At 52.7% G+C, this 57671-nt stretch carries 44 protein-coding genes (1 of these 44 running past the window's edge); 29 read left to right on the forward strand and 15 right to left on the reverse strand.

Features of this window, described 5'->3' with window-relative positions; genetic code table 11:
* Positions 1-95, forward strand: a 95-nt coding sequence (locus MUA00_RS04685; RefSeq protein WP_271121941.1) for an IS3 family transposase, incomplete at its 5' end; no start/stop codon positions are given.
* A 47-nt stretch (positions 96-142) separates the two neighbouring features.
* Here the strand turns inward: MUA00_RS04685 and pflA are convergent.
* The 4 genes from pflA to ycaO form a co-directional block, all read right to left on the reverse strand.
* Positions 143-883, reverse strand: a complete 741-nt coding sequence (pflA, locus tag MUA00_RS04690; protein WP_271122069.1) for a pyruvate formate lyase 1-activating protein — start codon at positions 881-883, stop codon at positions 143-145.
* Between the two features lie 267 nt (positions 884-1150).
* The gene (gene pflB, locus MUA00_RS04695) at positions 1151-3433 is read right to left on the reverse strand and encodes a formate C-acetyltransferase (protein WP_271122068.1); all 2283 of its coding nucleotides are present in this window, start codon (positions 3431-3433) and stop codon (positions 1151-1153) included.
* 53 nt (positions 3434-3486) lie between these two features.
* Positions 3487-4344, reverse strand: coding sequence for a formate transporter FocA (focA, locus tag MUA00_RS04700; protein WP_271122067.1), 858 nt, complete (start codon positions 4342-4344; stop codon positions 3487-3489).
* A gap of 398 nt (positions 4345-4742) precedes the next feature.
* Positions 4743-6506 (reverse strand): 30S ribosomal protein S12 methylthiotransferase accessory factor YcaO, encoded by a 1764-nt coding sequence (ycaO, locus tag MUA00_RS04705; RefSeq protein ID WP_271122066.1) that lies wholly within the window; start codon positions 6504-6506, stop codon positions 4743-4745.
* A 136-nt stretch (positions 6507-6642) separates the two neighbouring features.
* On the opposite strand from ycaO, the gene MUA00_RS04710 reads away from it, so the two are divergent.
* From MUA00_RS04710 to MUA00_RS04775, 14 genes are all read left to right on the forward strand, one after another.
* On the forward strand, positions 6643-7335 hold the full coding sequence (locus MUA00_RS04710; protein ID WP_271122065.1) for a DUF421 domain-containing protein: 693 nt from the start codon (positions 6643-6645) through the stop codon (positions 7333-7335).
* A 160-nt stretch (positions 7336-7495) separates the two neighbouring features.
* Positions 7496-8581: a 3-phosphoserine/phosphohydroxythreonine transaminase gene (gene serC / locus MUA00_RS04715; RefSeq protein WP_271122064.1), complete on the forward strand. Its 1086-nt coding sequence runs from the start codon at positions 7496-7498 to the stop codon at positions 8579-8581.
* A gap of 76 nt (positions 8582-8657) precedes the next feature.
* Positions 8658-9941, forward strand: a complete 1284-nt coding sequence (gene aroA / locus MUA00_RS04720; RefSeq protein WP_271122074.1) for a 3-phosphoshikimate 1-carboxyvinyltransferase — start codon at positions 8658-8660, stop codon at positions 9939-9941.
* Positions 9942-10136: 195 nt separating this feature from the next.
* Positions 10137-10817, forward strand: coding sequence for a (d)CMP kinase (gene cmk, locus MUA00_RS04725; protein ID WP_271122063.1), 681 nt, complete (start codon positions 10137-10139; stop codon positions 10815-10817).
* A 191-nt stretch (positions 10818-11008) separates the two neighbouring features.
* Positions 11009-12682: a 30S ribosomal protein S1 gene (gene rpsA, locus MUA00_RS04730; protein ID WP_271122062.1), complete on the forward strand. Its 1674-nt coding sequence runs from the start codon at positions 11009-11011 to the stop codon at positions 12680-12682.
* 90 nt (positions 12683-12772) lie between these two features.
* A complete protein-coding gene (gene ihfB, locus MUA00_RS04735) occupies positions 12773-13060 on the forward strand; it encodes an integration host factor subunit beta (RefSeq protein WP_121267284.1) in 288 nt (95 codons plus the stop codon).
* A gap of 120 nt (positions 13061-13180) precedes the next feature.
* Entirely contained in the window at positions 13181-14503 is a 1323-nt protein-coding gene (locus MUA00_RS04740; protein WP_271122061.1) for an IS4 family transposase, read from the forward strand.
* Positions 14504-14687: 184 nt separating this feature from the next.
* On the forward strand, positions 14688-16955 hold the full coding sequence (locus tag MUA00_RS04745) for a ComEC family protein (protein WP_271122060.1): 2268 nt from the start codon (positions 14688-14690) through the stop codon (positions 16953-16955).
* A 36-nt stretch (positions 16956-16991) separates the two neighbouring features.
* Positions 16992-18740: a lipid A ABC transporter ATP-binding protein/permease MsbA gene (gene msbA, locus MUA00_RS04750; RefSeq protein ID WP_271122059.1), complete on the forward strand. Its 1749-nt coding sequence runs from the start codon at positions 16992-16994 to the stop codon at positions 18738-18740.
* The gene (gene lpxK / locus MUA00_RS04755; protein ID WP_271122058.1) at positions 18737-19720 is read left to right on the forward strand and encodes a tetraacyldisaccharide 4'-kinase; all 984 of its coding nucleotides are present in this window, start codon (positions 18737-18739) and stop codon (positions 19718-19720) included. Before msbA ends, lpxK begins: the two co-directional genes overlap by 4 nt.
* Positions 19721-19767: 47 nt before the next feature.
* Positions 19768-21000 carry a winged helix-turn-helix domain-containing protein gene (locus tag MUA00_RS04760; RefSeq protein ID WP_271122057.1) on the forward strand — a complete coding sequence of 411 codons (1233 nt, stop codon included), beginning with the start codon at positions 19768-19770 and terminating at the stop codon, positions 20998-21000.
* 49 nt (positions 21001-21049) lie between these two features.
* Positions 21050-21232 (forward strand): Trm112 family protein, encoded by a 183-nt coding sequence (locus MUA00_RS04765; RefSeq protein ID WP_271122056.1) that lies wholly within the window; start codon positions 21050-21052, stop codon positions 21230-21232.
* Complete coding sequence (kdsB, locus tag MUA00_RS04770) at positions 21229-21975, forward strand: 3-deoxy-manno-octulosonate cytidylyltransferase (RefSeq protein WP_271122055.1); 747 nt, start codon at positions 21229-21231, stop codon at positions 21973-21975. Before MUA00_RS04765 ends, kdsB begins: the two co-directional genes overlap by 4 nt.
* A gap of 132 nt (positions 21976-22107) precedes the next feature.
* Positions 22108-23001 carry a YcbJ family phosphotransferase gene (locus MUA00_RS04775; RefSeq protein WP_271122054.1) on the forward strand — a complete coding sequence of 298 codons (894 nt, stop codon included), beginning with the start codon at positions 22108-22110 and terminating at the stop codon, positions 22999-23001.
* Here MUA00_RS04775 and elyC read toward each other — a convergent pair.
* Complete coding sequence (gene elyC / locus MUA00_RS04780) at positions 22981-23757, reverse strand: envelope biogenesis factor ElyC (protein WP_271122053.1); 777 nt, start codon at positions 23755-23757, stop codon at positions 22981-22983. The two genes, MUA00_RS04775 and elyC, sit on opposite strands and share 21 nt — an antisense overlap.
* A 135-nt stretch (positions 23758-23892) precedes the next feature.
* Between elyC and cmoM the strand changes: the two genes are divergently transcribed.
* The 7 genes from cmoM (at position 23893) to MUA00_RS04815 (ending at position 34626) form a co-directional block, all read left to right on the forward strand.
* Positions 23893-24681 (forward strand): tRNA uridine 5-oxyacetic acid(34) methyltransferase CmoM, encoded by a 789-nt coding sequence (cmoM, locus tag MUA00_RS04785; RefSeq protein WP_271122052.1) that lies wholly within the window; start codon positions 23893-23895, stop codon positions 24679-24681.
* Positions 24674-25996, forward strand: a complete 1323-nt coding sequence (gene mukF, locus MUA00_RS04790; protein ID WP_271122051.1) for a chromosome partition protein MukF — start codon at positions 24674-24676, stop codon at positions 25994-25996. The genes cmoM and mukF overlap by 8 nt, the downstream gene beginning before the upstream one ends.
* Complete coding sequence (mukE, locus tag MUA00_RS04795) at positions 25977-26693, forward strand: chromosome partition protein MukE (protein WP_271122050.1); 717 nt, start codon at positions 25977-25979, stop codon at positions 26691-26693. Before mukF ends, mukE begins: the two co-directional genes overlap by 20 nt.
* On the forward strand, positions 26690-31138 hold the full coding sequence (gene mukB / locus MUA00_RS04800; RefSeq protein WP_271122049.1) for a chromosome partition protein MukB: 4449 nt from the start codon (positions 26690-26692) through the stop codon (positions 31136-31138). Before mukE ends, mukB begins: the two co-directional genes overlap by 4 nt.
* 179 nt (positions 31139-31317) lie before the next feature.
* On the forward strand, positions 31318-33216 hold the full coding sequence (gene ldtD, locus MUA00_RS04805) for a L,D-transpeptidase (RefSeq protein WP_271122048.1): 1899 nt from the start codon (positions 31318-31320) through the stop codon (positions 33214-33216).
* Between the two features lie 173 nt (positions 33217-33389).
* Entirely contained in the window at positions 33390-33938 is a 549-nt protein-coding gene (locus tag MUA00_RS04810) for a YcbK family protein (RefSeq protein ID WP_271122073.1), read from the forward strand.
* A 40-nt stretch (positions 33939-33978) separates the two neighbouring features.
* Complete coding sequence (locus MUA00_RS04815; RefSeq protein WP_271122047.1) at positions 33979-34626, forward strand: MBL fold metallo-hydrolase; 648 nt, start codon at positions 33979-33981, stop codon at positions 34624-34626.
* A 204-nt stretch (positions 34627-34830) separates the two neighbouring features.
* Here MUA00_RS04815 and MUA00_RS04820 read toward each other — a convergent pair whose 3' ends face one another.
* From MUA00_RS04820 to pncB, 4 genes are all read right to left on the reverse strand, one after another.
* The gene (locus tag MUA00_RS04820; RefSeq protein WP_271122046.1) at positions 34831-36021 is read right to left on the reverse strand and encodes an amino acid aminotransferase; all 1191 of its coding nucleotides are present in this window, start codon (positions 36019-36021) and stop codon (positions 34831-34833) included.
* A gap of 186 nt (positions 36022-36207) precedes the next feature.
* Positions 36208-37275 carry a porin OmpF gene (gene ompF / locus MUA00_RS04825; RefSeq protein ID WP_271122045.1) on the reverse strand — a complete coding sequence of 356 codons (1068 nt, stop codon included), beginning with the start codon at positions 37273-37275 and terminating at the stop codon, positions 36208-36210.
* 596 nt (positions 37276-37871) lie between these two features.
* Complete coding sequence (gene asnS / locus MUA00_RS04830) at positions 37872-39272, reverse strand: asparagine--tRNA ligase (protein ID WP_271122044.1); 1401 nt, start codon at positions 39270-39272, stop codon at positions 37872-37874.
* A 175-nt stretch (positions 39273-39447) separates the two neighbouring features.
* A complete protein-coding gene (gene pncB / locus MUA00_RS04835; RefSeq protein WP_271122043.1) occupies positions 39448-40650 on the reverse strand; it encodes a nicotinate phosphoribosyltransferase in 1203 nt (400 codons plus the stop codon).
* A 268-nt stretch (positions 40651-40918) separates the two neighbouring features.
* Here pncB and pepN point away from each other — a divergent pair, with 268 nt between their 5' ends.
* On the forward strand, positions 40919-43531 hold the full coding sequence (gene pepN, locus MUA00_RS04840; RefSeq protein ID WP_271122042.1) for an aminopeptidase N: 2613 nt from the start codon (positions 40919-40921) through the stop codon (positions 43529-43531).
* Positions 43532-43622: 91 nt separating this feature from the next.
* Here the strand turns inward: pepN and ssuB are convergent, their stop codons facing one another.
* The 5 genes from ssuB to ssuE are packed head-to-tail and all read right to left on the reverse strand — an operon-like array spanning position 43623 to position 47878.
* A complete protein-coding gene (gene ssuB, locus MUA00_RS04845; RefSeq protein ID WP_271122041.1) occupies positions 43623-44393 on the reverse strand; it encodes an aliphatic sulfonates ABC transporter ATP-binding protein in 771 nt (256 codons plus the stop codon).
* Positions 44390-45181, reverse strand: a complete 792-nt coding sequence (gene ssuC, locus MUA00_RS04850; protein WP_271122040.1) for an aliphatic sulfonate ABC transporter permease SsuC — start codon at positions 45179-45181, stop codon at positions 44390-44392. Before ssuC ends, ssuB begins: the two co-directional genes overlap by 4 nt.
* A 9-nt stretch (positions 45182-45190) precedes the next feature.
* Positions 45191-46336, reverse strand: a complete 1146-nt coding sequence (gene ssuD / locus MUA00_RS04855; protein ID WP_271122039.1) for an FMNH2-dependent alkanesulfonate monooxygenase — start codon at positions 46334-46336, stop codon at positions 45191-45193.
* A complete protein-coding gene (locus MUA00_RS04860; RefSeq protein WP_416358548.1) occupies positions 46333-47310 on the reverse strand; it encodes a sulfonate ABC transporter substrate-binding protein in 978 nt (325 codons plus the stop codon). Before MUA00_RS04860 ends, ssuD begins: the two co-directional genes overlap by 4 nt.
* Positions 47303-47878 (reverse strand): NADPH-dependent FMN reductase, encoded by a 576-nt coding sequence (gene ssuE / locus MUA00_RS04865; RefSeq protein ID WP_271122038.1) that lies wholly within the window; start codon positions 47876-47878, stop codon positions 47303-47305. Before ssuE ends, MUA00_RS04860 begins: the two co-directional genes overlap by 8 nt.
* A 248-nt stretch (positions 47879-48126) precedes the next feature.
* On the opposite strand from ssuE, the gene pyrD reads away from it, so the two are divergent.
* Together pyrD and zapC are read left to right on the forward strand one after the other, a co-directional pair.
* The gene (gene pyrD, locus MUA00_RS04870) at positions 48127-49137 is read left to right on the forward strand and encodes a quinone-dependent dihydroorotate dehydrogenase (protein ID WP_271122037.1); all 1011 of its coding nucleotides are present in this window, start codon (positions 48127-48129) and stop codon (positions 49135-49137) included.
* Between the two features lie 165 nt (positions 49138-49302).
* Positions 49303-49845: a cell division protein ZapC gene (zapC, locus tag MUA00_RS04875; protein ID WP_271122036.1), complete on the forward strand. Its 543-nt coding sequence runs from the start codon at positions 49303-49305 to the stop codon at positions 49843-49845.
* Here zapC and MUA00_RS04880 read toward each other — a convergent pair.
* On the reverse strand, positions 49842-50954 hold the full coding sequence (locus tag MUA00_RS04880) for a YcbX family protein (RefSeq protein WP_271122035.1): 1113 nt from the start codon (positions 50952-50954) through the stop codon (positions 49842-49844). The genes zapC and MUA00_RS04880 overlap by 4 nt on opposite strands.
* Before the next feature lie 107 nt (positions 50955-51061).
* Here MUA00_RS04880 and rlmKL point away from each other — a divergent pair, with 107 nt between their 5' ends.
* The 4 genes in view from rlmKL to pqiB are tightly spaced (at most 16 nt apart) and all read left to right on the forward strand, a layout consistent with a single transcriptional unit that may run on beyond the window.
* Positions 51062-53179: a bifunctional 23S rRNA (guanine(2069)-N(7))-methyltransferase RlmK/23S rRNA (guanine(2445)-N(2))-methyltransferase RlmL gene (gene rlmKL / locus MUA00_RS04885; protein WP_271122034.1), complete on the forward strand. Its 2118-nt coding sequence runs from the start codon at positions 51062-51064 to the stop codon at positions 53177-53179.
* 5 nt (positions 53180-53184) lie between these two features.
* On the forward strand, positions 53185-55092 hold the full coding sequence (locus MUA00_RS04890) for an ABC transporter ATP-binding protein (RefSeq protein ID WP_271122033.1): 1908 nt from the start codon (positions 53185-53187) through the stop codon (positions 55090-55092).
* Positions 55093-55108: 16 nt separating this feature from the next.
* Positions 55109-56377, forward strand: coding sequence for a membrane integrity-associated transporter subunit PqiA (pqiA, locus tag MUA00_RS04895; RefSeq protein WP_271122032.1), 1269 nt, complete (start codon positions 55109-55111; stop codon positions 56375-56377).
* Positions 56367-57671, forward strand: partial view of an intermembrane transport protein PqiB gene (gene pqiB / locus MUA00_RS04900; RefSeq protein ID WP_271122031.1) — the 5' portion only. The gene runs 336 nt beyond the window's last position; only the first 1305 of its 1641 coding nucleotides appear in the window; it begins with the start codon at positions 56367-56369; its stop codon lies off the right edge, out of view. The genes pqiA and pqiB overlap by 11 nt, the downstream gene beginning before the upstream one ends.

Below are 57671 nucleotides of genomic sequence, written 5' to 3' on the forward strand. Positions count from 1 at the left end.
ACTATATCCATTACTATAACAACGAGCGGATCAGCCTGAAATTAAAAGGCCTGAGTCCGGTAGAATACCGAACCCAGACCCCGATAGCCGCTTAACATGAACTGTCCAACTTTATGGGGTCAGTCCACTTGAGGGCTTTTTTTTAATACATCACCTTGTGGCCATACTGCTCAAGAATGCCTTTCACACGCTCCATGGTCTCTTTCTTCGGCGGATGCACGCCGTCCAGCTTGTATTCTTCACCCATCGCAACCCATTTATGCTTACCTAATTCGTGATAAGGCAGCAGTTCAATTTTCTCGACGTTACCCATGTCGCGGGTAAACTCGCCGAGGCGGTGCGCGGAATCATCATCGTCTGACCAGCCGGGAACGACGACATAGCGGATCCAGACATTAATATTTTTGTCGGAAAGATAACGTGCGAACTCAAGGGTGCGATGGTTCGAAACGCCCACGAGATTCTGGTGAATCTCATCGTTCATCTGTTTTAAATCGAGCATCACCAGATCGGTTACTTCCAGCAGTTCGTCGATAACCGGATCGTAACGGCGCACAAAGCCGTTAGTGTCCAGACAGGTGTGAATACCTTCTTTGTGGCAGGCGCGGAACCAGTCACGCACGAATTCAGCCTGCAGGATGGCTTCCCCGCCTGAGGCCGTGACGCCGCCGCCGGAGGCATTCATAAAGTGGCGATAGGTCACTACTTCTTTCATGAGCTCTTCGACGGTGATTTCTTTACCGCCGTGGGTATCCCATGTGTCACGGTTGTGGCAGTACAGGCAGCGCATCAGGCAGCCCTGGAAGAAGGTGATAAAACGAATACCGGGGCCATCCACGGTACCGCATGATTCAAAGGAATGAATTCGGCCAATTACTGACATTGCGGTGATTTCTCCAGTATTGGCCCATGAATAAAGCATGGGCCAGGTTGTGCGCGGTCTGTATGGTGCATGCCGCGTCGAATCAATTTTGCGAGATAACTTAAACGTAGCAGTTATCTTGCAAAGCCGGTTCAGGCAGGGTGGGAGGATAAGAAAAGGCCCCACCAAGGTGGAGCCTTTATTCTATACCCGTCGCCCTTCAAATAGCAGGGGTGTTGGCTGCAATTCGAATGTCATAGGGTAATGCCTTTTCACGCAAACCGGGTATTACATGGTTTTCGTGAAGGTACGGGTGATAACGTCCTGCTGCTGTTCTTTAGTCAGGGAGTTAAAACGTACCGCGTAACCAGATACGCGGATGGTCAACTGAGGGTATTTCTCAGGGTGTTCCATTGCGTCCAGCAGCATTTCACGGTTCATAACGTTCACGTTCAGGTGTTGACCACCTTCGATGGACGCTTCGTGGTGGAAGTAACCATCCATCAGACCCGCGAGGTTAGTTTTACGTACTTCGTCGTCTTTACCCAGCGCGTTTGGCACGATAGAGAAGGTGTAAGAAATCCCATCTTTCGCGTAGGCAAACGGCAGCTTAGCAACGGAAGTCAGAGAGGCAACAGCACCTTTCTGGTCACGGCCGTGCATTGGGTTAGCGCCCGGACCGAACGGAGTACCCGCGCGACGACCATCTGGAGTATTACCCGTTTTCTTACCATAAACCACGTTAGAGGTGATGGTCAGAACGGACTGAGTCGCGATAGCGCCACGGTAGGTAGGCAGTTTCTGAATTTTCTTCATGAAACGTTCTACCAGGTCAACAGCGATGTCATCTACGCGAGGATCGTTGTTGCCGAACTGTGGATATTCACCTTCGATTTCGAAGTCAACGGCCAGGCCGTCTTCGTCACGAATAGGTTTAACCTTCGCGTATTTGATTGCAGACAGGGAGTCGGCCGCAACGGACAGACCCGCGATACCACAAGCCATGGTGCGAACAACGTCACGGTCGTGCAGAGCCATCAGAGACGCTTCGTAGCTGTACTTATCATGCATATAGTGAATGATATTCAGCGCGGTGACGTACTGTTTAGCCAGCCAGTCCATGAAGTGATCCAGACGATCCAGAACGTTATCGTAGTCCAGAACATCCGCAGTGATTGGCGCTTCTTTAGGGCCAACCTGCATTTTCAGTTTTTCATCAACGCCGCCGTTGATTGCATACAGCATGGTTTTCGCGAGGTTTGCACGAGCACCGAAGAACTGCATTTGCTTACCAACGACCATTGGGCTTACGCAGCAAGCAATGGCGTAGTCGTCGTTGTTAAAGTCAGGACGCATCAGATCGTCATTCTCATACTGCAGAGAAGAGGTATCGATGGAGACTTTAGCCGCGTATTTTTTGAAGTTCAGCGGCAGTTTTTCAGACCACAGAATAGTGATGTTCGGCTCCGGAGACGGCCCCATGGTGTACAGGGTGTTCAGGAAACGGAAGCTGGATTTAGTCACCAGAGTACGGCCATCAACGCCCATACCTGCGATAGATTCAGTTGCCCAGATTGGGTCGCCGGAGAACAGCTCATCATATTCCGGGGTACGCAGGAAGCGAACCATACGCAGTTTCATGACCAGATGGTCAATCATTTCCTGAGCGTCAACTTCGGTGATTTTACCGGCTTTCAGGTCACGTTCGATGTAAGCATCCAGGAAGGTGGATACGCGACCGAAGGACATTGCAGCGCCGTTCTGAGATTTAACCGCGGCCAGGTAGCCGAAGTAAGTCCACTGAATAGCTTCCTGAGCGTTGGTCGCAGGACCAGAGATGTCACAGCCGTATTTAGCTGCCATTTCTTTGATCTGACCCAGCGCGCGGTGCTGTTCGGAGATTTCTTCACGCAGACGGATAGTCGCTTCCAGGTCTTCACCGTTTTCCAGTTTGGCCTGCAGTGAGTTGAACTGAGCGAATTTGTCTTTCATCAGGTAGTCGATGCCGTACAGCGCAACGCGACGGTAGTCACCGATGATACGACCACGGCCATAAGCATCCGGCAGACCGGTGATGACGCCCGATTTACGGCAGTTCAGGATGTCTTTGGTGTAAACGTCAAACACGCCCTGGTTGTGAGTTTTACGGTATTCGGTGAAGATCTTCTTCAGCATTGGGTCGAGTTCACGACCATACACTTTGCAAGAACCTTCAACCATTTTGATGCCGCCGAACGGAATGATCGCACGTTTCAGAGGAGCATCAGTCTGCAGGCCCACGATGGTTTCGAGGGATTTGTTGATGTAACCAGCATCATGAGAAGTAATGGTTGAAGCGAGGTCGGTATCGAAGTCAACAGGCGCGTGAGTGCGGTTTTCCTGTTTAACGCCTTCCATAACGTTGTCCCACAGCTTGGTAGTTGCGTCTGTCGCACCTGCCAGGAAGGACTCGTCGCCCTCGTAAGGGGTGTAGTTTTTCTGAATGAAGTCACGTACGTTTACTTCATTCTGCCAGTCGCCTTTGGCAAAACCTTCCCAGGCTGTGGCTAACTTTTCATTAAGCTCGGACATGTAACACCTACCTTCTAATGTGGATTTCTTATTCCCTGCGCGATGAGCGGCACTTAGTGCTTGTCGCCGCCACGCAGATAAATTACCCAGTATGTCAATCCAACCAACAAACCACCGCCGATGATGTTCCCGATAGTTACCGGAATGAGGTTATCAGTGATGAAGTTCAGTATGGTCAGATGAGAGAAACTGTCCGGAGACGACCCAACTGCGGTCCAGAATTCCGGGCTTGCGAAATTGCGTACCACGATTCCCATCGGGATCATGAACATGTTCGCAATACTGTGCTCGAAGCCGCAGGCAACAAACATCGCAACCGGCAGGATCATAGCAAACATCTTGTCCATCAAACTGCGACCGGAGTAGCTCATCCAGACAGCCAGACAAACCATTAAGTTCGCAAGAATACCGAGGCACACGGCTTCGATAAATGTGTGATGCATTTTATGGTCAGCGGTCTGCAGGACGTTCAGCCCCCAGGCGCCGTTGGCTGTCATATACATCCCTGACAGCCAAATCAGCAGCACAAAAAGAAGTGCGCCAATCAGGTTACCAACATAGACGTTAATCCAGTTACGCGCTAACTGACCCCAGGTAATGCGACCGCTCGCTTTCGCGACAACAATCAGCACGGTGGAGGTGAACAGATCGGCACCGCAGACAACGCAGAGTATCAAACCTAAAGAGAAACATGTTCCGCCAATTAGCTTCGCGATACCAAACGGAATGGTTGAAGTACCGGTCGTGGCGGTGATGTAAAAGACAAAGGCAATCGAGATAAACATGCCCGCTGTGATCGCTAAATAAAACGTCGTCAGCGGATGTTTCGTTGCTTTATAGACACCAGCATCTTCGGCAACTTTTGCCATAGCTTGTGGAAGTAATAGATCAAAAGGGTTGTCAGCTTTCACACTAACTCTCTCTTATTTATTCGGCGAGGAGATACTAACAAAGCATTATAGAGTAAAAATTGATGTGGATCATATCTCGCCAAGCTTATAGGCCTGAAAAAAGCAGGTGATTACCTGTTTTCCAACGTAACTTATTGATTATCCCAATAAAAATAAATTTTAAATATTATATAGTAATTTGAATTCTGGTCGTCGCGCTCCTTTCCAAAGTTAATTAAAACGGAGTATTTCAAATAACTGGCAACAATATTTGCATCTTAATCTTTAAATATTTCACTCATATTTAACCGAATGGCTACATAACAAATTAATTTGATTAAATTAAAAAAAGGGGCAATAAAATTGCCCCTTAATATACCTCAAGCCGCGCTATTTGCGCATCTGCGAGAGTATGTCAGTTAGTTAACTTCCCAGAAGCGAGCTTTCGCGCGTTGTAATTTTTCGTAAGCGCGCAACAAAGCCTGGTGCGCCGGGAAAGCTTTAAGATCGCTATCCACGGCCTGCAGACCATAGAACGCAGCCTCGCCGCTGAGGGCGGCGCTTGCGGCCTCTACAGTTTCTGCGCCATACATGCGTACAAAAGCGTTCAGATACTGCAGCGGTTCGCGTTCTTCTTCCATCGCCAGTAACAACAGCGTTTGCAGGCAGCGATAATAATTAGCGCGCTCGGTACTGAAAATAGAGGCATTAAATTCCATGGTCCATTCGGTCCAGATCAGCGCCTGCTCAAGATCGCCACCGGCAAGCGCCAGCATCGCCTTCAGTTCGCCAATGCGCAGCGTATACCAGCCGTTATCTTTCCCTGTCGCCAGGCCAAGCAGCTCGCGCACACGCGTAAAATCATCGTGGCCTTCTTCATCTAACTGAGAAATCAGCGCCAGATAGCCCTGTTTTTCCCACTCGCTGCCCGGCAGGGCAAGAATGGTTTCGCGCAGGTGATAACCCATATTGTTATTGGCTAACAGCAGGTCTTCCGCAGGATAAATATCGGACACGCCCGGGACGATAATACGACAGGCGTAGACATCCAGGTGCTGATAATCCGCGATGTAGACTTCTTTATCTTCCGCGTTAAAAATAGCCATCAGCGTGGCGAACTCTTCTTCTGTGGAGCCCGAGAAGCTCCAGTCCACGAACGGATAGTCCGCATCCTGTTTAAACATATCCCAGGAAATCAGGCCGCTTGAGTCAATGAAATGCGTTTCGAGGTTGGCGTGCTCCGCCACTTCTTCGTCATCAAAGGTTGGCGGTGTAAAGACGTCGAGATCTTTAAGACCGCGACCCTGCAGCAGTTCGGTAACCGTACGTTCCAGCGCCACGCCGAAATCAGGGTGCGCGCCGAACGAGGCGAAGCAGGTGCCGTTTGCCGGGTTAAACAACACCACGCAGATAACCGGATATTTGCCGCCTAGCGATCCGTCATAAGCAAAGATTGGGAAACCTTCCGCTTCGAGTTTAGCAATAGATTCCACGACGCCCGGGTAACGCGCCAGCACTTCCTGCGGGATTTCCGGCAGGCTGATTGATTCGGCGATAATACGGTTTTTGATATGGCGCTCAAAGACTTCGGACAAGCCCTGTACTCGCGCTTCGTTGGCCGTATTCCCCGCTGACATCCCGTTGGATACATACAGATTGCCGATAATGTTCATCGGGATATAAACCGTCTGCAGATCGGACTGACGGGTAAACGGCAGGGCGCAGATGCCACGCTCTTCGTTACCTGACTGCAGATCGATAAGCATACCTGCGGTCAGTTCGTTTTCCGGATCGTAAAACGCGCGCAGACGATCGTCGAGAATCCCTGGCGGAAGCTGTTCATCTTCCGGAATTGGGAACCACTTCTCGTTCGGATAATGCACAAACGAACCATTGGCGATGGTTTCACCCAGCCAGAAATCAGCAAAGAAATAGTTAGTGGACAGACGTTCAAAATATTCGCCAAGCGCGGAGGCCAGCGCGGCTTTTTTGGTAGCGCCTTTGCCATTCGTAAAGCACAGCGCGCTGTCTTTATCACGAATGTGAACCGACCAAACGTTAGGAACAGGGTTCAGCCAGGAGGCTTCTTCTATATTAAAGCCGAGATCGGCAAGCTGCTTCTGGAAGCGGGCGATGGAGACTTCCAGTGCGGCATCTTTGCCAGGAATAAAGGTTTGAGTCATGAGAGTTCACTTAAGTAGTACGCAAAGCGCGCAATGATACGGGTTTTAACGGGCTGATGCTATCTCAGCGCTTGTGGGCGTTGCTAGCATAACAGGCTATGCTTATGCTCAGTAACTGACTGTTATGGCGGGATAAATGAAGACCTTTGATCTACAACGTATGGCGTTCGATGAAATGCCGCCCGACTTTTTATTCGAAGTCGCCGTGCGCAGCTTTTATACCTTTATTCTGGTTTTCCTGTTTTTAAAAATTACCGGACGTCGCGGCGTGCGCCAGATGTCGCTCTTTGAAGTACTGATTATTTTGACTTTAGGCTCGGCTGCGGGCGACGTGGCGTTCTATCACGATGTGCCAATGCTGCCCGTATTTGTGGTGTTTATTACCCTTGCATGTTTGTATCGTCTGGTGATGTGGCTGATGAACCACAGCGAAAAACTGGAAATGCTGTTTGAGGGCAAAGCCAAGGTCATTATTGAAGAAGGGGAGTTTGCCTGGGAGAAAATGCAGTCCCAGAATATGACCGAGTTTGAATTTTTTATGGAGCTGCGTCTGCATAGCGTTGAGCATCTGGGACAGGTGCGGCTTGCCATTCTGGAGACTAACGGCCAGATAAGCGTCTATTTTTTCCCGGACCATCTCGTCAGACCGGGGTTATCAATTCTTCCAGAGCCTTGCAACGAGCGATTTGAAACCGTTCCTGAAGATGGCGATTACGCCTGTATTCGCTGTAGCGAGGTCGTGACGTTTAACGCTGGCGATAAATTACCTTGTCCACGCTGCAAAAATCATGTCTGGGTAAGGGCCTGCACCGCAAAGCGAGTAACCTGACGGCAATAAATAGGGGGTTTTCCGGGCTGGCTGGTGGATTCTTTTGTGTGATTTTGCGCACATTCTTCCGCTGCGCCGGATTAAGCATTGCAGCCTCTGCAAGTGAATGATAAAACCGATAACGTGATAAATCTTATTGCTCTAAGCGTGGTGAGGGGAAATGACTCAGGTATACAATTTTAGTTCCGGCCCGGCGATGCTACCGGTTGACGTGCTTCGTCGTGCACAGCACGATCTCTGCGACTGGAATGGTCTTGGCACCTCCGTGATGGAGATAAGCCACCGTAGTAAAGAGTTTATTCAGGTGGCCATCGATGCCGAACAAGATTTTCGCGATCTGCTGCAAATCCCCTCGAACTACAAAGTTTTATTCTGCCATGGCGGCGGCCGCGGCCAGTTCGCCGGCATCCCGTTAAACCTGCTGGGCGATAAAAAAACCGCTGACTACATCGACGGCGGCTACTGGGCGCACAGCGCGGTAAAAGAAGCGCATAAATACCTTACGCCAACCGTATTTGATGCCAAAGTGACCGTGGACGGACTGCGCGCCATTAAGCCGATGAGCGAGTGGCAGGTTTCTGATAACAGCGCTTATTTACACTACTGTCCGAACGAAACCATCGACGGCATCGCTATTCATGAAACGCCTGATTTCGGCGATACGGTTGTGACGGCCGATTTCTCTTCTACTATTTTGTCGCAGCCGCTGGATGTCAGCCGCTTCGGCGCGATTTACGCAGGCGCGCAGAAAAATATCGGCCCGGCAGGCCTGACGCTGGTTATCGTGCGTGAAGACCTGCTTGGTAAGGCGCACAAATCCTGTCCTTCTATTATTGATTACACCGTCCTCAACGATAACGACTCCATGTTTAACACGCCGCCAACTTTCGCCTGGTACCTTTCGGGGCTGGTGTTTAAATGGCTCAAGGAGCAGGGCGGCGTCGCCGCTATGGACAAAATCAACCAGGAGAAAGCGGATCTGCTCTATGGTGTGATTGATAACAGCGATTTCTATCGCAACGACGTTGCTCCGGCTAACCGTTCCCGCATGAACGTCCCGTTCCAGTTGGCCGACAGCGCGCTCGACAAACTCTTCCTTGAAGAATCTTTTGCCGCCGGCCTGCATGCCCTGAAGGGCCACCGTGTCGTGGGCGGAATGCGCGCTTCTATTTATAACGCTATGCCGCTGGAAGGCGTTAAAGCCCTGACCGATTTCATGGTTAACTTCGAACGTCGTCACGGCTAAGCCGCGCGCGTTGCTTTTCTCCCCGCGGGTCGCTCTCGCGGGGTTTATTCTGTTTGATTGAGAGTACTTCCCCATGCTGGAATCCCTGACGTTACAACCCATCGCGCTCGTTGACGGCACCATTAATCTTCCCGGTTCCAAAAGTGTCTCTAACCGTGCATTACTGCTTGCAGCACTGGCTAAAGGCACGACCGAACTGACCAACCTGCTCGACAGCGATGATGTTCGTCATATGCTTAATGCGCTCAAGGCGCTGGGCGTGGACTACACGCTTTCTGCGGATCGTACTCGTTGTGAAGTGGTTGGCGTTGGCGGGCCGTTAGAAGCGAAGGGCGAGCTTGAACTTTTCCTGGGCAATGCGGGAACGGCCATGCGTCCTCTGGCTGCGGCTTTATGCCTTGGCGGCAATAATATCGTCCTGACGGGCGAGCCGCGCATGAAGGAGCGCCCTATTGGTCACCTGGTGGATGCCCTGCGTCAGGGCGGCGCGCAGATCGACTATCTTGAACAAGAAAACTATCCTCCGCTGCGCTTACGCGGCGGTTTCGCTGGCGGTCAGGTTGCGGTGGACGGCAGCGTATCAAGTCAGTTTCTGACCGCACTGCTGATGACGGCGCCGCTGGCGGCGAATGACACAGAAATCACCATCAAAGGCGAACTGGTGTCCAAACCTTATATCGACATCACCTTGCACCTGATGAAAACGTTCGGCGTTGATGTTGAAAACCGTGACTACCGCAGCTTTGTGATTCGCGGCGGCCAGCAGTATCAGTCCCCGGGAGCGTATCTGGTTGAGGGCGATGCCTCATCAGCTTCATATTTCCTTGCGGCGGGCGCCATTAAAGGCGGTACGGTAAAAGTGACCGGCATCGGGCGTAACAGCGTACAGGGCGATATCCGCTTTGCTGACGTGCTGGAAAAGATGGGCGCTAAAATCACCTGGGGCGATGATTTCATCTCCTGTGAACGCGGTGAGCTTAACGCTATTGATATGGATATGAACCATATTCCCGACGCGGCGATGACCATCGCAACGGCTGCTCTTTTCGCAAAAGGCACGACGACGCTGCGCAATATTTACAACTGGCGAGTGAAAGAAACGGATCGTCTGTCTGCGATGGCCACCGAGTTACGTAAAGTGGGAGCCGAAGTGGAAGAGGGCGAAGATTACATTACCGTCACGCCGCCCGCGAAGCTGCAGATCGCAGAAATCGGTACTTATAACGATCACCGCATGGCGATGTGTTTTTCCCTCGTCGCGCTGTCTGATACACCGGTCACTATTCTCGATCCTAAATGTACGGCGAAAACCTTCCCGGACTATTTTGAACAGTTGGCACGCATCAGCACCCTCGCTTAATTCTTCTCTAACCGCATCATTTGATGCGGTTTTCTTATCTCTCTACGTTTCCTTACAACGAAATTGCGCAATTCTTCTACACTCAGCCTGATTCCCCAGGATATTTAGCAGGAAAGATAACGGTCCGGCTGGTTGGGGCGTATAATGCGCGGCGTTCACGTTTTAGGCCCGCGACCCCGCGAGAAGGAGAAAAAGATGACGGCACCCGCCCCGGTAATAACAATTGATGGCCCAAGCGGTGCAGGTAAAGGCACGCTGTGTAAGGCTATGGCGGAAGCGTTGCAATGGCATCTGCTTGACTCCGGCGCAATCTACCGTGTGCTTGCGCTGGCCGCTTTGCACCATCAGGTAGACGTTGCTTCCGAAGAAGCGCTGGTTCCTTTAGCGGCTCACCTTGATGTGCGTTTCGTTGCGTCCAACGGCAATCTTGAAGTGATTCTGGAAGGCGAGGATGTGAGCGGCGAAATTCGTACTCAGGAAGTGGCAAATGCCGCTTCACAGATTGCTGCGTTTCCGCGCGTGCGCGAAGCCTTGCTGCGTCGTCAGCGCGCGTTTCGTGAAGCGCCGGGTCTTATCGCCGACGGGCGAGATATGGGAACAGTGGTCTTCCCGGATGCGCCGGTAAAAATATTCCTTGATGCCTCATCGGAAGAACGGGCGCACAGGCGTATGCTACAGTTGCAGGAAAAGGGCTTTAGTGTTAACTTTGAACGCCTTTTGGCCGAAATAAAAGAGCGCGACGATCGCGATCGAAATCGGCCCGTAGCGCCGTTAGTCCCTGCAGCCGATGCTTTGGTGCTGGATTCAACCAGCATGTCTATAGACGAAGTCATCAAGCGCGCGCTGGCCTATGCACGGGAAGTACTGGCAGCCTGAGTCGGCCCGTGATGAGAATTTTGTCAATATTGTCATGACATTGCCATGGCGATATCCCTACAGATCGGGTAAAATTTGCCCCCTGTAATCTAACCCTGTCGGCATGGAGCCAATGGCGGGGTATGTTAAACAACCCCATTCGGCGGGATGCTAAATGGACGTTAAACTAAAGAACCTTGAAGATTAACAACATGACTGAATCTTTCGCTCAACTCTTTGAAGAATCCCTGAAAACAATCGAAACCCGTCCGGGTTCCATCGTTCGCGGCGTTGTAGTTGCTATCGACAAAGACGTAGTACTGGTTGACGCCGGTCTGAAATCTGAGTCTGCCATTCCGGCTGAGCAATTCAAAAACGCTGCTGGCGAACTGGAAATCCAGGTTGGCGACGAAGTTGATGTTGCTCTGGACGCAGTTGAAGATGGCTTTGGCGAAACTCTGCTGTCCCGTGAAAAAGCTAAGCGTCACGAAGCTTGGATCACGCTGGAAAAAGCTTACGAAGAAGCTGAGACTGTGGTTGGTGTTATCAACGGCAAAGTTAAAGGTGGCTTCACTGTTGAGCTGAACGGTATTCGCGCGTTCCTGCCAGGTTCCCTGGTTGACGTTCGTCCGGTTCGCGACACTCTGCACCTCGAAGGCAAAGAGCTTGAATTCAAAGTAATCAAGCTTGACCAGAAACGTAACAACGTTGTTGTTTCACGCCGTGCTGTTATCGAATCCGAAAACAGCGCAGAACGCGATCAGCTGCTGGAAAACCTGCAGGAAGGCATGGAAGTCAAAGGTATCGTTAAGAACCTCACTGACTACGGTGCATTCGTTGATCTGGGCGGCGTTGATGGCCTGCTGCACATCACTGACATGGCATGGAAACGCGTTAAGCATCCAAGCGAAATCGTGAACGTTGGCGACGAAATCACTGTTAAAGTGCTGAAGTTCGACCGCGAGCGTACTCGTGTTTCCCTGGGCCTGAAACAGCTGGGCGAAGATCCATGGGTAGCTATCGCTAAGCGTTACCCGGAAGGCACTCGTCTGACTGGCCGCGTGACCAACCTGACCGACTACGGCTGCTTCGTTGAAATCGAAGAAGGCGTTGAAGGCCTGGTGCACGTTTCAGAAATGGACTGGACCAACAAAAACATCCACCCATCCAAAGTTGTTAACGTTGGTGACGTAGTGGAAGTTATGGTTCTGGATATCGACGAAGAACGTCGTCGTATCTCCCTGGGTCTGAAGCAGTGCAAAAACAACCCATGGCAGCAGTTCGCTGAGACCCACAACAAAGGCGACCGTGTTGAAGGTAAAATCAAGTCTATCACTGACTTCGGTATCTTCATCGGCCTGGACGGCGGTATCGACGGCCTGGTTCACCTGTCTGACATCTCCTGGAACGTTGCAGGCGAAGAAGCAGTTCGTGAATACAAAAAAGGCGACGAAATCGCAGCTGTGGTTCTGCAGGTTGACGCAGAGCGCGAGCGTATCTCCCTGGGTGTTAAACAACTCGCAGAAGATCCGTTCAACAACTACGTTGCGCTGAACAAGAAAGGTACTATCGTTACTGGTAAAGTAACGGCAGTTGACGCGAAAGGTGCTACAGTTGAATTAGCAGATGGCGTAGAAGGCTACCTGCGTGCTTCTGAAGCTTCCCGCGACCGCGTTGAAGATGCAACTCTGGTTCTGAGCGTAGGCGACGATGTTGAAGCTAAATTCACCGGCGTTGATCGTAAAAACCGTGTTGTAAGCCTGTCTGTTCGTGCTAAAGACGAAGCTGACGAGAAAGATGCAATTGCTACTGTTAACAACAAACAGGAAGAAAGCAACTTCTCTAACGCAATGGCTGAAGCATTCAAAGCAGCTAAAGGCGAGTAATCGTCCGAGCGCTAAATCAGGGCGGCTACGGCCGCCCTTGTTCGATTGATAGCTGTAAGCTAATTTTCCTGAAAGGAAACCGGAGGAATCATGACCAAGTCAGAATTGATAGAAAGACTTGCAACCCAGCAATCTCACATTCCCGCTAAGGCTGTGGAAGATGCAGTAAAAGAGATGTTGGAACATATGGCCTCTACGCTAGCCCTTGGCGAGCGTATTGAAATCCGGGGTTTCGGCAGCTTCTCATTACACTATCGCGCTCCTCGCACCGGACGTAACCCTAAGACTGGCGATAAAGTGGATCTGGAAGGCAAATACGTTCCACACTTTAAGCCTGGCAAAGAGCTACGTGACCGCGCCAACATTTACGGCAATTGAGTCTACGGATTTAACTGTTAAAAACGGTACCCACGGGTTAATGCCGATCATTTAAGGATCGGTTGACCGATCCGGTGGCTGGTGTAAAAAGGGTTCATATTCATCATGGACCCTTTTTACATGGAACTTTCACAAGCCCTCGGCATTATCAATGTCACCTCGCCAGAGCACGCCCGCAGCCTCTCTGACCTTATTCCTGCTGAACTTATTCACAAAGCGCTGACGCTGACTGATACCGTTACGCTTCGTAAACGTAAACTTCCTCTCGAATCCATGATCTGGCTTGTCGTTGGCATGTCCATCTTCTGCAATCGCCCCATGACCGAAATCGTCAATCTGATGGATATCTCTGACCGTACCGGCGCGCCTTTCACCGCCCGCAGCTCAGTGATCCAGCGCCGAAAAACGCTCGGGGAAGATGCTGTCCGGGAGCTGTTCGACATCACACAGCAGCACTGGAACCAGCAGGCGGCGCATCCGCAGTGGCATGGTCTGAACCTGTTCGCTGTGGATGGTGTGGTCTGGCGTACGGCAGACACGCCGGAAAACAGCGCCGCTTTCAGCAAACACGGCAACCAGCATGGTGAAGGTGGTTATCCGCAGGTCCGGATGGTCTGCCTGATGGAGCTGAGCAGCCATCTGATAAACGCCAGCGCCTTCGACAGCGAAAACGTCAGCGAAATGCGACTGGCCGCGCGGTTGACAGAGAAAACCCCGGATAACAGTATCACTCTGTTCGATAAAGGATTTTACTCCCCGGGGCTGCTTCATCACTGGCAGACAGCCGGAGAAAAACGGCACTGGCTGTTGCCGCTGAAAAAGAACATCCAGTATGAGGTGGTGCGTAAGCTGGGGCGGGGTGACGAGCTGGTACAGCTGAAAACAAGTCCACAGGCCCGGAAGCAATGGCCTGCTCTGCCGATGGAACTGACCGCGAGGCTGCTGACTAAAACAGTGGATGGAAAAGAGCGGCAGGTACTGACTTCCCTGACGGACCCTAACCGGTATCCGGGTAACAGTCTCAGTGAGTTATACAGACACCGATGGGAAATAGAACTGGGTTACCGGGAAGCAAAACAGGGCCTGCTGGACAGTCGCTGGACGCTGCGTAGCAGGCTGCCGGAGCTGGTACGGCAGGAGTTGTGGGGTGTGTTGCTGACGTACAACCTGGTGAGATACCAGATGGTAAGGATGGCGTTCGAACTGAAAGGAGACTATCTGCCGTATCAGTTGAGCTTCAGTGGTTCAATAAGTGAAATAACACGGCTGTTGATAACATTGCCATGGGCTTCACCGGGCAAAATGCCGGGGGAGTTAAGGACGTTGTATGAGAAGGCGAAATGGCTGGTCTTACCGGGGAGAAGAGAGCGAAGTTACCCCCGGGAGCTGAGGGTAAAAAGCAGAAAATATGCGGACAAAAAAACTGCTGGTCACCTTAAGTGACCAGCATTAACCCACGGGTGCCGTTTTTTTATAGCTGAAATTTGGGCTTTCGACTTCTGTCGCATATTTTTTTGAAAACAAGTTCCCCTCCTGAAAAGCCTCGGAAACCTTCCCGCAAGTTCGTTTATTACTGGCTGACGCTAAACTTTTGATACATCACACTGCCCCAAACAAGGAGGTTGCTGTGGTTTCTTTACCAGGGTTCTGTATTAGCGTCATTGCCGGCATTTTACCGCTGTTGTGGTTATCAGATATCCCCGAGATCCCGAGCATTCTGTTAATACTGGCAGCCGGGCTGTGCCTTGCTGTTTTCAGATTTCGGGCGCTACGTTATGCAGCAATCACCGTGATCTGCTGCTGTTGGGGATTATTTGCCGCTAAAGAAAGTCTTATGCCTTTTGAGCGTTGGATACAAAAACCTGTGACTGCTCAGGTTGTTATCACGCGTACTGACGGTGCTCAGAATCATGAGTTAGAAATTATTCAAAGAGGGAAGCAATACCTTTTCCCACCTACAGGCGTTGTTCTGCGGGGCGTCTATTTACCCCAGCCCGTCTGCGCCGGCCAAAAATGGTTGATGACGCTGCGTTTACAACCGGTTCATGGTCAGTTAAACGAAGGGGGATTTGACAGTCAGCGTTATGCGCTGGCGCAGCATTTGCCGCTTCGGGGACGGGTCGTGGAGGCAAAGATACTGAGCGAACAATGCTCTCTTCGTGGTGGATGGCTAAATGCAGTCACTAATGCGACACAATCCTTAACCTGGCAGGGAATCATTCTTGCTTTGGGATTTGGTGAACGTACGGTTATGAGCGCAGAAGTTAAAAACATCCTGCGGCAAACCGGCACGGCACATTTAATGGCAATTTCCGGGCTACACATTTCATTGGCTGCGGGAGTGGGCTGGCTGTTTGCGAGAGCCCTCCAGTTTTTTCTTCCCGCGCATCGTATCCACTATCGAATGCCGCTGCTTGCGAGTCTGTTTACCGCAGGGGTTTGTACCTGGCTTGCGGGTTGTAACCCACCCGCGGCAAGAACATTTTTAGGGCTTATTATTTGGTTGTCGCTTCGTCTGAGCGGCCGGCAATGGTCGAATTGGGAGGTATGGGTCTGCTGCATCGCAGGTATATTACTTTATGACCCTTTAACGGTGTTGTCTGACAGCTTCTGGCTTTCCGTACTCGCCGTCGCCGCTATCATTTTCTGGTATCAATGGGTGCCGCTGCCGCGTCGGGTAATGAACTGGCGTTGGTTTTATCGCCATCTGGCTGGTCTGGTGTATTTACAGGCGGGCATCACTTTACTGCTGCTGCCACTGCAGGTTTTTATATTCCATGGGCTGAGCTTAAATGCGCTACTGGCGAATCTGCTGGCCGTGCCCTTTGTTTCATTTATCGTCACACCATTATTGTTCGCAGGACTCGTGCTGACGGGGATCCCATGGCTGGGGGAATATCTTTGGCGGCTGGTGGATGCCTTGCTGGAGGCGCTGTTTATTTTCCTTAAATATCTTCCGGGAGGCTGGCAGGAGCTGGACGATCGTTTTCAGGCGATCGGTTTTATTGGCTGGTTAGGCATTGGGATCTATCGTTTATCTCTCTGGAGAACTTCTCCGGCTTCAATAGGTGCGTTAACCGTTGTTCTGATTGTTTTTAGCTTACGCACGCCTGAAAGAAAAGAATGGAAAATTACCATGCTGGACGTGGGGCACGGCCTTGCTGTCGTCATCGCCCGTCATGGCAAAGTGCTTTTATACGACACAGGCAATGCCTGGCCTGGCGGGGATGCTGCTCAGCGTATAATCATTCCCTGGCTGCGCTGGCATAATCTCACCCCTGAAGCCGTTATTATTAGCCATGAACACCTCGATCACCGCGGTGGACTCAGCAGCCTGCAACAGGCATGGCCGGGAATTACGGTGCGTAGCCCGCTTCGCTGGGCGAATCATCTTCCTTGTTTTCGGGGGCAAAAATGGCAGTGGCAGGGCCTGAATTTTACTGCCTACTGGCCTCCGGCAGAGCAACGCGCGCAGGGCAATAATGGGTCCTGCGTGGTAATGGTTAGCGATGGCCATTTTCGATTGTTGTTAACCGGCGATATGGAAGCGCCGGCAGAATTGTCTATGCTCAAAAGGCAGTGGGGCGCTTTAGAGGCTGATATCGTTCAGGTTCCCCATCATGGCAGCCGCACCTCATCAAGCGCGCCACTCCTGCGAGCTATTTCAGGAAAAGCCGCGCTGGCTTCGGTTTCCCGTTATAACGCCTGGCGTTTACCCTCTGCCAAAGTCATTGAACGATACAAAAAGCAAGGCTACACCTGGTATGACACAGCCCATTCCGGCCAAATTACTATCCGCGTAAAAAGTGATAAATGGCAAATCAACGGCTTCAGAGAACAAATAATGCCCCGTTGGTACCATCAGTGGTTTGGCGTAACCAAGGATAATAGGTAGAATATGCGGCTATTTCATCACATGCTGGTTTATTGAATGCATAACGATAAAGATCTCTCCACATGGCAGACCTTCCGCCGTCTCTGGCCGATGATTTCTCCTTTTAAAACAGGTCTGATTGTGGCTGGGGTTGCGTTAATTCTCAACGCAGCCAGCGATACCTTCATGCTATCGCTGCTCAAACCGTTACTGGATGATGGTTTTGGCAAAACGGATAAATCCGTTTTGTTATGGATGCCGCTGGTTGTCATCGGGCTTATGGTGATGCGCGGTATAACAAGTTACATCTCAAGCTATTGTATATCCTGGGTTTCAGGCCAGGTGGTTATGAACATGCGTCGCCGCCTGTTCAGCCATATGATGGGGATGCCAGTCGCCTTCTTCGACCAGCAATCGACAGGGACGCTGCTCTCTCGTATTACTTATGATTCTGAACAGGTAGCTTCCTCTTCCTCCAGCGCGCTGATTACCGTCGTGCGTGAAGGTGCCTCTATCATCGGTCTGTTCGTGCTGATGTTCTGGTATAGCTGGCAACTGTCGCTGATTCTGATTGTGCTTGCGCCTATTGTCTCTTTTGCCATCCGCATGGTTTCTAAACGCTTCCGTAATATCAGTAAGAACATGCAGAACACCATGGGGCAGGTGACCACCAGCGCAGAACAAATGCTCAAAGGGCATAAAGAAGTTCTGATTTTTGGTGGCCAGCAGGTAGAAACCGAGCGCTTTAATAAGGTCAGTAACCGCATGCGTCACCAGGGGATGAAACTGGTGTCAGCCTCTTCAATTTCTGATCCTATCATTCAGTTGATTGCTTCCCTTGCGCTGGCATTTGTCCTGTATGCCGCAAGCTTCCCGAGCGTGATGGAAACGCTGACCGCCGGTACTATCACCGTTGTGTTCTCTTCCATGATTGCCCTGATGCGCCCGCTGAAATCATTGACGAACGTTAACGCTCAGTTCCAGCGTGGCATGGCAGCATGCCAGACGCTTTTCTCCATCCTTGATTCCGAACAGGAAAAAGATGAAGGAACGCGCACTATCGAACGGGCGAAGGGCGACCTTGAATTCAGGGATGTAACCTTTACTTATCCTGGTCGCGAGATCCCTGCATTACGCAATATTAACCTGAATATTCCTGCCGGGAAGATGGTTGCGCTGGTCGGACGCTCGGGTTCAGGGAAGTCCACAATCGCCAGCCTGATCACCCGATTCTACGATATCCAGGAAGGTAATATCCTGATTGACGGCGTAGATGTTCGTGAATATACGCTGTCGTCGCTGCGTAATCAGGTGGCGTTGGTTTCACAGAACGTTCATCTGTTTAACGACACTATCGCCAACAACATTGCTTATGCACGTACAGAAAAGTACAGCCGTGAAGATATCGAAAGAGCGGCCCGCATGGCGTATGCAACGGACTTCATCGAGAAGATGGATAACGGGCTGGATACGGTGATTGGCGAAAACGGGGTTCTGCTCTCTGGCGGTCAACGCCAGCGCATCGCCATTGCGCGTGCGCTGCTGCGGGATAGCCCAATTTTGATTCTGGATGAAGCTACCTCCGCGCTGGATACGGAATCTGAACGAGCTATTCAGGCGGCGTTGGACGAACTGCAAAAAAATCGTACCTCTCTGGTTATCGCGCACCGTCTGTCTACGATTGAGCAAGCCGATGAAATCGTGGTTGTGGAAGATGGCCGCATTGTTGAGCGTGGCCCTCACGCTGAACTGATTGCCCATCGTGGCGTGTACGCTCAACTGCATAAGATGCAATTCGGCGAATGATAGAACGCATCTGGTCGGGGAAATCCTCCCTCTACCTGCTGTTATTACCGCTCTCCTGGCTGTATGGCCTGGTGAGCGGTGCTATTCGTCTTAGCTGGAAACTGGGGCTGCGTAAAGCGTGGCGCTCACCGGTTCCCATAGTGATTGTCGGTAATCTGACGGCGGGCGGCAATGGCAAAACGCCGGTCGTTATCTGGCTTGTCGAACAGCTTCAGGCGCGTGGAATTCGGGTTGGCGTTGTCTCTCGCGGCTACGGAGGCAAAGCTGAAAGCTACCCGCTGATCCTCACCCCGCAAACTACGACAGCGCAGGCTGGTGATGAACCTGCATTAATTTATCAACGTACTGGCGCACCTGTAGCGGTAGCACCTGAACGCAGCGCTGCGGTTAAAGCGTTAATCGAGCATGCGCAACCGCAGCTCATCATTACCGATGATGGTCTCCAGCATTATGCGCTGGCGCGGGACAAAGAGATCGTGGTTGTCGATGGCTTGCGCCGGTTCGGCAATGGCTGGTGGTTGCCCGCAGGGCCAATGCGGGAGCGTGTAGGGCGATTAAAATCTGTAGATGCGGTGATTACCAACGGCGGCGAAGCGCAGGCGGGAGAAATCGCTATGCATCTGCGGCCGGGCGATGCCGTTAACCTTCTTAGCGGTGAACGTCGCCCGGTGCAGGCTCTGCAGAATGTTGTCGCGATGGCAGGCATCGGTCACCCGCCGCGTTTTTTTGCCACGCTAAAGCAGTGCGGGATAACGCCGGTTAAAACGGTAAGCCTTGCTGACCATCAGGCGCTCGCTGAAGCTGAGGTCGCAAGGCTGCTGAATAAAGACCAGACGCTGTTAATGACCGAGAAAGATGCGGTTAAGTGTCGTAACTTTGTCGAGGGGCATAAAAACTGGTGGTATCTCCCGGTTGATGCTCATCTTGCCCAACCGCAGGCAGAACAGTTGCTGCGAACATTGGTCGCGCTAGTGAAGTAATCTCTCCGCGCGCCCGGCCCCTTGGTTTGCTGATGACAGGAAAGACTATGGCCCTACCGTACCTGACGTTACGAGCTGCCCGAAACCTTCACCTTGCCGCGCAGGGTTTGTTAACTAAGCCACGCCGCCGCGCCCGCGCTTCAGACATCAGCAAGACAATTTCGCAGATGTCTCTCCTGCAAATCGACACCATCAATATTGTCGCCCGTAGCCCTTATCTGGTGCTGTTTAGCCGCCTTGGGCAATATTCTCCAGGCTGGCTTGATGAAGCATTAGCGAGCGGAGAGCTTATTGAATACTGGGCGCACGAGGCGTGTTTTCTCCCGAAAGACGATTTTGCGTTAGTCCGCCACAGAATGCTGCAGCCGGAAAATATGGGCTGGAAATACAAGCCGGAATGGATGGTGGAGCATGCAAAAGAGATCGAGCTGTTACTTAACCATATTGCGGAAAACGGCCCGGTTCGCTCGGCGGATTTTGAGCATCCGCGTAAAGGCGCCGGCGGCTGGTGGGAGTGGAAGCCGCATAAAAAACATCTCGAAGGTTTGTTTACCTCCGGCCAGGTGATGGTGATTGAACGGCGTAATTTTCAGCGTGTTTACGACCTGACGACACGAGTCATGCCGGACTGGAACGACGAGCTGCACCTTATTCATCAGCAGGATGCTGAACGGCAAATGCTGGAAAACAGCGCCCGTAGTCTGGGTATTTTCCGCCCCGAATGGCTGGCTGATTACTACCGCTTACGCCGCGTCTCCGTGACGTCAGTCATAGAAGAATGGCAGAAACAAGAAAAGGTCACCCCCGTTCAGACGGAAAAACTGGGTGAGATGTGGGTACACCATTCGTTATTGCCATTGCTGCCGCACGCGGAACAGGACAAGCTTAAAGCAACTCATAGCGCCGTGCTGTCTCCCTTTGATCCCGTGGTTTGGGATCGTAAACGCGCGCAAGCGCTGTTCGATTTCTCTTATCGTCTGGAATGTTACACCCCGGTGCAAAAACGTAAATACGGTTATTTCGTTTTGCCATTATTGCATCAGGGCGCGCTGGTCGGACGTATGGATGCCAAAATGCATCGTAAACAGGGCGAGCTGGAAATAATCAGTTTGTATCTGGAAGAGGGCATTAAGCCTCGGGCATCATTGATAAGCGGTCTGCACGACGCATTAACAAAGTTTGCGCTCTGGCAAGGTGCTGTAAGAATTGTTCTGGGAAATATTCCCGCGGCACTGGCTTCATCGTGGGGAACCGGCTGGGAAATTGCCCCGACGAGCTAATCAGTTATGTTATCCTGACGCCCTTGATGGCGCCCGTTCTGGAGTATCTATGGAAAGTCGTTTACTTGAAATCATTGCCTGCCCGGTGTGCAACGGCAAACTCTATTTTAATCAGGAAAAGCAGGAGCTTATTTGCAAACCTGATGGTCTGGCCTTCCCGTTCCGCGATGGAATTCCGGTATTGCTGGAATCCCAGGCGCGTACTCTGACCCTCGATGAGACTAATCCATGAGTTTTGTGGCTATTATTCCTGCTCGCTATTCGTCCACACGTTTGCCGGGCAAGCCGTTAAAAGACATTAGCGGTAAACCGATGGTGGTGCATGTTCTGGAGCGCGCTCGTGAATCTGGCGCAGAACGTATTATCGTTGCCACCGATCACGAAGAGGTGGCGCGTGCTGTAGAAGCCGCTGGCGGCGAAGTGTGCATGACCCGCGCCGATCATCAGTCAGGTACTGAACGTCTGGCCGAAGTTATCGAAAAATGCGCTTTCAGCGACGACACCGTCATTGTGAACGTGCAGGGTGATGAACCGATGATCCCGCCGGTCATCATTCGTCAGGTTGCAGAAAACCTGGCGAACAGCCAGGCGGGAATGGCGACGCTTGCCGTACCAATCGACTCCGCTGAAGAAGCCTTTAATCCGAACGCGGTAAAAGTGGTGATGGATGCGCAGGGCTACGCTTTGTATTTCTCACGAGCCACCATCCCTTGGGATCGCGATCGTTTTGCCCAGTCGCGCGAAAAAATCGGCGATACTTTCCTGCGCCACATCGGCATTTACGGCTATCGGGCAGGTTTTATTCGCCGTTATATCAGTTGGGAACCAAGCCAGCTTGAGCAAATCGAAAAGCTTGAGCAACTGCGCGTCCTGTGGAACGGCGAAAAGATTCACGTCGCCGTCGCAAAAGAGATTCCAGGCATCGGTGTGGATACCCCGGAAGATCTGGAACGCGTTCGCATAGCGATGCGCTAAACCTTTCCTGCTCTAAAAACCGGCCGCTGCGCCGGTTTTTTATTATCTGAAGACATATTGATCTGAGGTGATGACATCTGGCGAAAGCGCGCTCATTATGAAAAGGACCAGTGTTCATAGGGGTAAAGGGTTATGGAGTTGCTGCGGAAGGAATTAAGCCATCTTCTGGGTGAAAAATTAAGCCGCATCGAGTGCATCAGCGAGCAAACGGATACTGCCGTCTGGTCGCTGTATGATAGCGAAGGTCATGCGATGCCTTTACTGGCTAAAAGCTTTACTTCACCAGGGGTTGCCGCGCAGCAGGCCTGGAAAATGTCTATGTTGGCGCGTTCAGGCACCCTTCGTCTGCCCGTGGTTTACGGTATTGTCACTCATGAAGATAACCCAGGCCCGGATGTGCTACTTATGGAGCGTTTGCGTGGCGTTTCCGTTGAAGCTCCAGCCAGAACGCCGGATCGCTGGGAGCAGCTTAAAGACCAGATAGTCGAAGGTTTGCTGGCCTGGCATCGCGTTGACAGCGCAGGTTGCGTAGGCAGCGTTGACAGTACGCAGGAAAATATCTGGCCTTCCTGGTATCGTCAGCGAGTGGAAGTGCTGTGGAACACCTTAAATCAGTTTAAGAACACCGGCCTCACGATGCAGGACAAACGCATCCTGTTTCGCTCACGCGAATGTCTTCCGCGCATGTTTGAGGATTTTAATGATAACTGCGTGCTGGTGCATGGCAACTTCACGCTGCGCAGCATGCTTAAAGACGGTAAGAGCGATCAGCTTCTGGCGATGATAAATCCAGGCATCGTACTGTGGGCGCCGCGTGAATATGAGATTTTTCGTTTGTACGAAGAAGGGCAGGCGGAAAGCTTATTCTGGCATTATCTCCAGCGTGCGCCGGTGGCCGAGTCATTCCTGTGGCGACGCTGGCTGTATGTTCTGTGGGACGCGGTGGACAGGTTGATTCAGACGGGCCGAATAAATCGCCCCGCCTTTGATGCCGCGACGAAAGGTTTACTCCCCTGGATTTCCTGAAATCCCTTTAAGCCACTGCCAGGCTCGCCCCAGCGTTTCGTAACTTACCCGCTCGCTGTGCATCAGCCAAAGCGGTGACGGGATAATTCTTTCCCACGGATTGAGCGGCGACTCAATGGCCATTTGATTAGCCGGCGCGGGAACAGGATTAAGGCCTGCGTTACGGAAAAAAATGACGGCGCGCGGTAAATGCGAGGCGGAAGTCACCAGCAGGAAGGGCTGTTTACCGATGGCTTTTGCAACCGCAGCGGCTTCTTCTTCCGTATCTTTCGGGCTATCCAGCGTGATGATTGCTGAGCGCGGCACGCCCAGGCTTTCGGCGACTCTTGCACCTGCTTCTGCGGTACTTACAGAATTTGTCATTGCGCGTGCGCCTGTAAAAATTATTTTAGCGCCTAGGTTAGCCTGCCATAACCGTATTCCCTCGGTGACTCGTGGGAGACTGTTATTAATCAGGTTCGAACTCGGCGCCCAGTCCGCATTCCAGGTATAGCCGCCTCCCAGCACTACTACGTAGTTCACTCGTTCACCGCCGCGCCACGTTGGATAAGTATCTTCAATCGGCTTTAGCATGCGATCGGCTACCGGCTGAAGGCTAATCAACAGTAAAACAAGCCAACCGGCAGTAAGTAACCCTTTCCCTGTTTTCTGCCAGCGCGTGAACCAGAGCAACAAAATCGCCAGGCCAATCACCAGCAGCAGAAAAGGTAAGGGTAACAACAGGCCGCCGATAAATTTTTTCAGGATAAAAAGCATGAATTCCGGGTCCTTTTTTAACCTTCCAACGGGTAAACGCTGGTGATATTACACCAGCCAGGTTCATTCTTCTGCAAGCTGTGCCAAAATAGCGGTTTTCTAAGACTGACCCTTAAAGGCTGTGGAGTAGTACCCGTGCGTGACCGCAATTTTGATGACATTGCCGAGAAGTTCTCACGCAACATCTATGGTACAACCAAAGGTCTGCTGCGCCAGGCCATCCTGTGGCAGGATCTTGATGCGCTGTTGGCTACCCTGGCGCCGAAGCTGCGAGTTTTGGACGCGGGCGGGGGGGAAGGGCAAACGGGCTGTCGCATGGCTGAACTGGGCCATGATGTCGTACTTTGCGACGTTTCCGCTGAGATGATTGCCCGCGCTCAGGCCCAGGCCTGTGAGAAAGGTGTGAGCGGGAACATGCATTTTGTACATTCCTCCGCTCAGGACATTGGTCAATATTTGGAAAGCCCGGTCGATCTGATATTGTTTCACGCGGTGCTGGAATGGGTCGTTGATCCGCAAGCGGTGCTGCAGTCGCTTTGGGACTGTCTGGCGCCGGGCGGCGCACTGTCGCTGATGTTTTACAATGCTAACGGCCTGCTGATGCGTAATATGTTCGTCGGCAACTTTGAGTACGTGCTTCAGGGCATGAAAAAAAATAAGCGAAAAACGCTTTCGCCTGACAATCCCTTGCCGCCAGAACAGGTTTATCACTGGCTGGAGCAAATTGGCTGGCAAATTACCGGGAAAACCGGTGTGCGGGTATTCCACGATTACCTGCGCGACAAGCACAAACAACGCGATGGTTTTGACGATTTGCTTGAACTTGAAACGCGTTATTGTCGGCAGGAGCCTTTTCTTAGCCTCGGCCGCTATATCCACGTGACAGCAGTCAAGCCGCTTGAGCCAAGGAAAAATTATGAGTGATGTTTCCCAGACAGTACCTGAACTGGTTGCCTGGGCCAGGAAAAATGACTTCTCTATTACGCTGCCAACCGAACGTCTGACGTTCCTGTTGGCCATCGCTACCTTAAACGGCGAAAGGCTCGATGGAGAGTTAAGTGAAGGAGAGCTGGTGGATGCCTTCCGCCATGTGAGCGATGGGTTCGAACAAACGACCGAAACCATCAGCGTACGTGCGAATAACGCCATCAACGACATGGTGCGTCAGCGTTTGCTCAACCGCTTTACCAGCGAAATTCACGAAGGGAATTCGATCTACCGCCTCACGCCGCTTGGGATCGGTATTACCGATTACTATATTCGCCAGCGCGAATTCTCTACGCTGCGCCTTTCTATGCAGCTTTCTATCGTGGCAGGCGAACTCAAGCGTGCCGCCGACGCCGCTGACGAAAACGGCGATGAGTTCCACTGGCATCGCAACGTCTTTGCGCCACTCAAATACTCCGTAGCGGAGATTTTCGATAGCATCGACCTCACCCAGCGCATTATGGATGAGCAGCAGCAGCAGGTTAAAGATGATATCGCGCAGTTGCTGAACAAAGACTGGCGTGCGGCTATTTCAAGCTGCGAACTGCTGCTTTCTGAAACCTCCGGCACGTTGCGCGAATTGCAGGACACTCTTGAAGCCGCCGGGGATAAGTTACAGGCGAACCTGCTGCGCATTCAGGACTCAACCATGGGGCGCGACGACCTGCATTTTGTCGACCGCCTGGTCTTCGATCTGCAAAGCAAGCTGGACCGTATTATCAGTTGGGGCCAGCAGGCCATTGACCTGTGGATTGGCTATGACCGCCACGTTCATAAATTTATTCGTACCGCCATCGACATGGATAAAAACCGTGTCTTTGCTCAACGCCTTCGCGTGTCGGTGCAAAATTATTTCGATGCTCCGTGGGCGCTGACCTATGCCAGCGCCGATCGCCTGCTCGATATGCGCGATGAAGAAATGACGCTTCGCGACGAAGAGGTGACCGGCGAACTGCCAACGGATCTCGAGTTTGAAGAGTTTAACGAAATCCGTGAACAGCTAGCGGCGTTGATAGAAGCGGCATTGCAGAGCTACAAAACCAGACAAGTGCCCCTAGATTTAGGCGTGGTGATGCGGGACTATCTTACCCAATATCCGCGCGCGCGCCATTTTGACGTGGCACGAATCGTGGTCGACCAGGCGGTGCGTCTTGGTGTGGCTGAAGCAGACTTTACCGGCCTGCCGCCGCAGTGGCAGGCAATTAACGATTACGGAGCCAAGGTACAGGCGCATGTCATCAACAAATATTGAAAAAGTGATGCCGGTTAAACTGGCACAGGCGTTGGCCAATCCGTTATTTCCCGCGCTCGACAGCCAGTTACGTGCCGGTCGGCACATTGGCCTCGACGAGCTGGATAATCATGCCTTTTTGATGGACTTTCAGGACGAACTGGAAGAGTTTTATACCCGCTACAACGTGGAATTGATCCGCGCGCCAGAAGGTTTTTTCTATTTGCGCCCGCGCTCCACAACGCTTATCCCGCGCTCGGTATTATCCGAGCTTGATATGATGGTCGGTAAAATTCTTTGCTATCTCTATCTCAGCCCGGAACGTCTGGCGAATGAAGGCATCTTCACACAGCAGGAGCTTTACGACGAACTGCTGACGTTGGCAGATGAAAGCAAGCTGCTGAAGCTTGTGAACAATCGTTCCACCGGCTCGGATGTCGACAGGCAAAAACTGCAGGAAAAAGTGCGATCTTCACTGACGCGCCTGCGTCGCCTCGGCATGATCTGGTTTATGGGCCACGACAGCAGCAAGTTCCGCATTACCGAATCGGTCTTCCGCTTCGGAGCCGATGTGCGCACCGGCGACGATCCACGTGAAGCGCAGTTGCGCATGATTCGCGACGGGGAGGCGATGCCTGTTGAAACCCGCTTGCAGCTCAATGATGAAGCCGACGAGCCACAGAACGCCCAGGATAACGCGGAGGATGAACAGGAATGATTGAACGCGGAAAGTTTCGCTCGCTAACGCTGATTAACTGGAACGGTTTCTTCGCGCGTACCTTTGATTTAGATGAGCTGGTTACCACGCTTTCAGGCGGTAACGGCGCCGGTAAATCCACCACCATGGCGGCATTTGTTACAGCGCTTATCCCGGATTTGACGCTGCTGCACTTTCGTAACACCACCGAAGCAGGGGCCACGTCTGGTTCACGCGACAAGGGCTTGCACGGTAAGTTAAAAGCGGGCGTGTGTTATTCGACGCTTGATGTCATCAACTCCCGTCACCAGCGCGTGGTGGTTGGCGTGCGTCTGCAGCAGGTTGCGGGCCGCGACCGTAAAGTGGATATCAAACCTTTCGCGATTCAGGGCCTGCCGACTTCTATTCAGCCGACGCAGTTGCTGACTGAAACGCTCAACGAGCGTCAGGCGCGCGTGCTGAGCCTGCAAGAGCTGAAAGACAAAGTGGAGTCTATCGAAGGTGTCCAGTTCAAGCAGTTTAACTCCATCACCGATTACCATTCTTTAATGTTCGATCTGGGTATCGTGGCGCGTCGTCTGCGCAGCGCCTCGGACCGTAGCAAATATTATCGCCTGATTGAAGCCTCGCTTTACGGCGGGATTTCCAGCGCCATCACCCGTTCTCTGCGTGATTATCTGTTGCCGGAAAACGGCGGCGTGCGTAAAGCGTTCCAGGATATGGAAGCCGCGCTGCGTGAAAACCGCCTGACGCTGGAAGCGATTCGCGTGACCCAGTCCGATCGCGACCTCTTTAAGCATCTTATTTCCGAAGCCACTGACTATGTGGCGGCGGATTATATGCGCCATGCCAACGAACGACGCATTCATCTGGATAAAGCGCTCGAATTCCGCCGTGAACTGCACATCAGCCGCAAGCAGCTTGCTGCGGAGCAGTTTAAACACGTCGATATGGCGCGTGAGCTAGCCGAACACAGCGGCGCGGAAGGGGATCTGGAAACGGATTACCAGGCCGCCAGCGATCACCTGAACCTGGTGCAAACGGCTATTCGTCAGCAGGAAAAAATCGAGCGTTATGAAGCCGATCTCGAAGAGCTGCAAATGCGTCTCGAAGAGCAAAACGAGATTGTCGCCGAAGCTCACGAACAGCAAGAAGAGAACGAGGCACGCGCGGAAGCCGCAGAGCTGGAAGTGGACGAGCTGAAAAGCCAGCTTGCCGATTACCAGCAGGCGCTCGATGTGCAACAGACTCGCGCTATTCAATATCAGCAGGCCCTGCAAGCTTTAGAACGTGCCCGTGCGGTTTGCCATCTGCCTGATTTAACCGCAGACAGCGCCGACGAATGGCTGGACACTTTCCAGGCCAAAGAGCAGGAAGCGACAGAAAAATTGCTGACGCTGGAGCAGAAAATGAGCGTGGCGCAAACGGCACACAGCCAGTTTGAACATGCTTACCAGCTTGTCACGGCAATCAGCGGACCCGTGAGCCGCAGCGAAGCCTGGGAAGCCGCGCGTGAATTACTGCGCGACAGCAATAACCAGCGCCATCTCACCGAACAGGTTCAGCCGCTGCGCATGCGTCTTAACGAACTTGAACAGCGCCTGCGTGAACAGCAAGAGGCCGAGCGTCTGCTGGCTGAATTCTGCAAACGTCAGGGCAAACAGTTCGATCCTGAAGATCTTGAAGCGCTGCACGAAGAGCTTGAAGAACGTATCGCGACGCTGCAGCAAAGCGTTTCCGATGCGAGCGAGCAACGCGTTTCCCTGCGTCAGGAACAGGAGCAAATTCAGGCGCGCATTAAGCGTCTGACGCTGCGTGCGCCTGTCTGGCTGGCGGCGCAAACCAGCCTCAATCAGCTTTGCGAGCAAAGCAACGAAGAATTCGAAAGCAGCCAGCATGTGACTGAATACATGCAGCAACTGCTGGAGCGCGAGCGCGACGTCACGGTAGAACGAGATGAAGTCGGCGCCCGTAAACGCGCTATCGATGAAGAAATCGAACGGCTTAGCCAGCCGGGCGGCGCCGAAGATCCGCGTCTCAATGCTCTGGCTGAACGCTTTGGCGGCGTGCTGCTATCAGAGATTTATGATGATATCAGCCTTGATGACGCACCGTACTTCTCGGCGCTGTATGGCCCATCCCGCCACGCTATCGTCGTACCGGATTTATCCCTGGTGCGTGAACAGCTCGAAAGCCTGGAAGATTGCCCTGAAGACCTGTATCTGATTGAAGGGGACCCGTCCTCGTTTGATGACAGCGTCTTTACCGTAGAAGAGATGGGCGCTGCGGTGCTGGTGAAAACCGCCGAGCGCCAGTGGCGATATTCCCGCCTGCCGGAACTGCCGCTGTTTGGCCGCGCGGCGCGTGAAAATCGTCTCGAAAATCTGCATGCAGAGCGCGAAACCCTGGCGGAACGCTTCGCCACGCTTTCCTTTGATGTTCAAAAATCTCAGCGCCTGCACCAGGCGTTCAGCCGCTTTATCGGCCAGCATCTGGGCGTGGCATTTGACGAAGATCCTGAAGAGGAAATTCGCCATCTCAATACCCGCCGCGGTGAAATTGAACGCGCCATCAGCAATCACGAAAACGACAATCAGCAGCAGCGTCAGCAGTTCGATCTGGCAAAAGAAGGCGTTGCACAGCTAAACCGCCTGCTGCCGCGCGTCAGCCTGTTGAACGACGAGACGCTGGCAGACCGCTGCGATGAAATTCGCGAACGCCTGATGGAAGCCGAAGAAGCTGCGCGCTTTATCCATCAGCATGGCAGCCAGTTGGCCAAACTCGAAGCGGTTGCCTCGGTCTTGCAAAGCGATCCGGAACAGTTTGAGCAGCTAAAAGAAGATTATCACTACGCGCAGCAAATCCAGCGCGATGCGCGTCAACAGGCGTTTGCGTTAACTGAAGTGGTGCAGCGTCGTGCGCACTTTAGCTATTCCGATTCCGCAGCCATGCTGGACGGTAATAGCGATCTAAACGAAAAACTGCGCAGCCGTCTGGAGCAGGCAGAAGCGGAACGTACGCGCTCCCGTGAAGCGTTGCGCAGCCATGCGCAGCAGCTCAGCCAGTTCAGTCAGTTGATGGCCTCGCTGAAAAGCTCGTTCGATACCAAGAAAGAGCTGCTCAACGACTTGCATAAAGAGCTGCAGGACATCGGCGTGCGTGCCGATACCGGGGCGGAAGAGCGTGCCCGTATTCGCCGCGATGAATTACATACCGCGCTGAGCAACAACCGTTCCCGTCGTAATCAGCTCGAAAAAGCCTTGACCTACTGCGAAGCGGAAATGAGCAACCTGACCCGCAAGCTGAAACAGTTGGAGCGCAGCTATTTCGAAATGCGCGAACAGGTGGTGACGGCGAAAGCAGGCTGGTGTGCGGTAATGCGCATGGTGAAAGACAATGGCGTGGAGCGCCGTCTTCACCGCCGCGAGCTGGCCTATCAGACCGGCGACGAACTGCGTTCCATGTCGGATAAGGCGCTTGGCGCGCTGCGTCTGGCGGTGGCGGATAACGAACATTTACGCGATGTGCTGCGGATGTCCGAAGATCCAAAACGTCCGGAGCGTAAAATTCAGTTCTTCGTGGCGGTTTATCAGCATCTGCGCGAGCGTATCCGCCAGGATATTATTCGTACTGACGATCCGGTAGAAGCCATCGAACAGATGGAGATTGAGCTGGGCCGCCTGACAGAAGAGCTGACCTCACGCGAGCAGAAGCTGGCGATCAGTTCCCGCAGCGTGGCGAATATTATTCGTAAAACCATTCAGCGCGAGCAGAACCGCATTCGCATGCTGAACCAGGGGCTGCAAAGCGTCTCCTTCGGCCAGGTAAATAGCGTACGCCTGAATGTTAACGTCCGCGAAACGCATGCGATGCTGCTTAACGTCCTTTCCGAGCAGCATGAACAGCATCAGGATCTGTTTAACAGCAACCGTCTGAGCTTCTCTGAAGCGCTGGCGAAGCTGTATCAGCGTCTGAACCCGCAAATCGATATGGGCCAGCGTACGCCGCAGACCATTGGTGAAGAGCTGCTGGACTACCGCAACTATCTTGAGATGGAAGTGGAAGTTAACCGAGGTACGGATGGCTGGCTGCGTGCGGAAAGCGGCGCGCTTTCTACGGGTGAAGCTATCGGTACCGGGATGTCGATTCTGGTTATGGTTGTGCAAAGCTGGGAAGAGGAATCACGCCGCCTGCGCGGTAAAGACATCTCGCCTTGCCGCCTTTTGTTCCTTGATGAGGCCGCCCGTCTGGATGCCAAATCAATCGCAACGCTGTTTGAGTTGTGCGAGCGACTTGAAATGCAACTGATTATTGCGGCGCCTGAAAACATCAGCCCGGAAAAAGGCACCACCTATAAGCTGGTTCGTAAGGTCTTTAACAATCACGAACATGTGCACGTTGTTGGTCTGCGAGGCTTTGCCGCACCGCTACCTGAGGCTTTGCCAGGTACGGCGGAAGTCTCCTGATAGTCCTCTTTATGCTCTTGTCAAACAGCGGGCTTCGGCCCGCTGTTTTTGCTTCTGAAACCTCTTAATCTTTAATTTTCTTTACGTTTATGCGGGTAATTGATTTTTACTGTTTATATACTGATAAAAGAACCAGGCGAAAGGCTGGTTACGATAAACAGTAAAACAGGGGGCAAAGGATGTTGCTTATGAAAATACATGGTTTTAGAGCGTCGGCTATAAGTTATTGCCTGGCGCTCAGTCTGGCTCCACTGTTTACGGTGCAGGCGCAAGAGCAAGAGCCTGCCGTGGTTCCTTCTGACAGCTCCGCAGTGACTGCAGAGCAGCCGACCGCGCTTGAGCAACCGTTAGCTCAGTCCAGCGCCACGGCGGCGATGGCGGGCACACTGGCGCTTGATTCTGCCTCAATGTCTGCCGCGCAAAGCCGTTCTCAGCTCCTTGCGCAACTGCCTGCAGGCTATGCTCCTGTCTACCTCAACGCGCTGTCCGCTTTTTATGCTGCTCGCGATATGAAACCGATGTGGGAAAACCGTGATGCGGTGCAGGCATTCCAGCAACAGTTAGCGGAACTGGCTATCGCCGGTATTCAGCCTCAGTTTACGACCTGGGTCGAACTGCTGACCAATCCTTCCGTTACCGGCATGGCTCGCGACGTTGTACTTTCTGACGCAATGATGGGCTATCTGCAGTTTGTCTCCGGTATTCCGACCGAAGGTAACCGCTGGCTGTATAGCACCACGCCTTACAAAATGAAGACCGCGCCTTTGTCTGTCATTAATCAGTGGCAGGTGGCTGTCGATCAGGGCACGCTAGTGAGCTTTATCGCTACGCTTGCGCCTCAGCATCCACAATATGCCCGTATGCATCAGTCGCTGGTGCATTTGTTGGGTGATACTCGTCCGTGGCCGCAGCTAACCGGTAAAGAAACGCTTCGTCCGGGACAATGGAGCAACGATGTTCCGGCGCTGCGTGAAATTCTCGCCAGAAGCGGCATGCTGCAGGTTGAGCCGGCGATTTCGCTACCGGGTGATGACAGCACGAACACCCAGACCGCGGCTGCGGTGAGTCCGTCTGCTGTTGCCGTCGAAAGTGAGGGCAACGCTCAGGGCGTTCCCGATGCGGTTGTCGGAGCGAAGAAAAAGCCTTCCGCAGCGGTACGCAGCGCTTATAGCCGCGAACTGGTTGAAGGGGTGAAGCGCTTCCAGAAATGGCAAGGGTTGGGAACGGATGGCGCAATCGGGCCCTTAACTCGTGACTGGCTGAATGTCACGCCACAACAGCGGGCTTCGCTCGTCGCGTTGAATATCCAACGTTTACGCCTGCTGCCTAATAAGCTTGATACCGGCATCATGGTGAACATCCCCAACTATTCGCTGGTGTATTACCTCAATGGCAGCGAAGTTCTGGCATCCCGCGTTATTGTCGGACGTCCGGATCGTAAAACGCCGATGATGAGCAGCGCGCTCAATAACGTCGTGGTTAACCCGCCGTGGAACGTGCCAAATACGTTAGCGCGTAACGACATCCTGCCTAAAGTCCGTCAGGACCCCGGCTACCTGGACCGCCACGGTTACAGCGTGCTGCGCGGCTGGAGCAACAATGCAGAAGCCATCAATCCCTATAACGTAGACTGGCAAACCATTACCGCCAGCAATTTACCGTTCCGTTTCCAGCAAAAACCGGGCACTCAGAATTCGTTAGGGCGATATAAATTTAATATGCCGAGTTCCGATGCTATCTATTTGCACGACACGCCGAACCACAATCTGTTCCAGAAGGATGCGCGAGCGCTAAGTTCCGGGTGCGTTCGAGTCAATAAGGCATCTGAACTGGCTAATATGCTGTTACAGGATGCCGGCTGGAATGACACGCGTATCTCCAGTCAGCTAAAAGACGGCAGCACTAAATATGTCAACATTCGCCAGACAATCCCGGTCAACCTCTATTATCTGACCGCATTTGTCGGTGAAGACGGGCGTACACAATATCGTACAGATATTTACAATTACGATCTTAGCGCGCGATCTGGCGCACAAATCCTTTCAAAAGCCGGATTATTGATTAAGGAAATGCAGTAATACTAATGAATTAGTGGTCGTAACAGGTGTAATACTCAGCCGGGTCCCTCACAGGGCCCGGTTTATCTGGGTTTTGCGGCATCTTGACTCAACGTTCTTAGCCAGTTAAGGTGCGAAGCGTGCGCCAGAAGTGCATATTATTCGACCATTTTTCATTTGTAGACCTGGACATCATGGACAAATTTGACGCTAATCGCCGCAAGCTGCTGGCATTGGGCAGTGTGGCTTTGGGTGCCGCTCTGTTGCCGACGCGAGCGTTTGCAACCCTCTCGACACCGCGCCCGCGCATTCTGACTCTCAATAACCTTCATACAGGTGAGACGTTAAAAGCCGAGTTCTTCGATGGCAGAGGCTATATTCAGGATGAATTAGCTAGACTTAACCATTTCTTCCGTGACTTTCGCGCGAATAAAGTTAAGGCCATCGATCCCAAGCTGTTCGACCAGCTTTATCGTCTGCAAGGGCTGTTAGGAACGAATAAACCCGTACAGCTTATTTCCGGTTACCGTTCTTTGGATACCAATAACGAGTTGCGTGCGCATAGCCGTGGGGTGGCGAAAAAAAGCTACCACACCAAAGGGCAGGCAATGGATTTCCATATTGAAGGGATTTCGTTAAGCAATGTTCGCAAAGCAGCATTATCTCTGCGCTCAGGTGGTGTAGGATATTACCCGGGTAGCAACTTTGTGCATATTGATACCGGGCCATTACGGCACTGGTAAAACAACGGAATCCGGCGTTCGTTGCCGGTAATGGAGCAGCATGAATTATCACCTTATCCCGGTAACGGCCTTTGCCCAAAACTGTTCTTTGATCTGGTGCGAAGAAACCCTGCAGGCAGCCATAGTGGACCCTGGCGGTGAAGCGCAAAAGATAGTCCAGGAAGTGACGGCAAAAGGTGTGACGGTAGGTCAAATCCTGTTAACCCATGGTCATCTTGATCATGTGGGCGCCGCTGCTGAGCTGGCCGCACATTACGGTGTGCCTGTAGTCGGTCCGCAAAAAGCAGACGATTTCTGGCTACAGGGATTGCCGGCACAAAGTCGAATGTTTGGTCTGGATGAATGTTTACCTTTAACCCCAGATCGCTGGCTGGATGAAGGTGAGACCGTTTCCGTCGGGAATGCGACATTGCAGGTGCTGCATTGTCCAGGGCATACGCCGGGGCATATCGTCTTCTTTGATGACAAGGCGAAGCTGTTGGTTTCCGGCGATGTAATATTCAAAGGTGGAGTAGGGCGCAGCGACTTCCCGCAGGGGGATCACGCGGCGCTTATCGATTCGATTAAGCGTAAGTTATTACCGCTGGGCGACGATGTGACCTTTATTCCCGGTCATGGCCCGCTTTCCACGCTTGGGTATGAGCGTCTGCATAACCCTTTCCTGCAGGACGAGTTACCGGTCTGGTAAAAAAAGAGCCACATAAGCGGCTCAGATTGCAGACAAAGAAGGAAAAAACGTGGTTTTTCCTTCTTTGTGGTTGTCAGCCGAAAATCAATAAATTGATTTTCCTCGTTTTTTATACGACGACACCCTTTAGTTTTATGACGCCGGAAGGCTTGTCATCATTCTCAAAAAGAGCCGCTTATGCGGCTCTTTTTCCATTGATAATATTTACAGCACAGCGACAATCGCTTCGCACAGCGGCGCCATATTGTCCGGAGTCATCCCCGCAACGTTGACGCGGCCAGATGCCACGGCGTAAACGCCAAACTCTTCGCGCAGACGCAGAACCTGTTCTTTCGTCAGGCCACTGAACGAGAACATGCCGTTCTGGTTGATAATAAAGCTGAAATCACGGTTTGCGCCTTTCTCCTGCAGCGTGTTCACAAATAGCTGACGCATACGGTGAATACGCTGACGCATGTCGGTCAACTCTTGTTCCCAGAGTGTACGCAGGGCTTCGTTGCTCAGGATGATTGCCACTACGGAAGCGCCGTGTGCCGGCGGGTTAGAGTAGTTTGCGCGAATAACGGATTTCATCTGGCTAAATGCGCGATCGGCGGTATCCGCATCGGCAGCGACCAGAGTACAGGCGCCTACGCGCTCGTTATACAGACCGAAGTTTTTCGAGTAGGAGCTGGCTACAAGCAGTTCCTTATGGCTTGCTGCAAAGACGCGCAGGCCTTCGGCATCTTCTTCCAGACCACGGGCAAAACCCTGGTAGGCGAAATCAAACAGCGGCAGCCAGCCCTTTTCCTGCGACATTTTCGCAAGCGCTTGCCATTGATCTAAAGTCGGGTCGATACCGGTTGGGTTATGGCAGCAGCCATGGAAAAGCACCACATCACCCGCCTGCGCCGCCTGCAGGCTGTTAAGCAGACCATCAAAGTCGAGAGCATGTTTGTCGGCATCGTAGTATGCGTATTCGCAAACTTCCAGACCTGCGGAGTTAAACACGCTTTTATGGTTAGGCCAGCTAGGATTACTTACCCACACGCGTTTTGTTGCAGTGTTTTTTGCCAGGAAATCAGCCGCTACGCGAAGTGCGCCTGTGCCGCCAGGAGTTTGCGCCGTGCGCGCACGTTTGGCTTCGCTAATTGCATTACCTTTGCCAAACAGCAGTGCCTGAGTGCAGCGGCCAAATTCGGGAATACCGTCAATGCCCAGGTAGTTCTTTGTATTTTCATTTTCCAGCAGAAAAGCTTCGGCCTTTTTAACGCTGGTCAGAACCGGTGTTTTACCAGTCTCGTCCTTATAAACCCCAATGCCGAGGTTAATTTTTGTCGGGCGGTCATCGGCACGAAACAGATCGGCCAGGCCAAGAATTGGGTCGGCAGGGGCAGCGGTAATGTTCTCAAACATGACTTGGTTCCATTGTGATATCGAGGGGGAAACGCTCTCAGGTTAACTGCTGTTTTCACAAATGCCAACCGTTTGCGACAAAAAGAAATAACCGGCGGCGCAGGCTGGTTATTTTCGATTTTCAGGCATAAAAAAACAGGGCCGAAGCCCTGTTTTTTATATTCAGACAGACAAGCTGTCGAATAATTAGAACTGGTAAACGATACCCACCGCAACGGTGTCGTCATAAGCAACGCCGAGCGCGTTGTCTTTGTCGATCTGGTTGATGATGTAATCAACGTAGGTGGACATGTTTTTGTTGAAGTAGTAGGTCGCGCCAACTTCGATGTAGTTGATGTAATCAGCATCGCCAACACCAGCAACGTCTTTCGCTTTAGATTTGTAGTAAGCGATGGATGGACGCAGACCGAAGTCGAACTGGTACTGGGCTACAACAGAGAAGTCCTGAGTTTTGTTAGCAAAACCAACGCCATCACTGATGTAAGTTGCGTTACGGGTTTCGCCGTAAAGAGCCGCCAAGTAAATGTTGTTGGCATCGTATTTCAGACCGGTTGCCCACTGCTCAACTCTTTCACCGTTGCCGTCAGCTTCCTGAGCGTTGGTACGGTCTGCTGCGCCGTAACCGCCTACGATACCGAAGCCTTCAAAGTCATAGCTCAGAGAGGTTGCCCAGCCGTCGCCGTTGGACTTAGCAACGTCGGTACGTTCGTTTTTGCCCAGGTACTGAACGCCGAAGTTCAGGCCGTCAACCAGGCCGAAGAAGTCGCTGTTACGGTAAGTTGCAAGACCACCGGTACGGCCAACGAAGAAGTTATCGCTTGGAGCTGTGTCACCGCCGAATTCTGGCAGCATATCGGTAACGCCGATGGCGTCATAAACCAGACCGTAGTTACGACCGTAGTCGAAAGAGCCTGCATCGCCAAATTTCAGACCGGCAAACGCCAGACGGGTTTTGCTGCCTGCAGTACCTTCAGATTCAGCACGGTTGCCAGAGAACTGGTATTCCCACTGGCCGTAACCGGTCAGTTGGTCATTGATCTGAGTTTCGCCTTTGAAGCCCAGACGAGCATAGGTCTGATCGCCGTTGCCGCCGTAGCTGTTGTCGCCGTTGTCTTTAGAAAAATAATGCAGACCTACCGCTTTACCGTACAGGTCAACTTTGTTGCCGTCTTTGTTATAGATTTCTGCAGCGTTAGCTGCACCGGCTACCAGCAGAGCAGGGATAACCACTGCCAGAATGTTGCGCTTCATCATTATTTATTACCCTCATTGGTTTTTTGTGAACACCTGCCACTGCCGTCAATAATTCTTTACGGAACTATTGATGAGAGTTTGGTGTCTTTCTGTATCTGTCAGGCATCTTTCCATCCATGAAACCGTTTCGCTAGCCTGAAAGTGCTACAAATGTCTAAACTAAGTAACCAAAAGAAAATATGTGTAACCAATTGTATATTTCAGGGAACTTTGTGAACCAATTCAAACTTCGACTGGATTTGGTTATTTAATTAGCGCTCCATAACATATATATATGAATTACTTATGTTTAATCCGCATAATGAAAAAAATGCATTACCTTTCGTTTACATTTGGACATTTTAAGTAAAATTTTTAGATGTCCAGACATCTGTGCAAATTTTATGCAAATATGCTAAGCAAGTGCTTTCTGAAAAAGCATGACAAAAATAAGGATTATTTTGTGACGGGGTATTTCGCAGACATGCTTCGTTACGAGGAAGCGACGGGATGGGGTTGTAATTGACGTTTGTTTAACTTTTGTTGAAGAAAAATGACTTTTATAGGATTAGCGAAAGAAAGGCCAGCGTCGCTGGCCTTTATTAAAAACGCTTTCTTTAGAAGTTTGCGTTACGCGGCGTACGTGGGAATGGAATCACGTCACGAACGTTTTGAACGCCGGTAACATAGGCAATCAGACGCTCAAAGCCGAGACCGAAACCGGAATGCGGTACGGTGCCGTAACGACGCAGATCGCGATACCACCAGTAATCTTCTTTATTCAGACCCATTTCAGCCATACGCGCGTCCAGCACATCCAGACGCTCCTCACGCTGAGAACCACCGATGATTTCACCAATGCCCGGGGCTAACACGTCCATTGCGGCAACGGTTTTACCGTCTTCGTTAAGGCGCATATAGAAGGCCTTAATATCCTTCGGATAGTTTTTCACGACTACCGGCGCTTTGAAGTGTTGTTCAGCAAGGTAGCGCTCATGCTCGGAAGAAAGATCGACGCCCCAGTAAACCGGGTTTTCGAACTTCTGGCCGCATTTCTCAAGGATGGCGACGGCATCGGTGTAATCCACCTGGGCGAAGTCAGCCTCAATGAAACGCTGCAGACGCTCAACCGCATCTTTATCAACGCGTTCGGCGAAGAACTGCATATCGTCCATGCGCTCATCCAGGACGGCCTTAAAGACGTATTTCAGCATGGCTTCAGCCAGACCAGCAACGTCATCCAGGTTTGCAAAGGCAACTTCTGGCTCCAGCATCCAGAACTCCGCCAGGTGGCGGCTGGTGTTGGAGTTTTCCGCGCGAAACGTTGGGCCAAAGGTATAAACCTTAGACAGGGCACACGCGTAGGTTTCGCCGTTTAGCTGGCCGGATACGGTCAGGAACGCTTCTTTACCGAAGAAGTCTTTGTCGAAGTCAACTTTGCCCGCATCGGTACGCGGCAGGTTTTCGAGGTCGAGCGTTGAAACGCGGAACATTTCACCGGCGCCTTCGGTATCGGACGCGGTAATCAGCGGGGTGGAAACCCAGAAATAGCCGTTCTCATGGAAGAAGCGGTGCAACGCCTGCGCCAAAGTGTGACGAACGCGTGCAACGGCGCCAATCATGTTGGTGCGCGGACGCAGGTGCGCAACTTCACGCAGATACTCAATGCTGTGACGTTTTGCCGCCATCGGATAAGTATCCGGATCGTCCACCCAACCGCTAACTTCTACGCTGGTTGCCTGGATTTCAAAACTCTGGCCCTGACCAAGAGATTCCACCACTTTACCCGTAACGACAACGGAGCAGCCGGTGGTCAGGCGCAGAACGTCCTCATTGTAATTGGGCAGAGAATTATTGATGACGGCCTGTACAGGAGAGAAGCAGGAACCGTCATAGACGGCGAGGAAGGAGATACCAGCTTTTGAATCTCTTCGAGTACGCACCCACCCGCGCACGGTGACTTCACTGTCAACGGCGACGCGGCCCTGGAGTACGTCGGCTACAGGCACAACGCTCATAGTTTTCTCTCTATTAAATGGTCAATGACAAAAAAAATAGTTACCCACAATTGGGGGATATCTATGTTACCTGTCGCGCGCCATCAGACAAGCAGAAATCGCATCAGTTTGAAGAAATAAAGAAAGAGAGGCGGCCCATAAACCTGATTGTTTGGTTTATGGGCCTTATTTTGATTTAGCTGGCTTTTTTAACCAGTGGCAAATCGAAGGCTTTACGCAGGGCGCGCACGAAGGCTTTATCGTGACAAATAGTTTTGCCCGGGCTGTCAGAAAGTTTTGCTACGGGCTTGCCGTTGCACTCTACCAGTTTGATAACGATATTCAGCGGCTTCACCTGTGGAATATCGCACGTCAGACGTGTGCCGATACCGAAGCTCAGATTTATGCGTGACGCGAAGTGCTTATACAGCTCGACGGCCTTTGGTAAATCAAGATTATCGGAGAAGACCAGCACTTTACTCATGGGGTCGATACCCAGTTGCTCATAATGGGCAATGGCTTTTTCTCCCCATTCGACCGGGTCTCCGGAATCGTGGCGCAGACCCTGATACTGCCTGGCAAATTCAGGGCCGAAGTCGCGCAGGAATGCATCCATGGTAATGCAGTCGGTGAGAGCAATGCCGAGCTGGTCAGGATATTCATCAAGCCAGGCCTGAAGCGCTGCGCGCTGGCTATTGGCAAGCACCGGGCTGATTTGCTGATGCGCCTGGAACCATTCGTGCGCCTGCGTGCCCATTGGCGTCAGATTCAGACGGCGTGCCAGATCGTAATTGCTGGTGCCGACAAACCAGGCTTCCTGTTGCAGACGGCCAACTATAGCCTCCTGAACCTCACGGGAGAACCGGCGCCGCGTGCCAAAATCCATCAGACGGAATGAAGACAGATCGATATCCGCCGTCAGTTCTTTGAAGTGCAGCAGCTTTCTTTCCAGATGCTCCAGCGCCATTTGCGGCGTAACGGCCTGGGAGCGATGCTGATGCACCACTTCGCTGATAACGGCCAGTAACGGCACTTCCCACATGATGACTTCACGCCATGGGCCGGTCAGACGAATGTCCAGATGGCCTTTATTATTGGTGATTTCAACTTGAGTGGGGTCGTAGCGGAAAGTACGCAGCCAGGCGAGGTAATCTGCTTCAAAAAAAGGAAGCTCCTCAAGCCAGGCGAACTCCTCGGCGCTGAGCGCGAGGTGGCGCATGTTGTCGACCTGTTGGCGGATTGCGTCTGCGTAAATGCCAAGCAGATCGTCTCCGCGGCAGCGAAACTCGGCCGCGACGTTCACGTCGTAATAACGGTGGAACACCGCCTGCTGCATATGAAGCTTATAGGCGTCAGTATCCAGAAGCGTTTGCAAAATCGGGGAAGCGTGTCGTGTCATGGCGCGTTACAGCATCCTCTCACAGGAGCGTTTCCATCAAGGGCTAAAAGCAGATAAAGACGCAGGAGTATACCCTGATTATCCGTTTATTAAACCCGGATCACAACACAAGGGTGGATTCGGGTCGAGGGCAATTCGTGCCGCTTGTTATATAAATGTAGCGAGCAGCGTGATTAGTCCGGAAAAGATGATGATTCTGCGTGGCAACATTAACGCAACAGGAATAGACTGAACTCCGATAACTTACGGACGATGTATAAGGTTTTTTATGACACAACAGCCACAAGCCAAATACCGCCACGACTACCGTGCGCCGGATTACTCGATTAGCGACATCGATTTGACCTTTGACCTGGATGCCACAAAAACCCTGGTCACCGCCATCAGCAAAGTAAGCCGTCAGGGCTCTGCTCAAGTCGCCTTACGTCTCGACGGCGGCGACCTTACGCTGGTCAGCATCCACGTGGACGGAAAAGCCTGGGAAGAATATCGTCTGGAAGAGGGCGCGCTGGTGCTGGAACAGTTGCCAGATAATTTCTTGCTGACTATCGTCAATGAAATCAGTCCGGCGGCAAACACCGCGCTTGAAGGGCTGTATCAGTCAGGCGAAGCGCTTTGCACCCAATGCGAAGCTGAAGGCTTCCGCCACATTACCTGGTACCTGGATCGCCCCGACGTGCTCGCGCGTTTCACCACCAAAATCATCGCCGATAAAACAAAATATCCGTATCTGCTCTCGAACGGTAACCGCGTGGCCGGAGGCGATCTGGAAAATGGTCGTCATTGGGTGCAGTGGCAGGACCCGTTCCCGAAACCCTGCTATCTGTTCGCGCTGGTGGCGGGTGATTTCGATGTGCTGCGCGACAGCTATAAAACGCGTTCTGGCCGCGATGTCGCGCTGGAGTTGTTTGTTGACCGCGGCAATCTTGACCGCGCAGGCTGGGCGATGACTTCGCTAAAAGCATCCATGAAGTGGGATGAAACCCGCTTTGGCCTGGAATACGATCTCGACATCTATATGATTGTGGCCGTGGACTTCTTCAACATGGGCGCGATGGAGAACAAAGGTCTTAACATCTTTAACTCCAAATATGTCCTGGCCCGTGCAGAAACGGCCACCGACAAAGATTACCTCGATATCGAACGCGTTATCGGCCACGAATATTTCCATAACTGGACCGGCAACCGGGTCACCTGCCGCGACTGGTTCCAGTTGAGCCTCAAAGAAGGCCTGACCGTTTTCCGCGATCAGGAATTTAGCTCAGACCTTGGTTCGCGTGCCGTTAACCGCATTCAAAACGTGCGCACCATGCGCGCGATGCAGTTTGCCGAAGACGCAAGCCCGATGGCGCACCCGATTCGCCCGGATAAAGTTATCGAAATGAACAACTTCTACACCCTGACGGTGTATGAGAAAGGTTCAGAAGTCATTCGTATGCTGCATACCCTGCTGGGTGAAGAAAACTTCCAGAAAGGCATGCAGCTCTACTTTGAACGTCATGACGGCAGCGCCGCGACCTGCGACGACTTTGTGCAGGCGATGGAAGATGCGTCAAACGTTGACCTGTCGCATTTCCGCCGCTGGTACAGCCAGGCCGGTACGCCGATCGTCAGCGTACGCGATGACTACAACCCGGAAACCGAGCAGTACACCCTGACCATCAGCCAGGTGACGCCGCCAACCGCTGAGCAGCAGGAAAAACATCCTCTGCACATTCCGTTCGACATCGAGCTGTATGACAACGAAGGGAAGGTGATTCCGTTACAAAAAGGCGGCCATCCGGTTCATCACGTGCTAAATGTGACCCAGGCCGAGCAGACGTTTGTCTTTGACAATGTCTATTTCCAGCCCGTCCCGTCGCTTTTGCGTGAGTTCTCAGCCCCCGTGAAGCTGGAATACAAATGGAGCGATCAGCAGCTAACTTTCCTGATGCGCCACGCCCGCAACGATTTCTCTCGTTGGGATGCAGCACAGAGCCTGCTTGCGACCTACATCAAGCTGAACGTTAACCGCAGCCAACAGAAACAGCCGCTGTCGTTGCCGCTGCACGTGGCTGATGCGTTCCGCGCTATTTTGCTTGATGAGAAAATCGATCCGGCGCTGGCGGCTGAAATTCTCACGCTGCCTTCGCAGAATGAAATCGCCGAGCTGTTCCAGAAGATCGATCCAATCGCTGTCGCTGAAGTTCACGAAGCGCTGACCCGCACGATGGCGACGGAATTAGCGGACGAGTTCCTCGCTATTTATAACGCCAACAAGCTTGATGCTTATCGCGTTGAGCACGCGGACATCGGCAAACGCGCGCTGCGCAACATCTGCCTGCGTTATCTGGCATTTGGTGAGCAGGAACTGGCCGAGCGGCTTGTACGTGCGCAATATGACGAAGCGGACAACATGACCGATGCGATTGCCGCGCTGTCAGCAGCGGTTGCTGCGCAATTGCCGTGCCGTGAAGAGCTGCTTGCGAAGTATGACGAGCAGTGGCATCAGGACGGCCTGGTGATGGATAAATGGTTTGTTCTGCAGGCGACAAGCCCGGCGGCCAATACGCTGAGTAAGGTGCGCGAATTGTTGAACCACCGTTCGTTCAGCCTCGGCAATCCGAACCGCATTCGTTCTCTGATTGGTGCTTTTGCAGCAGGCAATCCGGCGGCGTTCCATGCGGTAGACGGCAGCGGTTATCAGTTTATGGTGGAAATGCTCAGCGAGCTGAATCGCCGTAACCCGCAGGTGGCTTCACGTCTGATTGAACCTTTAATTCGTCTGAAGCGTTATGACGAGAAGCGCCAGGAAATGATGCGTGCGGCGCTGGAACAGTTGAAAGGGCTGGAGAATTTGTCCGGCGATCTGTTTGAGAAAATCAGCAAGGCATTAGCGTAAAGGATTTTGTAGGGTGGATGGCGCTGTCGCTTATCCACCCTACGGATCTGCTGGAGCAGGTCGGGTAAGCTTTGCGCAACCCGGCGCGCGCTCAACCGGTGCGCACCGCGCGCGCCGGTTCTTCCACCTGGCGCTTCATCACGCGCTCAAGCACCTGCGATTCCAGCTCCGCCAGTCTTACCGAACCTAAACGACGGGGTCGAGCCAGATCCACCGTTAAATCCAGGCCAATTTTCCCGTCTTCTATCAGTAAAACGCGATCCGCCATGGCAACCGCTTCACTGACGTCGTGCGTTACCAGCAATACGGTAAAACCGTGCTCCTGCCAGAGAGAAACGATTAAATCCTGCATTTCAATGCGCGTTAGCGCATCAAGCGCGCCGAGCGGCTCGTCCAGCAGCAATAAACCCGGGCGATGAATCAGCGCGCGAGCCAGAGCCACGCGCTGTTTCTGGCCGCCCGAAAGTGCCGCGGGCCACTCTTTTGCCCGGCTTCCCAGCCCGACGGCTTCAAGCGCCTGGTACGCCGCATCGCGCCAGTTGCCTTTCAGCCCCAGCCCAACGTTATCAATAACGGATTTCCACGGCAGCAAACGCGCGTCCTGGAACATTAATCTTGTATCGTCCTGGCTTTCACGCAGCGGCGCGTTGCCTGCCTGCAGCGAACCCGCGTTAGGATTTTCCAGCCCGGCAAGCAGCCGCAACAGGGTGCTTTTGCCCCCGCCGCTGCGTCCGACAACGGCAACAAACTGCCCGGCAGGAATGCGTAGCGCCAGTTCGTTGAGAATGGTTTTATCGCCGTAGCGTTTGGTCACGCCGTCAAGCAGCAGCGGCGTCCCCTGATTTAAACGAGCGGTATTCATACGGTTTCCTCTTTTAGCTGGTAAGCCGGATGCCAGCGCAGCCAGACGCGTTCTAACAGTTGTGCGCTGATATCGGCCAGCTTGCCGAGCAGGGCGTACAGAATAATAGCGACGACCACGACATCGGTTTGCAGGAATTCACGGGCGTTCATCGCCAGATAGCCGATGCCTGAATTAGCTGAGATCGTCTCGGCGACGATAAGCGTCAGCCACATCAGGCCGAGGGCAAAACGCACGCCGACCATAATAGAAGGCAGGGCGCCTGGCAGGATCACCTGAGCAAACAGGCTAAAGCCCGACAAACCATAGCTGCGGGCCATTTCCAGCAGCCCCTGGTCGATGTTTTTGATGCCGTGCCAGGTATTGATGTAAATCGGGAACAGCGTGCCGAGTGCGACCAGAAAGATCTTGGCGGTTTCATCAATGCCAAACCATAAAATAACCAGCGGGATCAGCGCCAGATGCGGCACGTTACGCAGCATCTGAATCGAGGTATCCAACAGGCGCTCGCCCCAGCGCGACAGGCCGCTGATCAGGCCGAGGATCAATCCGAGCGATCCGCCGATGCTAAAACCGATCGCCGCGCGCCAGGAGCTGATCGCCAGGTGCTGCCATAGCTCGCCGCTGGCGGAGAGGTTCCAGAAGGTAACAACCACGCCTTCGGGCGAGGGCAGAATGCGAGTTGAAAGCCAGCCAACCGAGGAGGCTAGCTGCCAGACGGCGATAATGGCGACCGGCAATGCCCAGGGAGCAAGGCGGAGCAAAAGTTTACGTGTGTTATTCGTCATCCTTTCCCCTTAGCTTTGCGCGACTTTACGAGGGATAAAGTCGTTAGCAACGACTTCGCCTTTCTCATGATGCTGGCGCGGCTGCGGAATTTCCGGCATAGCGACGTCCAGATGTGGGAACAGCAGTTCGCCCACGCGGTAAGCTTCCTCCAGATGCGGATAGCCGGAGAAAATAAAGCTGTCGATGCCCAGCTCTGCGTATTCGTTAATGCGGGCAGCAACCGTCGGGCCATCGCCGACCAGCGCCGTGCCCGCGCCGCCACGTACCAGGCCAACGCCCGCCCACAGGTTAGGGCTGATTTCCAGATTGTCGCGCTTACCGCCGTGAAGCGCCGCCATACGATGCTGGCCAACCGAATCGGTACGCGCAAACGCGGCCTGGGCTTTGGCAATAGTGTCGTCATCAAGCTGCGAAATCAGACGGTCCGCGGCCTGCCAGGCTTCTTCGTTGGTTTCGCGCACAATCACATGCAGACGAATTCCGAATCTTACGGTGCGTCCGTGCTTAGCGGCTTTGGCACGAACCTGTTCAATCTTCTCTTTTACCAGGTGCGGCGGTTCGCCCCATGTCAGGTATAAATCGACCTGCTCAGCCGCCAGGTCCTGCGCTACGTCTGATGAACCACCGAAATAAAGCGGGGGACGAGGTTGCTGTACCGGAGGGAAGAGTAATCTGGCGCCTTTAACCTGAATATGCTTGCCTTCGTAATCCACCGTTTCGCCTTCCAGCAGGCGTCGCCAGATGCGGGTAAATTCAGCCGAGGCTTCGTAACGTTCGGTATGATTGAGGAACACGCCGTCGCCGGCCAGTTCCTCTGGATCGCTGCCGGTAACCAGATTGAACAGCGCCCGGCCATTTGAAAGCCTGTCGAGCGTTGCGGCCTGGCGTGCGGCCACCGTCGGCGAAACGACGCTCGGGCGCAGGGCGACCAGGAATTTAAGCCGCTGGGTCACCGGAATCATCGAAGCGGCGACCAGCCAGGCGTCTTCGCATGAGCGACCCGTCGGGATAAGCACCCCGGTAAAGCCAAGCCTGTCCGCCGCCTGAGCGATCTGTTGCAAATAACCATGCTCTACCGGGCGAGCAGCGTCATTGCTGCCTAAGTAGTGACCATCGCCGTGGGTGGGTAAGAACCAGAACATATTGAGGCTCATGATTTATCTCCTTTTGCGGTACCGGTGGGCTGCCAGATGCGGGTGCGAATATCGACTTTTTTCGGCACTAAATGGTTGTCGTAAAACAGATCGGCGGTTTGCTGTTGTTTTTCAGCGGTGGCGGCGCTAACCGGCGTAATTTCGGTTGGCGGACGGTGATCGAAATAGCTGGCGATAACCGGTTCAGGCAGGCCCATGGTTTTGGCCAGCAGCGTTACGCTTTGCTGGCGCTGGGAGCGCGTCAGCTCATCGGCTTCGCTGAATGTTTTAAGCACGCCCTGCAGAAATTCGCCGTTCTTCTCGGCATAGGGGCGTGAGGCGAGGTAGAAAGAGCCCGTCTGGTTAATCTGGCTTCCGTCAGACAGCACCCGCACGCCGCCGTTTAGCAAGGCTGCGGAATAGTACGGGTCCCAGATAGCCCAGGCGTCAACGTTTCCTTGCTGGAATGCGGCGCGCGCGTCTGCCGGTGATAAATAAGCAGGCTGGATATCGGTAAATGTCAGCCCGGCTTTTTGTAAGGTGCGCAGCACCAGATTGTGCGAGCTGGACCCTTTCTGGAAGGCAATCTTGCGGCCCTTCAGATCGGCAATGGTTTTCAACGGGCTGTTTTCCGGCACCAGAATAACTTCTGCTTTTGGCTTCGCGGGTTCTGAACCGACATACACCAGATCCGCCCCGGCGGCCTGGGCGAAGATTGGCGGAATATCGCCGGTGCTGCCCAGATCGATACTCCCGACGTTCAGCGCCTCAAGCATTTGCGGGCCCGCAGGAAACTCAATCCACGAAATTTTTGTTTGCGGATAACGCTGCTCCAGAAACTGATGACTTTTCGCCAGCACCATGCTCACCGAACCTTTTTGGTAGCCGATGCGCAGGTGATCCGGCCCGGGCTGAGCGGCATTTACCGCCGCGCTCAGGCTCAGCATTCCGGTAAAAAGCAGCCACGGCGCGGTGCGTTTTAAGAGATTAAACATGAGCAACTCCTTGCTGAATAAACGGGGAGGCGACCGCGAAATCGCGACGATGCAGAGCCTGCCAGAATGTTTCCAGCGCGGTGTCCAGGCGCTGCTGCAAATTGGCCGTAAAGACCGGCTTGTGCTGGTAGTCGGCAATCTGGCTATCGTCGGCAAAAACGCCGTGGAGAATTTCTTGTGCTTTCAGCGCATTCAGTACGGGCTTGAGGGCATAATCCACCGCCAGCATATGAGCTACGGTGCCGCCTGTTGCGAGAGGAAGAACGACCTTTTTCTCCAGCGCGCGCTCCGGCAGAAGATCCAGCAGAGCTTTCAGCGCACCGGCAAAAGATGCCTTATAAACGGGCGTGGCGATAATCAGCCCATCGGCCTGCTCGAGCTGTTCAATAAGCGTCTTTAGCGCCGGGCTTTCAAAGCGCGCATACAGTAAATCTTCGGGCGCGAAATTCTGGAGATGCCAGTGACACACCTCGACATCCAGCGCGCTTAGTTTTTCACGTGAATACTCCAGCAGCGCGCTGGAACGGGAAGGAAAGCGGGGGCTTCCGGCAAGGGTGATCACACGCATCTCGGCTCCTTATAACTAAATGTTAGCTTGTCGTTAACTTTGATAACAATTGAGGCTGATAGTGGCAGAGAGGCGTTATTCCACTAAATGATTTATCTGATAAACAAATGCCAGAAATTGCATAAGAAGAGGAAAGCTGTGAAAACGATTGCGTCAATTTGGGCTTTTTTGTTGCAGGTCAATTCCAATCACGGACGTAATCGATAATAATACGGCCCCGGTTTGCACACCGGAATCCAGGAGAGTTCATGTACTACCCCTTCGTTCGTAAAGCCCTTTTCCAGCTCGACGCCGAGCGCGCTCATGAAGTGACATTTCAGCAATTACGCCGCGTAACGGGCACGCCGCTCGAATGGCTGGTGCGTCAAAAGGTTCCGTCTAAGCCAGTTTCCTGCATGGGATTAACGTTTAAAAACCCGCTTGGCTTAGCCGCAGGTCTGGATAAAAACGGTGAATGCATCGATGCGCTGGGGGCTATGGGGTTTGGCTCCATCGAAATCGGCACCGTCACGCCTCGCCCACAGCCGGGAAATGATAAACCGCGTATCTTTCGCCTGGTTGAAGCCGAAGGGTTAATTAACCGTATGGGCTTTAATAATCTTGGCGTGGATAACCTCGTTGAGAACGTGAAAAAAGCCCATTTTGACGGCGTACTCGGGATCAATATTGGCAAAAATAAAGATACGCCCGTCGAACAAGGTAAAGACGACTATTTGATCTGTATGGATAAAATTTATCCATACGCGGGTTATATAGCGATCAATATCTCGTCTCCCAATACGCCGGGATTACGGTCGCTGCAATATGGCGAAGCGTTGGACGATCTTTTAAGTGCGATAAAAAATAAGCAGCAAATACTGCAAGAAGTGCACCATAAATATGTGCCGATCGCGGTTAAGATCGCGCCGGATCTTTCGCAAGAAGAATTGATCCAGGTAGCCGACAGTTTAGTTCGCCATAATATCGATGGGGTCATTGCCACCAATACCACATTGGATCGTAGCCTCGTTCAGGGCATGAAATATTGCGATGAGATGGGGGGGCTGAGCGGTCGCCCGCTACAGTTGCAAAGCACAGAAATTATTCGCCGCTTGTCCCAGGAATTAAAAGGCCGTTTACCTATTATTGGCGTAGGCGGCATTGATTCAGTGATAGCCGCACGTGAAAAAATGGCGGCAGGCGCATCGCTTATTCAAATTTATTCCGGTTTCATATTTAAAGGCCCACCGCTGATTAAAGAAATCGTTACTCATCTCTAAGCTTTATCATTTCCAGACAACCGGGGCTTTATTTTCAGCCCTGGTTGTTTTATATTCCGTTGCTGTTGCTAAATTAATCATATTAGTCTTTTATTAATACGGCTTTAAGCCAAACGGCGATAAGGATTTTTTAAGTTTGTGGAATAAACAAAAGGGTAAGTCATTATGCGGATAAAACCGGACGACAGTTGGCGTTGGTATTTCGATGAAGAGCACGATCGTATGATGCTCGATTTAGCCAATGGAATGATTTTTCGCTCCCGTTTTTCACGCAAAATGCTTACGCCTGATGCCTTTGAAAACGCTGGCTTTTGTGTCGATGACGCCGCGCTGTTTTTCTCCTTTGACGAGAAATGCCGCCACCTGCCGCTCAGTAAAGAACATCGCGCTGAGCTGGTGCTCAATGCCCTGGTGGCTATTCGCTATCTCAAACCGCAAATGCCGAAAAGCTGGCATTTTGTCTCGCACGGCGACTGCTGGCAGCCTGCTCCGGGCGATGCGGCCTGCGTGTGGTTAAGCGAAGATATGCAGCAGGTGAATTTGTTAGTGGTTGAAACCGGCGATAACGCGGCACTTTGTCTGCTGGCGCAGCCGGGATTGCAGCTTGCCGGTCGCACCATGCAATTAGGGGATGCGATTAAGGTAATGAACGACAGACTGAAGCCGCAGCCGGTGAATCACAGCCTCAGTCTTGACCAGGCGGTTTAAAGCGTCTCCAGCTTCACATCTCCCGCAGGAATACAGCTACAGCACAGAATCGTGCCGTCAGCGCCCACGGCGCTTTTTTTAAGCGCTTTCACTTCTCCGTCCACTAAACGAATCCGACAGCTTCCGCAAATTCCGGCGCGACAGGAATAGGGAATGCGAATACCTTGTTGTTCAAGCTGTTCCAGGAGAATTTGCTGGTTATTCCCTCGAAAAGTCCGGCTCTGCCAGTCAATCGCCACCGTAGTTTCCGGCAGGGTTTCCGGCTTAATGCTTTCGGCAACCTGGCCTGCGCCATACACTCTGCCAGGCTTACGAGCCAATACTTCAAATTCATCCCCGACGCGGATAATTCCACTGTTACGCGCAATCAGGTTCTGCCCGAAGTCGACATCGCCATTATCCTGCGCGGTGCGGAAGCTTTGCAGCGTCGCCAGTGGTTCACCTGTGGGATGTTTACGGCCTTTTTCAGGGCTGACCGTGGTGAAGATACAGCGGCTGCAAGGCTTGGCGACATCAAAAGTCACATTGCCAATGCGCACTACTTGCCAGGTGTCTTCTTCCCACGCCTGGGCGCCTGTCACTACGATATTTGGGCGGAACTGCGTCATCTTCACGCTTGCCGGGCAGCGGTTTTGTAAATCGCGTAACGAGGCCTCGTTGGTCAGCAGGAAAGGGAAGCCATCGGCAAATGATAAAGGCACTTCTTCATGGCGCTTAACCCGGCGAGTTAACTCTTCACCCACCCAGCGTAACTGCACGGGACGGGAAAAGAAGCCGCTTAACCAGCTATTGATTTCATCAGGCGCAATCAGCGCGGTGAAGTGGTTGCCCCACACTTCGGTTGCGGCAGGCGTTGGCTGGAAATCGGCAAAGCGAACGTTTGCTGAAGAGCCGTCTGGCGCGCCCAGATATAAGCCATCATGAAGAATTGCCGGCGTAAAAAGCACCATTTGCGGTGACTGGCGCGCGGTAATAAAGGTGCCATCCGGCTCGGTTATCATAAATATACGGTCAAAAGCCAGGCCGCTGATGGCAACCTGAGCATGCGAGAGGGCAAGTCCGCGCATTGATTTAACCGGGTGAATATAAAGTTGAGATAGACTGATCATGGCGCCCTCCATGCCTGCAAAAATAATAAGAGGGCAACTTTATGACATGCGTGGCGGATTAGCTATAATGCGCCACTATTTTCTTTTTCTGACCAATAAGTGACGATATGAATTCTCTGTTTGCCAGTACGGCGCGTGGGCTCGAAGAGCTGTTAAAAACTGAACTGGAAGGGCTGGGCGCGCAAGGCTGCCAGGTGGTTCAGGGCGGCGTACATTACCAGGGGGATTCTCGTCTGGTCTACCAAAGCCTGATGTGGAGCCGTCTGGCGTCCCGCATCCTGCTGCCCCTAAGCGAATGCAAAGTTTACAGCGATCTGGATTTATATCTGGGCGTGCAGGTTATCGACTGGCCGGCGATTTTTGGCCCGGATGCGACTTTCGCTGTGCACTTCAGCGGCCTGAACGAAGTCATCCGTAACAGCCAGTACGGCGCGCTTAAGGTAAAAGATGCCATCGTTGACTCCTTTACCCGTAAAAACCTGCCGCGTCCGAATGTCGATCGCGAGCAGCCAGATTTACGCATCAACGTCTGGCTGAATAAAGATACCGCCAGCATCGCACTGGATTTGAGCGGTGAAGGCCTGCATCAGCGCGGCTATCGCGACAGCACCGGCGCGGCGCCTATTAAAGAAACGCTGGCCGCGGCCATTGTTATGCGTTCCGGCTGGCAGCCAGGCACGCCGCTGCTCGACCCAATGTGTGGTTCCGGTACGCTGCTGATTGAGGCTGCGATGATAGCGACCGATCGCGCGCCTGGTTTACATCGCAAGCACTGGGGATTCCTGGGCTGGGCGAAACACGACGCGGAACTGTGGAAAGAAGTCACTAGCGAAGCGCAAGTGCGCGCTCGCAAAGGACTTGGGGAATACACATCCCGTTTCTACGGTTCTGATAATGATTCCCGCGTTATCGAACGCGCACGCGCAAACACCCGTCGCGCAGGCCTCGCCGCTCTGATTAGCTATGAAGTAAAAGACGTCGCTAAACTGACTAATCCGCTGCCGGAAGGGCCTGCGGGAACCGTGGTCAGCAACCCGCCATACGGCGAGCGTCTGGATAGCGAACCTGCGCTGATCGCGCTGCACAGTCTGCTGGGACGCAATATGAAGTCGCAGTTCGGCGGCTGGAATTTGTCGCTGTTTAGCGCATCCCCTGATTTGCTGAGCTGCCTGCAGCTACGCGCCGACCGCCAGTTTAAAGCGAAAAACGGCCCCCTTGATTGCGTGCAGAAAAACTATCAGTTGGCTGAAAACGCTACCGGCGCGGCTGGCGGCCAGCTTGCTGAAGATTATGCTAACCGTCTGCGTAAGAATATTAAGAAGCTGGATAAATGGGCGCGTCAGGAAGGTATCGAATGTTATCGCGTGTACGACGCAGATTTACCGGATTACAACGTAGCCGTGGATCGCTACGGCGACTGGGTCGTGGTGCAGGAATATGCGCCGCCGAAAACCGTGGATGCCAACAAGGCGCGTCAGCGTCTGTTTGACGTGATTGCCGCCACGCTTTCCGTGCTTGAACTGCCGTCCAACCGCTTGATCCTGAAAACGCGTGAGCGTCAGAAAGGCAAAAGCCAGTACCAGAAAATGGGCGAGAAGGGCGACTTTATGGAGATCAGCGAGTATAACGCGCGCCTTTGGGTCAATCTGACGGACTATCTCGATACCGGCCTGTTTCTCGACCACCGTATCGCACGCCATATGCTCGGTAAAATGAGCAAAGGCAAAGATTTCCTTAATCTCTTTGCCTACACCGGCAGCGCAACGGTCCATGCAGGCCTGGGCGGCGCGAAGACCACCACCACGGTGGATATGTCCCGCACCTATCTGGAGTGGGCTGAACGTAACCTGCGCCTTAACGGTCTGAGCGGGCGCGATCATCGCCTGATTCAGGCTGATTGCCTGGGCTGGCTGAGTGAAACGGACGAACAGTTCGATCTGATCTTTATCGATCCGCCGACGTTCTCCAACTCAAAACGTATGGAAGACTCTTTCGACGTGCAACGCGATCATATCGGGCTGATGAAAAACCTCAAACGCCTGCTGCGCCGCGGCGGCACCATTATGTTCTCCAATAATAAACGCGGCTTCAAAATGGACTTTGACGGGCTTGCAAAACTGGGTCTGGAAGCACAGGAAATTACTCAGAAAACGCTTTCGCAAGACTTTGCCCGTAATCGCCAGATTCACAACTGCTGGCTTGTTACTCATCAAGCCAAGGATTAATTGTCATGTCATTAATTAGTATGCACGGCGCCTGGCTGTCGTTTAGCGACGCGCCGCTGTTAGATAACACCGAACTTCATATCGAAGAAAACGAACGCGTTTGCCTGGTTGGCCGTAACGGCGCGGGTAAATCCACGCTGATGAAAATTCTTAACCGTGAGCTGCCGCTGGACGACGGCCGCATGGTTTATGAGCAGGATTTGATTGTTGCTCGACTGCAACAGGACCCACCACGCAACGTGGCGGGCACCGTCTACGACTTCGTCGCGGAAGGCGTTGAGGAGCAGGCTGAATATTTGAAGGCCTATCACGATATTTCGCACAAAGTGATGACCGATCCGAGCGAAAAGAACCTCAACGAAATGGCGCGCATTCAGGAAATTCTGGATCACCAGAACCTGTGGCAACTGGATAGCCGCATTAATGAGGTGCTCGAACAGTTAGGTCTGGATGCGGATACTGAACTGTCCGCGCTTTCAGGCGGCTGGCTGCGTAAAGCGGCGCTGGGCCGTGCGCTGGTAAGCTCACCGCGCGTTCTGCTGCTGGACGAACCGACAAACCATCTGGATATTGAAACGATCGACTGGCTCGAAGGCTTCTTAAAAGAGTTCCAGGGCAGCATTATCTTCATTTCGCATGACCGTTCATTTATTCGCAATATGGCTACTCGTATTGTCGATCTGGATCGCGGCAAGCTGGTTTCTTATCCGGGCGATTACGATCAGTATCTGCTGGCGAAAGAAGAAGCGTTGCGCGTAGAAGATCTGCAAAACGCGGAGTTCGACCGCAAGCTTGCCCAGGAAGAAGTTTGGATCCGTCAGGGAATTAAAGCGCGCCGTACGCGTAATGAAGGCCGGGTGCGTGCGCTAAAAGCCATGCGCCGGGAACGTGGCGAGCGCCGGGAAGTCATGGGCAGCGCCAAAATGCAGGTCGAAGAAGCTTCTCGTTCAGGCAAAATCGTCTTTGAAATGGAAGATGTTTGCTATCAGATTGCGAATAAAGTGCTGGTTAAGGACTTCTCCGCCCAGGTGCAGCGCAGCGATAAAATCGCGCTGGTGGGTCCGAACGGCTGCGGTAAATCTACTTTGCTCAAGCTAATGCTCGGCCAACTGAAGGCCGATTGCGGTCGCGTACATTGTGGGACGAAGCTTGAAGTCGCCTACTTTGATCAGCACCGAACCGAGCTGGATCCCGACCGCACCGTGATGGATAACCTGGCTGAAGGTAAACAGGAAGTGATGGTGAACGGCAAGCCGCGTCACGTTCTTGGTTATCTGCAGGACTTTTTATTTCATCCCAAACGCGCCATGACGCCGGTACGCGCCCTGTCAGGCGGCGAACGTAATCGTCTGTTACTGGCGCGCTTATTCCTGAAACCAAGCAATCTTCTGATTCTCGATGAACCGACAAACGACCTGGATGTTGAAACCCTTGAGCTGCTTGAAGAGCTGATTGACGGCTATCAGGGCACCGTCATGCTGGTAAGCCACGATCGTCAGTTCGTGGACAACACCGTGACCGAATGTTGGATCTTTGAAGGTGAAGGTCACATTGGTCGTTACGTGGGCGGCTATCATGATGCTAAAGGGCAGCAGGGTTCAGCGCGTTCGCTGCGTGAAACCGCTCAGGACAAGCAACAAAAGAGTGAACCGGCAAAGGCAGAAACTGTAAAACGCGGTAATAGCAAACTAAGCTATAACCTGCAGCGTGAACTGGAGCAACTGCCGCTTCGTCTTGAACAGCTTGAGGCCGAACTGGAGGCTCTGCAGGCGAAAGTCGGTGATGCGGAGTTCTTCAACCAACCACACGACGCTACGCAAAAAGTATTGAGCGAACTGGCCACTGCCGAAAAAGCACTGGAAGACGCTTTTGAACGCTGGGAGTACCTCGAGTCTCTGAAAAACGGCGCGTAATGTAAGGAGACCCGATATGTGTGCCACGCATCATCCTCGTTCGCACATATTGTGTCCACAATGTGATTTGCTGGTGTCAATGCCTGCATTGCAGGACGGCCATAAGGCCACCTGCCCACGCTGTGGCACAACGCTAATCACTCAATGGCCCTCTCCGCGTCAGCGGCCGACAGCCTATGCGCTTTCGGCTCTGTTTATGCTTTTGCTGGCCAACCTTTTCCCATTTATCAATATGAATGTCGCCGGCGTCAGCAGCGAAGTCACGCTGCTGGACATCCCGGGCGTGATGTTTTCTGAAGATTACGCAAGCCTTGGGACATTCTTTATGTTGTTCGTTCAGGCGGTGCCGACTTTTTGTCTGATCACCATTTTGCTGTTAGTCAACCGGGCCACGCTGCCTGCGGTTTTGCAACGTAGAATGGCGCGTACGCTGTTTCAGCTTAAATCCTGGGGAATGGCGGAAATTTTCCTGGCCGGCGTGCTGGTGAGCTTCGTCAAATTGATGGCCTATGGCGATATCGGCGTGGGCAGCAGCTTCGTGCCGTGGTGTTTGTTCTGCATTCTGCAGCTAAGGGCTTTTCAATGCGTGGACAGACGCTGGCTTTGGGACGATCTCGCGCCTATGCCTGCCGTTGAACAGCCGTTAAAACCAGGCGTGTCGGGTATCCACCAGGGGTTACGTTCCTGTCCTTGCTGCACAGCGATAGTGCCCGAGAATCAACTGGTTTGCCCGCGTTGCGAAACTAAAGGGCATATAAGGCGAAAGCACAGTTTGCAGTGGACGCTCGCGCTATTGGTTACCTCCATTATGCTTTACCTGCCGGCGAATATTCTGCCGATTATGGTCACCGAGGTACTGGGCAGCAAATATTCCTCTACTATTCTCGCCGGGGTTATTCTGCTGTGGAATGAAGGCTCTTTCCCCGTTGCGATGGTTATTTTTATCGCCAGTATTATGGTGCCGACGCTAAAAATGATCGCCATCGCCTGGCTGTGTTGGGATGCGAAAGGCCACGGCAGACGCGACAGCGAGCGGATGCATTTGATATATGAAGTGGTTGAATTTGTTGGCCGCTGGTCAATGATTGACGTTTTTGTTATTGCCGTGCTTTCTGCGCTGGTGAGGATGGGGGCGTTAATGAACATCTATCCGGCGATTGGCGCGATAATGTTTGCTTTGGTAGTTATTTTGACAATGTTTGCTGCGATGACCTTTGACCCTCGCTTGTCCTGGGATCGCGCACCAGATTCAACTCATGAGGAGTCGTCTGAGCATGGAAAATAAAAGCGGGGAAGCAAAAGTGCAGCAGGTGAAAAACTGGTCCCCGGTGTGGATTTTCCCCATCGTGACCGCGCTTATCGGCGCGTGGATCCTGTTTTACCATTACAGCCATCAGGGGCCGGAAGTGACCCTGATAACCACCAATGCCGAAGGTATTGAAGGTGGAAAAACGACCATCAAGAGCCGCAGCGTCGATGTGGGCGTGGTCGAAAGCGCGGTGCTTTCCGATGATTTATTGCATGTTGAAATTAAAGTTCGGCTGAATTCCGGCATGGAAAAGCTGCTGCATAAAGACTCGGTATTCTGGGTTGTGAAGCCACAGGTGGGACGCGGTGGCGTTTCTGGACTGAGTACGTTGCTTTCAGGCGCCTATATTGAACTGCAGCCGGGTACCAAAGGGCCAAAACCCGATCGTTACGAGCTACTCGACTCACCGCCTTTGGCTTCGCCTGACGCGAAAGGTATCCGCATTACGCTTGACAGCGATAAAGCAGGGCAGCTCAATCCGGGCGATCCGGTTTTGTTCCGGGGCTATCGTGTAGGGTCAGTCGAGACCAGCACTTTCGATGCAGCTAAACGTCGCATCAGCTATCAGCTCTTTATTAGTGCGCCTAACGACCGGCTGGTGACCAGCAATGTGCGCTTCTGGAAAGACAGCGGTATTGCCGTGGATATGTCTTCGCAGGGCATGCGCGTTGAAATGGGCTCGCTTGCCACGCTCTTTAGCGGCGGGGTTAGCTTTGACGTACCCGAAGGATGGGAACTGGGACAGCCTGCGCAGCCGGGTGCGGATTATAAGCTCTTTGACGATCAGAGAAGCATTCAGGATTCGCTGTATACCCAGCACATTGATTATCTGATGTTCTTTAAAGATTCTATTCGCGGCCTGCAGCCGGGCGCGCCTGTAGAATTCCGTGGCATTCGTTTGGGCACCGTGGCCCAGGTTCCGTTCTTTACGCCGGGAATGCGACAGGCTCTGAACGATGATTTCCGCATTCCGATTCTGATCCGCATCGAACCTGAGCGCCTACAAAATGTCATCGGCGGAGATACCAACATTCAGGAGAATATGACTGCCTTCCTCAAACGTGGCCTGCGCGCCTCGCTCAAGAGCGGCAATCTGTTAACCGGCGCGTTGTACATCGATCTCGACTTCTATCCGAAGGCCGAAACAATGACCGGAATGAAGAGCTTTAGCGGCTATCCAATTATTCCTACGGTAAGCGGCGGGCTTGCGCAGATTCAGCAGCGGCTGCTGGATACGCTGGATAAAATTAACAATTTACCGCTTAACCCG

This window comes from Dryocola boscaweniae (assembly GCF_025215095.1).
In the GTDB taxonomy this organism is placed as follows: domain Bacteria; phylum Pseudomonadota; class Gammaproteobacteria; order Enterobacterales; family Enterobacteriaceae; genus Dryocola; species Dryocola boscaweniae.

What these genes read in the sequence shown, in the direction of transcription:
- pflA (WP_271122069.1), bottom strand. Translation starts at nt 883, where the DNA reads ATGTCAGTAATTGGCCGAATTCATTCCTTTGAATCATGCGGTACCGTG.
- pflB (WP_271122068.1), bottom strand. Translation starts at nt 3,433, where the DNA reads ATGTCCGAGCTTAATGAAAAGTTAGCCACAGCCTGGGAAGGTTTTGCC.
- ycaO (WP_271122066.1), bottom strand. Translation starts at nt 6,506, where the DNA reads ATGACTCAAACCTTTATTCCTGGCAAAGATGCCGCACTGGAAGTCTCC.
- MUA00_RS04710 (WP_271122065.1), top strand. Translation starts at nt 6,643, where the DNA reads ATGAAGACCTTTGATCTACAACGTATGGCGTTCGATGAAATGCCGCCC.
- serC (WP_271122064.1), top strand. Translation starts at nt 7,496, where the DNA reads ATGACTCAGGTATACAATTTTAGTTCCGGCCCGGCGATGCTACCGGTT.
- cmk (WP_271122063.1), top strand. Translation starts at nt 10,137, where the DNA reads ATGACGGCACCCGCCCCGGTAATAACAATTGATGGCCCAAGCGGTGCA.
- rpsA (WP_271122062.1), top strand. Translation starts at nt 11,009, where the DNA reads ATGACTGAATCTTTCGCTCAACTCTTTGAAGAATCCCTGAAAACAATC.
- ihfB (WP_121267284.1), top strand. Translation starts at nt 12,773, where the DNA reads ATGACCAAGTCAGAATTGATAGAAAGACTTGCAACCCAGCAATCTCAC.
- MUA00_RS04740 (WP_271122061.1), top strand. Translation starts at nt 13,181, where the DNA reads ATGGAACTTTCACAAGCCCTCGGCATTATCAATGTCACCTCGCCAGAG.
- msbA (WP_271122059.1), top strand. Translation starts at nt 16,992, where the DNA reads ATGCATAACGATAAAGATCTCTCCACATGGCAGACCTTCCGCCGTCTC.
- lpxK (WP_271122058.1), top strand. Translation starts at nt 18,737, where the DNA reads ATGATAGAACGCATCTGGTCGGGGAAATCCTCCCTCTACCTGCTGTTA.
- MUA00_RS04760 (WP_271122057.1), top strand. Translation starts at nt 19,768, where the DNA reads ATGGCCCTACCGTACCTGACGTTACGAGCTGCCCGAAACCTTCACCTT.
- MUA00_RS04765 (WP_271122056.1), top strand. Translation starts at nt 21,050, where the DNA reads ATGGAAAGTCGTTTACTTGAAATCATTGCCTGCCCGGTGTGCAACGGC.
- kdsB (WP_271122055.1), top strand. Translation starts at nt 21,229, where the DNA reads ATGAGTTTTGTGGCTATTATTCCTGCTCGCTATTCGTCCACACGTTTG.
- MUA00_RS04775 (WP_271122054.1), top strand. Translation starts at nt 22,108, where the DNA reads ATGGAGTTGCTGCGGAAGGAATTAAGCCATCTTCTGGGTGAAAAATTA.
- elyC (WP_271122053.1), bottom strand. Translation starts at nt 23,757, where the DNA reads ATGCTTTTTATCCTGAAAAAATTTATCGGCGGCCTGTTGTTACCCTTA.
- mukF (WP_271122051.1), top strand. Translation starts at nt 24,674, where the DNA reads ATGAGTGATGTTTCCCAGACAGTACCTGAACTGGTTGCCTGGGCCAGG.
- mukE (WP_271122050.1), top strand. Translation starts at nt 25,977, where the DNA reads ATGTCATCAACAAATATTGAAAAAGTGATGCCGGTTAAACTGGCACAG.
- mukB (WP_271122049.1), top strand. Translation starts at nt 26,690, where the DNA reads ATGATTGAACGCGGAAAGTTTCGCTCGCTAACGCTGATTAACTGGAAC.
- ldtD (WP_271122048.1), top strand. Translation starts at nt 31,318, where the DNA reads ATGTTGCTTATGAAAATACATGGTTTTAGAGCGTCGGCTATAAGTTAT.
- MUA00_RS04810 (WP_271122073.1), top strand. Translation starts at nt 33,390, where the DNA reads ATGGACAAATTTGACGCTAATCGCCGCAAGCTGCTGGCATTGGGCAGT.
- MUA00_RS04815 (WP_271122047.1), top strand. Translation starts at nt 33,979, where the DNA reads ATGAATTATCACCTTATCCCGGTAACGGCCTTTGCCCAAAACTGTTCT.
- MUA00_RS04820 (WP_271122046.1), bottom strand. Translation starts at nt 36,021, where the DNA reads ATGTTTGAGAACATTACCGCTGCCCCTGCCGACCCAATTCTTGGCCTG.
- ompF (WP_271122045.1), bottom strand. Translation starts at nt 37,275, where the DNA reads ATGATGAAGCGCAACATTCTGGCAGTGGTTATCCCTGCTCTGCTGGTA.
- asnS (WP_271122044.1), bottom strand. Translation starts at nt 39,272, where the DNA reads ATGAGCGTTGTGCCTGTAGCCGACGTACTCCAGGGCCGCGTCGCCGTT.
- pncB (WP_271122043.1), bottom strand. Translation starts at nt 40,650, where the DNA reads ATGACACGACACGCTTCCCCGATTTTGCAAACGCTTCTGGATACTGAC.
- pepN (WP_271122042.1), top strand. Translation starts at nt 40,919, where the DNA reads ATGACACAACAGCCACAAGCCAAATACCGCCACGACTACCGTGCGCCG.
- ssuB (WP_271122041.1), bottom strand. Translation starts at nt 44,393, where the DNA reads ATGAATACCGCTCGTTTAAATCAGGGGACGCCGCTGCTGCTTGACGGC.
- ssuC (WP_271122040.1), bottom strand. Translation starts at nt 45,181, where the DNA reads ATGACGAATAACACACGTAAACTTTTGCTCCGCCTTGCTCCCTGGGCA.
- ssuD (WP_271122039.1), bottom strand. Translation starts at nt 46,336, where the DNA reads ATGAGCCTCAATATGTTCTGGTTCTTACCCACCCACGGCGATGGTCAC.
- MUA00_RS04860 (WP_416358548.1), bottom strand. Translation starts at nt 47,310, where the DNA reads ATGTTTAATCTCTTAAAACGCACCGCGCCGTGGCTGCTTTTTACCGGA.
- ssuE (WP_271122038.1), bottom strand. Translation starts at nt 47,878, where the DNA reads ATGCGTGTGATCACCCTTGCCGGAAGCCCCCGCTTTCCTTCCCGTTCC.
- pyrD (WP_271122037.1), top strand. Translation starts at nt 48,127, where the DNA reads ATGTACTACCCCTTCGTTCGTAAAGCCCTTTTCCAGCTCGACGCCGAG.
- zapC (WP_271122036.1), top strand. Translation starts at nt 49,303, where the DNA reads ATGCGGATAAAACCGGACGACAGTTGGCGTTGGTATTTCGATGAAGAG.
- MUA00_RS04880 (WP_271122035.1), bottom strand. Translation starts at nt 50,954, where the DNA reads ATGATCAGTCTATCTCAACTTTATATTCACCCGGTTAAATCAATGCGC.
- rlmKL (WP_271122034.1), top strand. Translation starts at nt 51,062, where the DNA reads ATGAATTCTCTGTTTGCCAGTACGGCGCGTGGGCTCGAAGAGCTGTTA.
- MUA00_RS04890 (WP_271122033.1), top strand. Translation starts at nt 53,185, where the DNA reads ATGTCATTAATTAGTATGCACGGCGCCTGGCTGTCGTTTAGCGACGCG.
- pqiA (WP_271122032.1), top strand. Translation starts at nt 55,109, where the DNA reads ATGTGTGCCACGCATCATCCTCGTTCGCACATATTGTGTCCACAATGT.